A 57671-nucleotide genomic window follows, 5' to 3' on the forward strand; every position below is an offset into this window, starting at 1 on the left:
ACCTGAAACCCAGCCGTAAAGGCGATGTTCCATTTCCGCCGGCATAAGTGGATGTATAAAGCCGGATGGCTCCGAATTTATCCACATCAGCGAGCGGTATTCCAACACGCTCAGCCAGAGCTAGTTTATTAGACAATGTCTGCCCGTAGGTCGGGTCTATTGTTCCGACAGAACCCGCATTACCGTCTCCATACCAGCTAACCCATTGTTGCGCCCAGTCAGAACCCAGGCCGAAGATAGCGGTGTTTTTAATCTGGTCATAATAGTAATAATTCCCGCCACCGCTATATACCGGGTTCCCGGTAGCGTCTGTCCACCAGGCCCAGAAGCCATAATAGTTATTCGGGTCTTCTTCTATGCTGACCGATTCTAATTTAGAAGTGTCATACAAAACGATAATATTTCCCCAGACATAGTCAGGCGCAGTGGCATCAAGTTCAAAATACACCACGTCGCCAATATTGGCTTGGACAGAATCGCTGTTGTTAGGGCCTGTAACCTTGTAATACCAGATGGTCGGCGGCTGTGGTGTTACTACATTAACGGTAATAGACGCCTCGGTATACGGTGGGAAGCCGTGCGCTCCGGCAATGCCCCTGAATCTAAACAGATAGGTATAAGAGCCAGCCGGTTTATTAATCCTAAGGGTTTGATTGAGTTGACTGCCGAAGGTAAAGCCGCTGCCTGCAATAGTGACCCCATTTTCAGACAAAGACCACTGGTAAATTGACACATCGGTTGAGGCAATAAGAATAATCTCGTAATCAGTATCGGGCAGGGCTGTAAAAGGCCCGGCTATGGTAACCGTAGAACCATATCCCGTGTTGGTCTGGGTATTGTCTTGGGCCCAGGTTAAGGAACTGAATAATAGGAAGATGACAAGGATTGAGGTTAATCCGATTCGGCCTATGCTATAGTTTTTTTTCTCCATCTTATTGCTCCTTTCAGGTTATGAATTATTTGATGCATTATCATTATTAAATGTATTATAACCGCTTTATGTATTTTGTCAAGTGGAAAATTATATTTTATGGAGTTCTGCTATGATAGAATTTGGCGCTCTAAAGTAATTTCTCGTAAATCCGGTATTTTTTATAGACCTTGGCGCCCAGGGTGTCCATTATCCGGTTCATCATCAGGTTGTCCTCCAGTATCCAGGAGAATTCGCCCTGGAAGATGCCCTTGGCAAACCCGTTCTTGATGGTGTGTAAATAGAACAGGACGTCCAGGCCGCGTTTCTGGTATTCGCGCTTGACCCCCATAGTCAATAGCCGCAGGGTGTCTATCTTTGATTTGCCGAAGATGAAATGGAATACACCGAAGGGCAAGAGTCGGCCGTTGCATTTCTTGATGATGACGTTGTAGTCCGGCAGGGCCAGCGAAAATCCGGCCGGAGTCCCGTCTATCTCGGCTACCAGCGCCAGGTCCGGGTCAACCAGTTTCTTCATATCAGCCGCCATATACTCGAATTCCGCATCGGTCATGGGCACGAATCCCCAGTTTTTGCTCCAGGCGTTGTTGTAGATGTCCTTGATGGCCTTGATTTCGGCCATGATGTTCTTGACGTCCAGTTTACGCACCTTGATGGCCGGGTCAGCCAGGACCCGTCCGGCCAGGCGCTCCAGCCGGGGCACCTTCTCCTCAATGGACCTGTCCGCAAAGTAGGCGTATAAGTCCTTGGCCTTGGCCAGGCCGCTATCCGCCATCAGGTCTATATAGTAAGGCGGGTTATAGGTCATCATAATCAGGGGCGAGGAATCAAAGCCTTCAATCAGCAGGCCGCAGGTGTCGTTGGTGGAGAAGTTCATCGGGCCGCGGATGCGCTCCATTCCCTTTTCTTTACAGAACCGGCTGGCTGCATCCAGGATGTATTTTGCCGCCTCAAGCGAGTTGATACACTCAAAGAACCCGAAGAACCCGGTCTTCTCTTCGTGGAATTTATTATGGTTGTGATTGATGATGGCCGCCACCCGGGCCACGGGCCGGCCGGAATCGTAAAGCAGGAAAAGCGAGACCTCGGCGTTCTGATGGAATGGGTAAACCGCCGGATTGAGGAGTTTCTTGTCCTCGCTGATTAACGGCGGGACCCAGTGGGGGTAGTCTTTGTAGATTTTGCTGGCCCAGGGAAACATGATGAATTCGGTCCAGGGCCGGCAGGGGGATTGTTTGAGCACGAACTTTTCCATAATTTGGAGTAAACGGATTAAGTGGATGACACACCCCTAAATCCCCTCTTTTTAGAGGGGACTTTAAATATCAGTGTCCATCTGTGTTAATCTGTGGTTTCGCCATGAATTCAGGGTCCACCCAGATACTGGCGTCTTCAAGGAGCTTGTCTTTTAATTCCTTGACGCCGCGGGAGAATTTCAAGTTAAACAGTTCCCGCCTGATTTCCTCCTGGATGGCCGGGGTATCAAAGGCGGGCTTGGATTCGCTCTTGTCTTCCACCTTGGCGATGATGAAGCTCTTTTCGGTCGTGATAATCGGGCTGATTTCGCCGACCTTCAGGGAGAAGATGACCGGCTCCACCTCATCGGCAAAGGTGCCTTTGGCGGTCCAGCCCCAGTCACCGCCTGACTCGGCCTTGACCTCTGAATACTCCTTGGCCAGTTCAGCGAAGTCCTCGCCTTTCTGAAGCCGGGCCAGGAGTTTCTCGGCCAGAGATTTCTTTTTTATCCGTTCTTCGCCATCCGCTGTTTTAAGGATAATCTGGCGGGTCTTGACCTTGGCCGGCTGTTTAAACTTATCCGTATTCTTCTCAAAGTAGTTCTTGATTTCCTGGGGCGAGACGTAGGTATCGATGATAAAATCAGCCGGGTTCTTGCCATCCAGCCGGTGGACGCCGATTTTGCCCTGGATATACCTGTCCCGCAACAATTGTTTCCTTCTGTCAACGGTGTAGTCTTCAATGGTCATACCCAGCGGGGCGAGGATGTTTTTAGCGAATTCTTCCATAGTGATGGAATGGGTAAAGCTTTCCTTAACCACCTTTTGCGCTTCCTCGTTGGTGACCTTGATATTTTCCTTGACGGCCTGGTTGGTGATGACCTCATCCTCAATCAGGGTCTGGAGCGCCTTGGGGCTATCAGAGTCCATAATCATAGCCCGGCGGACCACATCGCGCAGGGAGATGAAACTTTGATTGACCCGGGCGACAATCCGGGCGCCTTCGGATTCGGAGGGCGGCCTGGGTTGTTCCCTTTCTCTTTCCTGGGCCGAAAGGGCCAGGCCGGCCGAGCAGATAAATAATATCCAAACCAGGTGTTTCATATTTTTGACTATCATAACAAAATAATTAGCGGAGTCAAGTAAACCCCGTTAGAGATGCTTGGTTAAAGCGGGTAAATATTTTATAGCATCTGGATGAGAATAAAATTTGCAGAGAAGAGATGCCTGCCCCGAAAGCTTTCGAGGCAGGGCTATCTCTAACGGGGTAAACCCCATACATAATTTGCATCCCTCCCTACGAACGGTTCTGGGCATCCCACAGTTGGCAGTTAAGGGCGAGGGTAAAGTTTTCAGGTTAAATTGCCGATGTTAGCGATACAAAGAGGGACACAAAGGGTTCCCGGAAATCATTATTGGTTATTTTGTGGCATTACCCCGCAATTCGCTTCGCGGTCTCTGCGGAGTTCTGTGGGGTCTAAGAGCCAGTAACGACCATAGGTCTAACTGGCTCTAAGAAAGGTTAAATATGTTGAGAAACAGAAAAATACTGGTGGTTATCGTATCCGTGGCGATAATTTTTACCTTCTCTTATCTGGTGATAGCCCGGACGGCCAATTCCCAGAACACAGCCACTCCGCCGGATTTAATTACGCTGAAAGAGAATAATATACTGGAGTTGGGATTTTCCGAAACTAAAGCGTCACCGGTCGTCTATCATTCTATTATTGTAGATAAGGCCGCGGTCTGCCTGGAGGTCAAGGACCGCCAGCCGGTCCAGGAATGCCAGCGCATCAATGCCAGCGCCGGCAGGATTTTCTGCTGGTCCATGCTGTTAAACGGCCAGGGCAAGAAGGTCCGCTACATCTGGTATATCGGGGAAAAGGCCTCGGCCAGCAGCTGGCTGACCATCACCAGCAACCGTTTTAGGGCCTGGTGCCCCAGAAAGATTGACCCCAAGGCGTCCGGGCCGGCCCGGGTGGATATCGTGGATGAACAGGGGCGCATTCTCAAGAGCATAGAGTTTGAGATTATCCCCAGCCAAGGGCGGGGTAATCTGCATATTAAATATTCCTGATAATATTACAAAAATCTTGACCCCGCACATAAATTATATTAGACCCTGAAACAAGTTTAGGGTGACAGAAAGAGCGGGATTTCAAGGAGTTTTTATAACTAACGCGCTTATGGCGGAGTTGACGAGTATAAATATTTTATAGGAAGCAGTAAAATATGCGAATAAAAAGACCGAAGGATTTATATTATTCAGAAACCCATCTTTGGCTGAAATTGGAAGAGAAGAACGAGGTGGTGTTGGGCGTGACCGACTACCTGATTAGGAATATGGAGACCATAAACTCCATCAAACTGCCCAAAGTCAAAAGCGAGATTGAACAGGATGCTTTCTTCTGCGAGATTGATACGGATGACGGGCTGACCACGTTGATATCTCCGGTGAGCGGCAAGATACTGGAGGTCAACAGCGACTTGACCAAGAATCATAACCTGCTTCTGGAGGATAATTACGACGAGGGCTGGCTACTGCGGATAAAACTCACCGACCCGACCGAGGTGGAGAGCCTGATTTCCTACGATGAATACAACGAGTTTATCGAAAGCGAATTAGCGGAAGCAGACGAAGACGCGGATGAGAACGAAGAGACAGAATAACCAACAGCCCGGCTATCTTTTGGCCCCTCAGAACGATCACCCTGAAATTGCCTTTCCAGATAATCTTCCGGTAAAGCCCCTTATCCCAGATTTTCACCGAGCCCCGATTGCGTGATATTTTGCCTTCATAAGTAAGATACGCCATCCGGTGGTCCGGCAGCGGTTTTATCGGCTGGGTGAACGGGTTGGCGCGGCAGACCCGGGGCAGGCGGTCCAGCGACCAGGTCTTCAGGACGCCGGCGGATTCCAGCATCAGGTCAAAATGGCAGCTTTTTCGCTTACTGTGTTTCTGGATGACAAAACGGGGCATATTAATTTGAGAGGTTGAAAACTCCCCGACCACTCATTTGGTTGGCGATACCGTAACCACAATCTCATTATTGCAGTTATAGCAGGGGATTCGGGCGCCGTCATTGAACAGGACCATATTATATTTCTGGCCGCAGCCGGCGCAGATAATCTGGCGCTGGGCCTGGAAATCAACCACCTTTTTCAGCTGGTCATCGGAAATAAAACCTTTTTTGACCATAATTTCGCCCAGCCGCAGGAAATGGGTGTCGTTTATCATCAACTGCATTCCCAGGCTTTCCTCCACCTGCTTGTCGGTGGCAAAGCCCAGGCGCATTAATAACCGGCCGAACAGGTTATCCTGTTTGATCCGGCGGGACTGATTGGCCTTGAGTTCCAGATTCCGGCGCTGGACGTCTATCAGGAACTGCAATTGGTGGGGCGCCAGATACTGTTTGGCGATTAGAAGTTCGCCCAGGGATTTCCAGTGGGAGTTATTCTTCTGCTCATTAAGGCATTCTTCCAGCTGTTCCTGGGTAATCAGGCGTGATTTCACCGCAATCTCACCGAAGACTAAATCTTCTTTTGAAGCCATAATATTAATCCAATCAAACTTTTGGCGTCGGTTATCCCGTTGCTTTTAACAAGGTGTCTAATCTCGGAACGATTGAATATTTTATAGGTTATTTTTTCGTCCGGGTCAAGTTTTTGGGCGGTGGGCCGGAGATTTTCAGCCAGATACAGGCGCATCTTTTCGGTGCAAAAACCCGGGCAGGTGTAGAATTCCATAATCTTCTTCAGCCGGCCGGCCAGGAAACCGGTTTCTTCTTCTAATTCTCGTTTGGCACAGGCCAGGGGTAACTCTCGTTTGCCGAGCGTGCCGGCCGGAAGTTCCCAGAGATATCGACCCGCGGCATAGCGGAACTGCCGGACCAGGATGATCTTGTTCTTGGAGATAAGCGGGATAATGGCCACCGCGCCCGGATGAACCACGGTTTCGCGCAGGATTTCATTGCCCGCCGGGTCTTTCAGATGAGTTTTGTAGAGTTTGATGATCCTGCCGGCAAATATCTTCTTGTTACTGAGGATTCGCATAAGAGAATCTTTTGACGGCCTGGAGCAAGACGGATTCCGGGGAAGTCAGGGAAACCCTGATGTAGCCCTCGCCGTATCTGCCGAAGCCAATGCCTGGCGTGGTGTGCACATGGAATTTAGTCAGGAGATATTCGCAGAATTCCAGCGATGATTTCCAGCCCTTGGGCAAAGGCAGCCAGATGAAACAGGTGGCATCCGGGGCAACCGGGTCAAGCCCGATTTGGCACAAGCCGTTTACCATGATATCCTGCCGGCGTTTGTAGACACCTCTGATTTGGGCGACTTCTTTTCTGGTCTGGCCGGTATTTTCCGTGAGCATCCGGGTCACGGCCCGCTGGATGGCCAGAAAGGCGCCGGAGTCGATATTCATCTTTATCTGGCCGAGCGCTTCGATGACCTGGCTGTTGCCGGCGGCCCATCCGATGCGCCAGCCAGCGATATTAAACACCTTGCTGAATGAATTAATTTCCACAGCCACATCCTTGGCGCCTTTTATAGAAAGTATAGAAACCGCCGGTTTCTTGAAATACATCTCGCTGTAAGCCGCATCCTGACAGATGATGATGTTGTATTTCCTGGCAAACCGGATTGCCTCTTCGTAGAATTCCCTGGGCGCATCAGCCGAGGTTGGGTTATTAGGATAGTTTAAGAGCATCAACTTGGCTCTTTTAGCCACAGCCGGCTTAATAGACTTAAAGTCCGGCAGGAAATTATTTTCCATGAGCAAGGGCATATCAACCGGAACTCCGCCAGCCATGATAATGGCCGAGAGATAGCAGGGGAAGTAAGGATTGGGCAGCAGGACCACTTCGCCGGGGTTGACCAGCGCCATAATCAGGTGAACCAGTCCTTCCTTGGAGCCGAGCAGGGACCAGATCTCAGTATCGGGGTTGATTGCGATGCCCTTTTGTTTATGCCAGTCAGAAATAGCCTGGCAGAAAGCGCGTGTGCCTTTATACGGCGGATAACGGTGGATATCAGGTTCGTTTAAAGCCTCCCTGAAATATCCTTTGAGCCGCGCCGAAGGCGGGATATCCGGGTCGCCGACCGAGAGGTCTATCAGGTCGTTGCATTTAGCTTTGACGCAATCTCTTTTATGGTCAAAGTCCGCGAACATATAGGGTGGCAGTTTCACCAGCCGTTCGGCCTTGACGTTTTTTAGTGTCATTAATTTGACTCTCAATAAGTAATAATATAAAAATACCCCCACAGGGATTCGAACCCTGGTCCTGAGACTGAGAATCTCATATCCTAGACCACTAGACGATGGGGGCATGGCTGCGGGATTAGGATTCGAACCTAAATAGCAAGATCCAGAGTCTTGCGTCCTACCATTAGACGATCCCGCAATCGGATTGTTTTAGATAATATATGATATGGGGTTTAGCAAGAAAAAGATGAAAAAACCTATTATTGGCATTAACGGCAACCTGACCAAAGACGGGCGATATTCAAAACTCAGCCAGGAATATAGCCGCGCGGTCCTTAAGGCCGGAGGAATTCCCGTTATACTGCCGTCCTTGGCGCTTATAGGCAACGGGATATTGGAACTAATTCTTGATAGGATAGACGGATTACTTTTGAGCGGAGGGCACGATTTATCGCCGCGCCATTACGGTGAAAAGATATTTAATAAGAAGGTGATATTGCTGCCCGAGTTAAAGCAAAGGTTTGATTTGGCATTAACACAGGCGGCGCTTAAGCGGAAAATGCCGATTCTGGGAACCTGTTATGGAGCCCAGTTAATCAATGTGGCTCTGGGCGGAAATCTCTTCCAGGATATTGCCACCCAGGTTAAATCTGCCATTGGCCACAGGAAGAGCTGTCATAAAGTGTATCTTTGTGAAGGGACGTTGTTACACCGCATTATCGGCCGAAATTATATTATTACCAATTCCACACATCACCAGTCAATCAAGACGCCAGGTAGAAACTTGCTTATAAACGCACGAGCTGAAGACAGCATAATTGAAGGTGTCGAAACCCCGGGCGGATTTTGCCTGGGGGTGCAATGGCACCCTGAACGCATGATGGACAGCAAGGATCAGATTGCGCTACTTAGGGCGTTTATTCAATACGCCACGCGGTAAAAATCTGATGTCAATCGGCTTGACGGAACCATTTCCCGTTACCTTTAACAAAATAGATTGATATGGTTTAAACAGGAGTGACACTTTTTTATCTCCGTTATTTATTCTGATATCGATATGTCTTTTAATCGTCTTTTCTGTGAACGATTGCCCGTATGCCAAAGGATAATGTAGGTTCTGCGCCATCGGATGGGCAAAGAAGATGTAATAATCCTTGCCGGTAACACGGCACCAGAAATCAGGCAAATTCCGTCCTTTAACCAGAGGCGGATTCACGGCTATCTTGCTGAAGCTTGAGGAGACATTTTTTAGGGTCATCAATTCGGAAACCATTTTGTTGTACGCGCTGGTTTTTACCCGGCCCGGTTCTTTGGGTCTGTGTTTGAGGCAGATTGGCAGGCTTTGTTTGGCCAGCCGGACTATTTCGATCAGCGCTTCTTTATCTATCCATTTTGTGTCTATGTATAGCGAGGTGAATCTGGCGCCCCCACAATGAAGGACCCCTTTTTTATACTGGGCGTTCTTTAGAAAAGATGCGGATATCCAGAGCGGGTGATAGCCCTTTAGTTCCGCAGGTATTTTCGTATAGTGCATCTCCCAGTGGAAAAATGCGCTGGGTTTGGCCATATTTTGGGGTAACCGGTTCAGCATCCAGGTGTCTTCTATGGGCAGATAGACCGCTACATCAGAATATGTTTTCCCCTGTTTCATTATGGCGCTAACCTTTTGCATATAGCGATTAAATACCGGCAGTTCATCCGCAAAGCTACTGTCCGGTCCGACATGGACCGAGGCGTAAAATTGATTATTACCGCCCTGAGGATTATAGGGCATGCCATGCCAGAATATTTGGTTGACGCCGTTGGCAAACATAGCATCAGCCAGGAGTTTTAGGTCAGCGGTTAGTTCCTTCTTGTAAAACGGCGCAGGTCCCGGTCTGGGTTTCCAGCCGTAAGGACAGGTGAATGTTTCGGCTGAGACCGTCTTAAGCCCGGCCAGGGCGGCGGCCGATGCTGGTATTACGGAAAAATCCGGGTCAAACAGAATCGCCTCTGATTCCGGAATATCACCTGAGGCATAAGCTGCCAGTAAGTCAGTCGGCGAGCCATGGCATTGCACGCGGGCCAGCGCTTTAAGCCGATGACAGACATCGGTAAACGGCTTGTAGAATTCATTCAGGATATATTCGGCCAGTAGTTTGCGGTAATCGTATCGGAGATTAGGATATTTATCGAGTTCGGCCATAAATGGCTCAATGGCGTATCCGAATCGTTGGCGGAATGTCCGGCCGAACCCCTTTGCCCAGAGTTGTTTGGTGTCCACCTCCCAGGAATCGCAGAACAGGGTGGATGTTGAGCCTTTCAGTGCCGGTGTCAGAGCCCGGCCCATCGCCTGTGAATAGTGTTGCAGGGCGGATTTATCAAGGTGATTGAGTATATAACCAGGTTTGGTTGAGTAGGCGCTTTCCCAGGAATGATAGAGCCGCTGTTCGGCCAGGCCTTTGAATGTTCTTGAAGCGTCCTTTTTCTTAACAATAGAGCCGCCGAATGGCCAGAGCGAGCCGAAAGTGAAATCACAGCCCAAGCCGATTTTATCGGCATGGCGTTTGGTGAAACTCACCAACCGTGACCACTTCTTGCTCAGCCATTTGGGGCCACGTGACTGATTCGACAAGGGATAAACCCAGGCAATTTCCACGCCGCCGAAATTATTTTTCTTAAGCCAGTTCAGTTGAAAACGGATATCCTCAGGCCTTATCTTGTTGGAAAACCACCACCAGCGGGTATATGGTTTTGATGATGTATATAAATTCATCTGAGTATCTTTAGCGCTTCCCGGAATACCTCTTCTACAGTGATTGATTCCATGCAGGTGGGTTTGTCGCACCTGCGCTTCTGGCAGGGGCTGCAGGGTAAATCCTTCCTGACCACGGCTATTTTATTTCCTGCATTAGCAAGGTGATAAGGTGCATATATGGCCGGGTCCTTTGGTCCGTAGAGCCCTAATACATTGCATCCCAGCAGATTAGCTAGATGCACAGGCGCAGAATCACTGCCGATAAATAATTCAGCCCGTTTTACTAAAGCGGCCAGTTTATTGAGCGATATCTGCTCAGCGAAAATTAAGGGCTTGCTTTGCATCTGGGCGGAGATAGATTCGGCCAACGGTTTTTCCTTGCCGGCCCAGGAGATGATGCATATGGCTTTAAATTTCTGGGTTAGCCGGTCAGCTAATTGCGCGTATTTGGCTGGCGCCCAACGTTTAAAGAGTCCGAATTCGCTCGTGCCCGGATGCAGGATGATTATGGGTTTATTAGATGGGTTATTCTCGGTCAGGAATTCATCAACATGTGCTTTGTCAGCCGGGCTGAACAGGCTTGGTATTTTTCTCCAGTTGAAAACGCCCGTATTTACGCCGAGTTGGTTAAGGATATAAAGATTTCGTTCCACTCGATTCATCTTTTTATCCGGCAAGGTCACCTTATGATTGGTAAAGAGCGCGTTGCCCTCCTTGGCCGGTTTCATTCCGACCAGGATTTTAGCCCTGCTTAATGAGGTGATTAGCCCGCTTTTGAGATTACCCTGGAAATCAATGGCTACATCAAACTTATGCCGGCGCAATTCCTGGATAAGTCCAAGCGCCTTGGTGATTTTCCCGTGGCTGCGCCTGTGCCATACGAAAACCTGGTCAAGATAAGGGTTCCCGACCAGCAAATCGCCAGCCTTGTCTTCGACCACCCAGCCGATAAAACTCTTGGGGAAATTCTGCCTCAAGGCGGTCAGCGCCGGGATGGTATTGATGACGTCGCCTATGGCGCTTAACCTGACTATCAGAATTTTATTGAAATCCATGTCTTTTTAGTTTATATGATGATAGGTTGATAAGTAAATAAAAACAGAATCATCTGAAGTTAACTTACCAAATTATCAGCTGGTATATTATCAACTTATCTGAGAAAGTAAAGCAATGTTGACCATTAAGGATAGTTTCCCTGATGTAATTATCCCGGCGTATTTTAAGGTTAAAGAATCGGCCGGCGAATGGCGGATCATCCATTCTGAATATGAGTCGGCTATAGATTCCTTATTCAGCGTCGGAGGCAACACGCCAGGGGCGGGAACTGTTCAGGGCCGGGGTGACTATCCGGTGGTTAAGATAAAATCGTCAACCGGAAAGGAAGATGAGGGTGTTATTAGGGTTTACAGGCGTGGCGGGCTGGCTGGACTGGTATTACCGGATATATTTAACAATGCCAGAAGACAGTTAAACGAACTGGTCTTGACCGAGATGGGACGTATGAACGGAGTTCCATTACCGGAAATTATGGGACTTCAGATAAAATGGGTTCTGCCGTTTTTCTACCGGGCTAGAATTGTGGTTAAAAAGGTTTCGGATGCTGTGACACTGGAAGAAACACTCTCTTTTCTGGCTAAAGAAGGCGATAATCGCAAAGAATTATATACCAAGAAAATTAACCTGATTGCCTCGCTGGTTAAGGCCATCAGGCAGCTCCATAATGCCGGGATATACCATCGCGATTTGAATATCCGCAATATTCTTGTTAAGCGAGGAGGCCTGGATTTCACATCCTATATCATAGATTTAGATAAGTCCGCTTATGAGCTCGGTTCAAAAGGGCTTTCCCTTGATAAAAGGATTGATAATTTGATTCGGTTAAACCGCTCCCTGGATAAAATGCTGTTTAAAACCGGACAATCTTTCAGGAGCGTTATCAGTCATACGGATCGGCTGCGTCTTTTTGAGTCATATTTCCGAGATGCTGGATTAACTCAGGCTCAAAAGCAGATAATAATAAACAAATGCCTCAAGGAGGCCGGACTGCATAAATGGTGGTGGAAATTGATTTACCCCCGCCTATTCATTTGATAGCATAATAAATATGTATAAACGAATTCTGATTAAATCACCCAACTGGCTCGGTGATGCCGTAATGGCTTTGCCTACCGTTAAGGGTATGCGAACCTTGTTCCCGGAGAGCCACCTGGCCGTCCTGGTGAAATCCGAATTGGCAGACCTGTTCCAACACGATTCTGATATCAATGAGGTTATCAGTTACGAATCCAGAAAGGGATTGAAACGGCTTAGTTCGGAATATAAACTAATTAAAGAGGTTAAGTCCAAAGGGTTTGACCTGGCCCTGATTTTGCCCCGTTCGTTTCATTCCGCGCTGATTGGCTTTTTGAGCAAGATACCTAACCGGATTGGCTATTCAGCCGATTCACGCGGCAAGTTATTGACCCAGAGTTTGCCCCGCGATAAGGAATCTATTACCCAACACCGGGTTTATTATTTTCACAATCTCCTGAATATTATAGGCCGGCCGGTGTCGTTCTCGGCGCCCAGAATCACCATCCCCAAGGCCATCCGGGATTGGGTCACAGATAAACTGGCCTATGTCAAGGGGCACGCGGTAGTTGGTTTGAATCCGGGCGCGACCTATGGCTCCGCTAAATGCTGGCCGGCTGAACGATATGCCCGGTTGGCTAGGGAATTAATCAATAAGAAAAAGGCCTGGGTGATAATATTCGGCAGCCCGGCCGAAGAGAAACTCGGCGCCTCCATCGCCAGGCAGATTAATCATCACCAGGTCCTGGATTTTACAGGCCAGACCTCCATCACCCAGATGGCCGGATTACTGGCGGGCTGTAAATTACTGGTGACCAACGACACCGGCACGATGCACGTAGCGGCCGCGGTAAATACGCCGGTCGTGGCCATTTTCGGTCCGACCGACCATGTGACCACACCGCCCTTTGGCAGCAACCATACGATTATTCGTAAGGAGGTGGCCTGCAGTCCCTGTCTGAAGCGGACATGTCCGACCGACCACCGTTGTATGACCCTTATCACAGTCGAGGATATCTATAAGGAGTGCGAAAAATACCTGTAAAATATGGAAAAGATTAGCGTTTGCATCATCTGCTTTAACGAGGAAGAAAATATCCGCCAATGCCTGGAGTCCGTAAAATGGGTGAAGGACAATGGCGGAGAAATAGTTGTTGTTGACTCCTTCAGCACGGATAAAACCCTGGAGATTGCCAGGCAATACACGGATAATGTTTTTCAAAACAAATGGCCCGGATTCGTGAACCAGAAGAATCATGCTTTGTCTTTGGCTCAGAACGAATGGGTCCTGTCCGTGGATTCCGATGAGGTAATTTCCGACCAATTACGGGACGAGATAGTCGCCGAATGGGGCAATGGCGGTTATGAAAAAACAGACGCCTATTGGATGAAGCGGCATACGTTTTATTTAGGCCGGTGGATAAACCACGGCGGCTGGTATCCGGATTATAAAATCCGGCTGTTCCGCAGGAGCCAGGCTAAATGGGGCGGGCTGGGCCTGCATGAACGTATCGCAATGAACCAGGGTTCAACTGCCAGAAAATTAAACAATGATATCATTCATTATACCTATAAAAACATTTCTCATCAGATAAAGACCATAGACTCATTTTCCGATATTTCTTCAGAGACGTTGGTAAGTGAAAGTAAAACCTTTTGTCTTTGCAGCCTGCTTTTCAGGCCGCCGGTAAAATTCATAGAGACATATCTGGTTAAACTGGGGTTTCTGGACGGACTGCCCGGGCTGATTATTTCGGTGGCCTCCGCATTTTATGTCTTTATTAAATACGCTAAAATGTGGGAGACGCAGAGTACACAGAGTAAAAAGGATAATACAGGGTAAATCCATTAGGGTAGTTTGTGTAATCTATAATCAGTGGAATCTGCGAAATTTGTGGTTATGAAGATAGCTTTCGTCGTCTACAATTGGTCGGAGTCCAAGGGCGGAGTGGAACGTTACGCCTACAATTTAGCTGATTATTTGGCCAAAGAAGGGGACGAGATTCATATTTTCTGCCATCGAGTGTTCGAAAAGCCAAAGTCAGATAAAATAACCTTAAATATTGTCCCGACTTTCCCTTTTTACTCTCCGTTGAAGTATCTTTTTTTTGCCCGGAATGTTGCTAAAATGCTAAACGATCAAGGATTTGATATCATTCAGCATTTCGGACGGACTTATTATTGTGCTTCTGGTCCAACCAGACCAGTTAGCCAGGTCTATCGAATTGGATATGGCTGCCACTGGGAATACCTTAAATACAGGTATCCATCGATGAACAACATCTTTGGCAGAATTATCCAGCATCTTAATCCCAGAAACCGGATTGTTATGCATCTGGAAAGGAAAAGTTTTGCCGAGGCGCGACGAAGTCATATTGTTTCCGGGAAAAGTGCCTGTAGTGAGGTGATTTGTAACTCAAAACGCGGAAAAGAAGAAGTCCAGAGATATTATCATATTGCTGACGAAAACATACGGGTTATTTATAATGCAGTTGATCTTAATAGGTTTAATGTTGGTAATAGCGAAAGGTATCGTTCCCAAACAAGAAGCAAAATGGAATTGGAAGAAAGCGATACGGTGCTTTTATTTGTCGGTAATAACTTTGAGATGAAGGGTTTACGGTTTGCCATAGAAGGAATGGCTCTCGTTCCGGCTGATAAACGCTCCCATATCAAACTGTTAGTGGTGGGTGACGGAAATGCTGCCAGATATAGAGCCGTTGCTAAGAAGTACAATATTGAAGGTCAGGTTTTATTTGCCGGTTCTCAGTCACAAATTGAACGTTATTATGCAGCAAGCGATATATTTCTGTTTCCACCCCTGTATGAGCCGTCCAGCAATGTTTGCTTGGAAGCAATGGCTAGCGGCTTGCCGGTTATTACGACAAGAATAAACGGCGTGTCTGAAATTATTTCTAACGCGACTGATTCCTTTATAATAGAAACCTCTTCTGATACCAAAACCATTGCAGAAAAAATTATTTTTCTTCTTGACCAGGCCAGACGCAAGAGCATATCAAAAGCCGCTGCGTTAACCGCCTCTAAATACTCATTTGAAGATAATTTCAAGCCGGTAAAAGAATTGTATAAGGAGATAATTAAAAAGTGATTTTAGGGGCGCGAGCCTACATCTTCTTATATTAAATGACTTGTTCACTTGAATTCCAGCGGTTCGCGCGCCGGCAAAGCAGTCTAGGGATGGGTGCCTATTTGAGGATCAGTAAAAATAATTTTGGGGATAACTTGTGGTTTTATAAGATCTTGCCTGACCTTAAACGCCTTGCTTGAAAAGGGTGATAGCCGACCGGCATAATTTTGTTGTAAGTCTTTGATGTATATGCTACTCATATTGCATATACATGAAAAAAACCATTTTAATTCTGATTGTTTTGCTGGGGTTGACATTTACGGTACGTATAATTGTCGCCTTTAATACATATATTATGACCGAAGACGGGCCATTTTATTTGAATACGGCCCGGGAATTATCCGAAGGTAATTATAAGGAAATTACGGGCAAGCTGATTTTTCATCCGCTTTATCCGGCTTTGATTTCAGTTACGCATATACTTCTCAATCCTATCTTTAATATAGATTGGGAATGGGCCGGGATGTTGATTTCCATCATATTCGCCACGCTGGCCATAATACCACTCTATTTCATCGGCAGGCGGTATTTCCCGAGCCCGGTGGTTATTGCCGGTTGTATTCTCTACGCTTTTCATCATCGGGCGGTGGAGCTTTCGACTTCAATATTTACCACCGGTGTGTTTATCGGAATATTTATTTTTGCTTTATGGGTAACCATTATCGCCCTGGAATCGAATAAATATAGATATTTCTTGATATCGGGATTGCTGTCATTCGTAATGTATTTGATTCGGCCCGACGGGGTGATATTTCTTGCCGTTTCCGTATTGGGTTTTGCAGCCAATTCGTTAAGGCCAACGGCCAAAAATAAAATCACTACTAATAAAAAAGTCGCAGCTATTTTTATGTTAATTGTCCCGTGGCTGTGTCTGATGCCGCTGTATCTTTCGATTTATCCCGCTTCTGGTGGGACGGCCTTTACTAACAAGGTGTCCGTAAAAAAGATGGTTGGATTAACCGAAAATTCCGGCTTACATGACGATGCGCGAAATACGGTTGACGGTGTTACTAGCGAAGAAGGCAGCCGTCCTGTTAAACCTGTGAGCCCATACCTTAACGGGCTTTATTTGCTGGCCTACTATTTTATCAAGGGCGCCAATCCTTTATTGCTTTTATTATTGGCGGTAGGCTTTGTTGGCTATTTCAGGAGAAGCACTACGGCCGGATCAGCCCTGCCCAGATCCGGCTCTTTAGTTCCTGGAGAATCTTGGGGGCAAAAACCCGAAACGGGCGAAACCCAAAACACCCAGGCGGATATAACAGGCGGATTGGGGAACGCTTATAGGGGTGATTCCTTTTTCATTTGGCTGGTGTTTATAATGTTTACCTTGGTGTTTTTCCGTTACGCGATAAGCTATGAAAGATTGAGCACCCGTTATACCGTGCCACTTCTTATAATATTGCTGGCGTGGGCGGCCAGCGGATTGTATTCTATCGCAGTGGTTGTTTCCCGGTTGAGTAGAAGCCGAGGTAAAGAAGCCACTAAAAAGATTTATTATGGCCTTTTAATTGTTGTCATAGTATTTTTCTCGTTTTATACATTTCGGCCTGTGCGCAAATTTAAGGTTATCGAGAAAACCACCGGGGAATTATTAAATAAATATCACTCAGCCCGGACGGACGCGGGAAATCGCCCGGCAGTCATTATTACTAAAATGCAACGCCTCGCATATTATGCCGGCGGAGTGAATGTTATCCCTGATGCGTGGAGTAAAGACAACCAGAAGATGGACGATATTATGGGGTCCTTGAAGGATGCCATAAGGCAGAAAGACGTAGACTATCTAGTTCTGGATAGCCGGATAATCCGCAATCTCCCGAATTTGGAAAAGGAATTGGCCAATCTCGATGGGGATATTAAGGCGGAATTAATCTCGCAGTATTTTGATAAGGTCGGCGGTGATTATTACCGGGTGTACCGGTTTCTCCGGAAAAGATAATAGCAGTAAGATATTAGAGAAGGATGTTTGTCTTTCTCTGGCATCCGGATGCTTGTATCTAACCCTTGTTTTTTATGCTGAGTTTTATTCGCTTTGATAAAAAGCCCTATCGTTGGTTGATCAACCAGGCGCATCGTCGGTGGCTTGAGGATAATCTTATCGGCAAAGAACCATTGATTTATGATGCGGCTTCCAAAAATATATTCAAGAACAACAGTGCCCGGACTATTTTCCCCATGGATTTGTCAGGAATGAACCTTATAGTCAAGCGCTACAAGATAAAGAATTGGCTTGAAATGCTTAAGGCTACCTTCATTTCCAAGGCGCGCCAGGAAGTGAAATCTTCCGCTCATCTCATCCAGCAACACGTTGATACGGCCTATCCGCTGGGCGTGCTGGAGAAGCGCCATTACGGATTCACCACCGACGTCTTCGTGTTCCTTAAGAAAATCGATGGGGTGGTTTCCCTCAAGGAATTCTTAAATAAGCCGCTATCAATGGAAGCAAAGGATAACTTGCTTAATGCTCTGGGTGAATTCATCCGTAAGGTTCATCAGGCTCGGTTCTTCCACAAAGACCTTCATATTGGTAATATCCTGATAGAATCATCCTCGCTGGAGGCAGAAGCTCCAAGGCTGTACCTGATCGACCTGCACCGCAGTTCTATCCAGCCGCATTTTACTCAGGCGTATGGGATGTATAACCTGGCCCAGATGGTCTACTCTTTATCCTCGGCTCTGCCCTTGACCGATGCCTACAGGTTTATTCGGGCATACCGAGAGCTGGATTTCCGCAGAAGAGTATTCAGGGACTTTGTTAGGACGGTTTTTACTATGGTAGGAGATTTGCGCCATAAACACTGGCAGGCCCGCAACAAAAAATGCCTCAAAAATTCCTCAGCATACACCAGGGTAAAAGTGAGAAATAAAATAAGGTGGGAAAACGTATTTATCAGCCGCCACTATAATTACGATGATATTTCCAGGTTCATCGAATGCCACGATAAGATGGCAAGTCAGGAGCCGAATAAATTATTTAAATACACCAAAAATCATTCTATCTCGTGTATCCGCAACGGTTCAGCCGATGTGTTTATTAAGGAGTATCAATATTCGATATGGAATAAAATGTTAAGTTTTTTAGGCATTCACCCGGCCAGGAAAGAATGGTTTTCGTCCAGCGGATTGAACATCCGTTATGTTCAAACCGCTCCGTCCGTCGCTCTGGTAGAGAAAAAAGATCCGTTTTTTACCTGGGTCAACAAGGCCTATATGGTGACCAAAAAGGTCGAGGCCGGGCCGACCAACCAGTTCCTAATGCGTAACTTCGGCCTGCGCATCAGGGATAAAGAGGTGCTGGACAATAAGATACGATTTATCAAGCAGTTTGCCTTGGCTATCAAGGCCTTGCACCAGAAAGGCATATTTCATCACGACCTTAAGGCGAACAATGTCCTTATTGCGAATTCACCAACACGCTCTACGCTCGGAGTTTACACTGAGCAGATTCGATTCTCTCACCGTAAACTTAGCGAATGTGCTCAACGCGATTCTTTCTATTTCATCGACCTCGATCGCGTTGACTTTAACCGTGAGGTCTTGTTGGACGAGCGGATAAAGAATCTGGCCCAGTTAAATGCAGCCGTTACAGACGTAATTACAAGAACGGACCGACTGAGATTCTACCGGTTTTATTCTTATGGAGAGGAATGCCTGCCTCATAAAGATGAGAAGGAGATTATCAGGAAAATAATGCAGGCAACCATCAAAAGGCAGCACTTCTGGCCGCCGCAGGGCTAAGGCTTGGTCTTCCATCTGCGGTGCATCCACATCCATTGTTCCGGATGCGCGTGAATCATCTGTTCAATATTAGCCGTAAATGCCCGGGTAATCTGTTCCACCTCTTTACCCGCCTCAAGCGCAGGCAGGGCGCATCGTTCAAAAGAGAGGGTGTAATAAAACTTATTCGGCCGGGCCCGGTAGCAATAGAGCATCAAGAGTGGGGTTCCCAATTTCATGTGCAGCATGGCCGGCGAGCGGACCGTGGATGCTTTTATTCCCATAAAATCCACAAAGACTCCTCCTTGGCGGGCGTCCTGGTCGCAGACCAGCGCCAGAATCCGGTTGTTCTTAAGCACCCGCATCATCTCCCGAACCGCATTGTCGTTGTAGATAATCCGCTGGCCCTGGAATCGGCGGGAGTAATTAAGCAGCCGGTCTGCCGCCGGATTAGGCATAAAACGCGCTACGGAATTCATTATATGGCCCAGCATGCTGATAGTGTATCCGCTCAATTCCCAGTTGCCGAAATGAGCCACTATGAACATTACGCCCTTGCCGCTCTTGAGCGCCTCGTCCACCAAATCCAGCCCTTTGATTTCCACATATTTTTTATAATTATGCGGGCGTATTTTTCTTGGGAAGGAGAGCACCTCTACAAACATCATTGTAAAGTGCTCAAAGACGCCTTTGAGGATGAGCCCTAATTCCTCAGCGCTTTTATTGGGATAGGCCATCTTCAGGTGCTGGAGGCCCCGCTTACGGAACTTGGTGGGGAAGAAGAAGATGACATCCGCCAGTAATCTTGTCAGCGCAAGCGAGCCATTCAGCGGAAAGGACATGAGAAAGGCGCTGATTGCCTTCAGCAGGAAATATTCTATGGAATTAGGTAGTTTTATCATCTTTTGCCTGGGTTGAGATTGATGGTCGTCTATTCATGTATTTAAACCGGACAAAAATCATAATCCAACTGGCCACCAGGTATGTCACGAAGAATAAAATGGCCCCCACAATCAAGATATCCTTATTATAATCGGCAATGCTTTTTATGATATTCCATTGGAGGAAATAATCCAGGGCCAGGAAAACTATCAGGCAGACCGTAATTATCCTGAGGACCTTAATAATCTTAAAAATAATCATAGATTCTCCTTTATACTCAATCTCTTGGAGGTGGTAATTTTGTAGAACGACTCCAGTTGCTCCTTGAAATGCTCCTCAAGTTTCTTGGTATCCAGCCGTTTCTGGGAGGAGTCCTTGAGTTCCACCGTATAATCCCCGATTTCCCCGACGGTGATGTCCTTCTGCTCCAGCTGCTGCTTTACGGTATCGGTTAATAAATCCTCTTCTTCTTCCAGCGCCTTACGCTGTTCCTTAACGTTCAGGAGTTCGCCCAGTATTTTGGCCATTTCATCCAGGTTCAGGTCCGCCACCTTCTTGCCGCCCGCCCCGGCCCAGCACATTTTTTTATAATCGCAGTAACGGCAATGCCAGTCCGTGATTTCATAAGGCCGGTCCGGCAGGGTCTGCTGCGCCAGGTGCGCCTCGACTGATTTCAGCCGGGCGAAGAAATCGTTAACCACGTTTTCGTTATAATCAATCAGGAAATCATAGAACCGGGCCGTGTCCTTGCATTTATACAGCAAAAAACCCTGCTTGGTTTCTATTTTGTAGATCGACTGGACAAAGTGGAGATACAATTGCAACTGGATGACATGATCTTCCTTGGGGCCTTCCCGGATGATTTCGTCAAATCCGTAGCGGTTAATGGATTTTATTTCCAGGACATAGTGGCGGTCATTGAGTTTGAGCAGGGCGTCAAGCTTACCGGAGATATTTCGTTCCTTATCGCGCAGGGGAGCTTCCTTCATTATCACCTGGACCTTGCCGCTTTCTTCAAGTTGCTGGACAATGGCCTTGTGGTGCATGTCGCCGTCCGCGAAGATGAAGAACAACCGGGCATCGGGTATGGCCGATGTTTCGCCCCGCCACTGGTAAACCAACGCCCGCAGGCATTTGGCTACGTCAGACGGCCAGTGCTTTTCCTTGGGATACCTGGGCCGGTCAGTCATCTTCTGCCTGGCGTAGTCCTTTAATAATTCTGATATCATAATTTATAAACCACAGATTACACAGATTAAATTATCCGTGGAATAAAACATATAATACGAATAATATAAATACAATTGCTGTAATAATTATTGCTTTCCAGTCCGTGCCTCGGTTAATTTTCTCGCCAGAAGCTTCAATGTTCTTTTCGATAGTCTTTAATTTATTGCCGCTCACGATGAATATATAAAGGCCAAAGAAACCGATAGCGGTTGAAAGAATAACACGGCTCCAGTTTATATGCGGGCCTGTAGCGTATGTGTTTAGGCGCAGCACCTCGACAATTAGACCCGGTAAACTAAGAACTGTGATTATCCCTCCGAACGCTTTATAGATTATATATTTTTTCATTTTATTGCGCTGATTTAATTATAATCTGTGTAATCAGTGGCTTATTTTATTTTCTATCGCTTTCAACGCCTTGTCGTACGAGTCCTTGAATGCCTTAATGCCGTCTTTTTGTATGCCCGCGCAGACCTGTTCCAGATTAATGCTGTTCTCGGCCAGTGCCTTTAATACATTCTGCGCCTCAGTCGGGTTCTTGCCTATGGTTATTGCCGGCTTGCCGTGGTCCTTGAAGGCAAAGAGCGTGGCGGTCGGGATGGTATTAATCGTCTCCGGCCCGATTAATTCGTCCACATAGAGCGTATCCGGATAGGCCGGGTTCTTGGTCGAGGTGCTGGCCCAGACAATCTTCTGGGCCCGGGCGCCCTTGTTGCGCAATGCCTCAAAGTCGTCCCCGCTGAAGAGTTTCTGGTAAAGCTGGTAGATGGCGCTGGCATTGGCCACAGCGGTCTTGCCCTTTGCTATACGCTCTAAGCTCTCAGCTCTATGCTGCTCTATCATTTTATCTATGGCCGAATCTGTCCGGCTGATAAACACGCTGGCTACGGAGAAAACATTGTTTAAAGGCATTCCCTTCTTGAGCCGCTCTTTCAGTCCTTCTATATAGGCGTTGGCCGAGTTGACATAATCCTGCTGGGAAAACAGGAGCGTGATATTGACATTAATACCCTCGGCAATCAACTGCCGGACCGCAAGAAACCCTTCCTGGGTGCCCGGCACCTTAATCAGGACATTGGGGCAATTGACCGACTTAAAGATTCTCCGGCCTGATTCCAGGGTCTGCTCGGTGTTATAGGCATAATCCGGCGAGACCTCGATGCTGACATACCCGTCGCAATAACCGCTGGCCTTACAGGCCTGGTCCAGCAATCCGCAGGTAGCCACAATATCCTTAATCGTGATGGCCTCGTAAATCTCGTCAACATTCTTGCCTTGCTTTGCCAGGGCCTTGATATCCGCGTCATAATCCGTTGACGAGGTGATGGCCTTTTCAAAGATGGACGGGTTTGAGGTCACGCCCGAAACCGCGTCCTCTGCGATGAGCCGTTTCATCTCGCCGCTTTTGAGTAGTTTGCGTTCCACGTTGTCATACCAGACGCTCTGGCCCAGTTTGGATAATTCAATTAATTTATTCATAATCTTTCTGCCACGAAGACACTAAGACACGAAGGAATTCTTAGTGCCTTTGTGCCTTAGTGGCTAATCTTAAGGTTTCTACGGCTTTCTTCGGGTCTTCGGACCCAAAGAAATAACTGGCCGTGACTAATATATTCGCCCCGGCCTTGATTGCCTCCGGCGCGGTTTTGTCATTGATTCCACCGTCCACCCTGATGTCGCCTTTGAATATCTGACGCAATTCTTTTATCTTAGGCAGGGCCTCGGGCATAAAACCCTGGCCGGAGAATCCCGGATTGACCGACATTATTGTGATCTCGTCTAACTCCTTAAGTATTTTATCCGTGGCGCACATTGGGCTGCCCGGATTAAATGCCAACCCGGCTTTCTTGCCGACTGATTTTATCTGCCTGATTACTGAAAGCAATCGCGCTTCATCCAGGGATTCAATCTCCTTGGGGAATTTGCCCAGGCCAGCACAGTGCGCCTTAAGCTTCCCGAAGCATTCAGCGTGAACCGTGATAATATCAGCGCCGGCCTTGGCAAACTCCTCAATATACCATTCCGGATTCTCTATCATCAGATGGGCGTCCATCGGCAATTTAGTGAGAGGGCGAAGGGCCTTGATAACCACTGGGCCGAAAGAGATATTAGGCACGAAATGGCCGTCCATGATGTCCATATGGAGCGAATCAACCCCGGATGACTGGCAGCGTTCCAGGGCCTTTTTCAGGCAGGAAAAATCCGCTGAAAGGATACTGGCGCTGACTTTAATCTCTGGCATAACCAAAGATTAACCTATGGCGGTTGTAAAATCAATAAATATCCGTATAAATGCAACCACAGATAAACTCCGCAGAGACCGCGAAGAGAACACGAATCACACGAACTAAGCGCAGCGTGAAACGGAGTACGCCGAAGGCGAACGCACGTAAATAAAGGCGAATTACACGAATAAATACATTTATAAGGAAGTCAGGAAAACAGGAATAATCTCTTAGGAAACTTTTTCTTCCAGGTATTTGCCTACTTCCCATTTGCCTTCTTTTAGCTGGAGCTTAAACTTGAAATATAGTCCATGAAGCGTACCCTGCCACTGGGTTATTTCAGCGTTAACCTCGCCTTTGTTTATCCATTCTATGTTTCTCACGGTCAAGACAGCGCCGGTTTCGTTAGTCGTTTTATCTTGGACCGCCCAGTGGGTGTAATCTATGCAAATGCATTCGGAAACCTTTTTAACTCTGTGATTTTTACAATCCTTGAATCTCAGCATAAATTCGTCATTGGGGTCTCTTGACGGGCCATTTGACGTATCGCGGATATAATAAATCAAATCCGGGGCATCTTTACCAACCCCGGAATCCATGTAATTGCGCAATAAAACCCCACGGATATCATCTTCCTGCTTCCGGCGTTCCTGCTCCGGCAGGTTGCTGGTGGTTTTTATAAAGTCCTCGTCATTCCAGAGCCACTGAAACTCCTTATTGCTTCTAGCTTTTAATTCATAGTGCAGTAATAAATTAATGGCGTGGGACAAACTGGTTAGAGCATTGCCTTTGTCTTTCCTTATTGAATATATGCAGGATGCGCCATACCAGGCAGAGGGGTTTGCCTGGTCAATCTCCAGGACTTTGATGCACAACTCTAAGGCTTTATCATCCCTGCCCAGCCGGTCAAGGGTAATGGATTTGTTATGCCAGACATTTGGGCTGGAAGTGCCGAGTTCCATTGCATTGGTATATGCTTGCAGGGCTTTTTTATATTTAACGGCTTTATATAGAGCGATTCCTTCGTCAACCAGTTTATCCGCAAACTTAGGTTTGGTTTTAAGGACTTCTTTATAGGCGGCTATGGCTTCGCTGTGCCGGCCTAAATCATCCAAGACCGCGCCTTTTTTAACCAGTGCTTTGGTATATGATGGGTTAAGTTCTAGCGTCTTGTCAAGCACCGCCAGGGCATCTTCAAATTTGCCGTCATTATATAGTTTTGACGCTTCAGCGCACAGTATCTGGGCGTCTTTAGCCGGTGTATGTTTGGACGTTTCTGTTGAAGCTGGTTGAGAAGCGCATCCGGCCACGGTAATCACGGCGCAGAGAAGACCGATGATGATAAGGATGATCCGACTCATACTGCTTTCCTTAGCAAATTAATGAGGGATAGTCAATGATAAATCAGCATGGGTAATTATCCGTGTTTTAGTGGTGTCATGCTGAACACCAAAGGTGACGTCTCTACTCGTTTCAGCAGCTGTGTTATGAGACCCTGAAACAAGTTCGCCCGGCGCGGTCCCTTCGGGTTCAGGGTGACAAATAATGGGTTATGAAATACGCTCTTAGTGTCTTTGTGCCTTCGTGGCTAATCCTTCCGTTCAGATATTATCACCGCAGACCCAGCCCGTTGAAAATGCGGCCTGCATATTATAGCCGCCGGTCTTGGCGTCGATATCAATCACCTCGCCGGCGAACCAGAGTCCCGGCGCAATCCTTGATTCCATGGTCTTGGGGTTTATGTCCTTGGTGGCCACGCCGCCCCGGGTGACTATCGCCTCGCTAATCGGCAGGACGCTCTCCACCGTCAATCTCAAGCCGAACAACCCGTCTATCAATCTCTGGCGCTCCAAAGCGGTTATCTGGTTGGCGTCCTTATTGCCGTCCACCCGGCAATATTCCAGGAACCGGGTAATCAGTCCCTGGGGCATCAGATTCTTGAATATATTCTTTATGCCTTTGGCAGAGTTGGCCTTGAATTCACGCAACAGCCGGGCATCGAGTATCTTATTGTCAAGCGCCGGCTTGAAGTTAATGGCTACCTGCACTTTGCTCTTAAGCTCCAAGGCGTCATAGATAGCCGCGCTCAGGTCCAGCACAATCGGGCCGGATATCCCGAAGTGGGTAAACAGCATCTCGCCGAATTGTTCGGCTACTGGCTTGTTATTTGACAGGAGCGTCAGGCGCACGTTCTTAAGCGCGATACCCTGCCAATCCTTGATGAACCCAGCCCCTGCTCCCAGCCCATCCTTTACTGTTGATGGGCTGGGTGCATGCAGAGTTGTAACGGAATCATGATTATTTCGGGACAGGGGCTGGGTGAAGTGCTCCTTTATGCGCACCGCAGACAGGGCCGGTTTCAGGGCGACTATCAGATGCCCTAATGACTCGGCCAGTTTATAGCCGTCGCCGGTTGAGCCGGTCTGGGGATAGGACAGCCCGCCGGTGGTGATGGCGATATGCGGAGCCAGGAATTCCTGGCCTGAATATGTCCGGATGCCGGTTATCCCCTCACCTATCCTCTCCCCATAGGGGAGAGGGAAGGGTGAGGGGGTTAATTTCTTGTCGGCGGTCAGCACCTCAATGACCCGTTCACCGTATAGAATTTTGACATTCTTATTATTTAGCTTGGATTTCAGGGTATTCAGGACATCGGCTGAACTATCGCTCTGAGGGAAGACCCGTCCGCCCCGTTCGGTCTTGAGTTTCAGTCCGGCATCCTCAAAGAAGGCCATCAGGTCGGCGTTAAAGAACTGGGCGAATGAATTGCGCAGGAAATCGTGTGATTCGGAAAACTCAGCCAGAAACGACTTAAGGTCACCGGAATTAGTCAGGTTACAGCGGCCCTTACCGGAGATGAGCAGTTTCCGTCCGGGCGACTCATTGCGTTCGACCAGGAGCACTTGTCGGCCCCGTTCCGCGGCGCGGATAGCGGACATCATCCCGGCCGGCCCGGCGCCGATAACAATCGCGTCATAATGTTGGTCGCTGGCTGGTTTTGTCATAAGGGCATATTATCAGGAAATATTGGAAAACCAAGTAAATAGAACGTAGTTTGGAGAAGTTCGTGGGACACGATTTATAATTTCTGAGCTATATTTTTCTTCAACCAATTGACTTGTATAGGGTTATTCTATTTCCGGCATAAATCAGCCCACAGGGGGGGTACCCCGGGTATACCCACCCCCACCCCCCGGTATACCCGGTCTGGCTTTTGGGATAATATTATGTTAGTTTTGGACTAACATAATCTTAGTTTTGAGCTAACATAACCTTAGTTTTGAGCTAACATAACCTTAGCTTTGAACTAACATAATCTTAGCTTTGAACTAACATAACCTTAGCTTTGAACTAACATAATCTTAGCTTTGAACTAACATAACCTTAGCTTTGAGCTGACATAACCTTAGTTTTGAGCTAACATAATATCAGTTTTGAACTAACATAACCTTAGTTTTGAGCTAACATAATATCAGTTTTGAACTAACATAATATTAGGCCACTCAGGCCGGGGTTTTTACACAAAATCCAATTTTTCTTGTCCGTTTTTGACTTAATTGGGGGCTAATTGCGGGGCAGTTTCTACCCTGATATTTAGGACTTTATTTTCATCCGTATATATGATATAGGGGCTGATTGATATATCAATGCAGAAACCACGAATGGACACGCCCCTACGGGCGGGCGTAAGCCCGAATGAACGCTAATGGGATGCAGATGAATAAAATCTGGATTCCCGCTTTCGCGGGAATGACATCTTTATAGTCCTTTGTGAACTTTGTGGTCTCCGTGGTGAATGCTTATTTGTTTTCCTTGGGTTGACACGGCTGGGAGTTTGTGCTATCCTAACTTACTATGGACTCCTTTAAATTAGTCAGCAGATTCAAGCCCTGCGGTGACCAGCCCCAGGCCATTAAGAAGCTCGTCGCGGGCATCAATGCGAATAAGCAGAATCAGGTTTTGTTGGGCGTGACCGGCTCAGGCAAGACATTCACTGTGGCTAATGCCATAGCCAAAGTCAATCGTCCGACACTGGTGATTTCACATAACAAGACCCTGGCCGCCCAGTTATACGCCGAGTTCAAGGAGTTTTTCCCGCATAACGCGGTGCATTATTTCGTGAGTTATTACGATTATTACCAGCCCGAGGCCTATATCCCCCAGCGGGATATCTATATAGAAAAGGACGCGGCGATTAATGAGAATCTGGAGCGGCTGCGACTGGCCGCCACCTCGGCCCTGCTGTCCCGGCGCGATGTGATTATCGTGGCCAGCGTTTCCTGCATCTACAATCTCGGCTCGCCTGAGGATTATGCCGGGATGGCGCTGCCGATTAAAAAGGGTGACCGGATGCCCAGGCGGGAGTTCCTGAAACGGCTGGTGGATATGCAATACGAGCGCTCGGAGACGGATTTCAAGCCGGGCAGTTTCCGGCTGCGGGGCGGCGAGATTATAGAGATTTTCCCGCCGTACCAGGATAATGCGCTCCGGATTATATTCGGCGATAAATTAGCCCCTCACCTATCCTCTCCCCAAGGGGGAGAGGGAAGGGTACGGGGAGATACCATAGAGCAGATTCTGATGGTGCATCCGCTGACCGGACAGACCATTTCAGCCCTGGACCAATACATGCTTTTCCCGACCAAGCATTTTATCATTCCGGAAACCAAGGTGGCCCAAGGGGTGGAGTCCATCCGGCGCGAGCTGGAGTCGCATCTCAAGGCGCTCCAGAAGCAGGGCAAGGCGCTGGAGGCCCAGCGGCTCCAGAGCCGGACCAATTATGATTTGGAGATGATTGCGGAAATCGGGTATTGCAAGGGCATCGAGAACTACGCCCGTCATTTCAGCGGCCGGCCGGCTGGGCAGAGGCCGACCACGCTGATTGATTATTTCCCGCCGGATTTCCTGACCCTGGTGGACGAGTCGCACGTGACTATCCCGCAGATACGGGGGATGTTCAACGGCGACCAGGCGCGCAAGAAGGTGCTGATAGAATACGGGTTCCGGTTGCCCTCGGCGCTGGATAACCGGCCGATGAAGTTTCCGGAATGGGAATCCTCGGTCAGGCAGCGGGTGTTCATCTCGGCCACGCCCGGTCCGTATGAAATGGGGCTGGCAAGCCCCATTAGAAATGACACAACCGCTACTGATAATAATAATCGGGCGACAAAGACACCTGCCAAGGCGGGCATTTCTAACGGGGCAAGTAAGCCGGATGTGGTGGAACAGATTATTCGCCCGACCGGATTGGTTGACCCGGCAATCATCATCAGGCCGATTACCGGGCAGATTGCCGACCTGCTCCAGCGGATTCAGCAGCGGATAAAATCCAATGAGCGGGTGCTGATTACCACACTGACCAAGCGGCTGGCTGAGGAGCTGTCATCCTATCTGCAGGAGAACCGGATAAAGGGCAAATACCTGCATTCGGATATACATACGATTGAGCGGGTCAAGATTCTCAATGAACTGCGCCAGGGTAAGTTTGATGTCCTGGTCGGCGTGAATCTGCTCAGGGAAGGGCTGGACCTGCCTGAGGTGTCGCTGGTGGCGATTCTGGATGCGGATAAGGAGGGGTTCCTGCGTTCGGCTACATCCATTATCCAGACGGTCGGGCGGACGGCCCGGAATGTCAATGGCGAGGTGGTGCTCTATGCGGACCATATGACTGATTCCATCAACCAGGCGATGAGCGAGACCACCCGGCGCCGGAATATTCAGCTGGCTTACAATAAGAAGAATAATATTACGCCTAAGACCATCAAGAAGGAGATTCTTAAGGGGATTGAGATGGAAGACCGGGGCAGGGAGGTCTCGGCCCGGGCTATCGGGATGAAGTTAGAGGCGTATAAAGGGGTGGAGCTGGTTCGGGAACTGGAAAGAGAGATGTACGAGGCGGCTGAGAAGCTGGATTTTGAATACGCGGCTCAGGTCAGGGATACCATAAAGAAGATAAGGAAGAAGTAGTGGTCAATTTTGCCACAGAGACACAGAGAACGCAGAGCGACTGCGGAGTAGATACGAAGCGAACACGGAGAAATGCAACCACGAATGGACACAAATAAACACGAAAGAGAACTCCGCAGAGACCGTGAAGCGAACACGAATGGCACGAATAGGAGCGAATTACACGAATAATTATTAACCACAGATGAACACAGATGGGCGCGGATGATTTCTACTTCTTTTCCTTTACACCGGTGCACGGAGGCCAGGGATTAGTTTTGCGGTATTCTTCAGTCGGAACTTCAGCTTGTTTGGCTTCTGCGTCGACTACAAAACGATATTCTTCAGATGACCAATAGAGATATTTATTATTCTCTTCCCACCATTTAATAAACTTATTGTCAATTTTATTTTCGCATAATGGAGTGCCGTAGTGAAATAATTGTAACATATGATTTGCTATCCAACTATTAGGATTTTCAAACTGTGCAATCCTGAGATATTCATCAAATTCGGATAAGTCCTTAAAGGCAAAGGCCAATGTATATATAAGAGACAGTTTCTTTCTTGAATCAGTTGTTTTTCTTATCTCCTCCTTAAGTGCCTTATGAGCTGGTTCGCCAATATCCGCGAGTGCCATGGGGAGATAACAATAACCTCGTACAAAAGGGCTCTCCTCTTTTATTTTTGTTATTATCGGAGTTATAGCTCTACGGCCACAAGCAGCTAAAGGTTTTACATAATCACCCGATACCTCACCTCTTCTATTTAAGTGCATTTGGAAAATATAATAATGCGGCAATAGCCACCAGCCAAGAAACATTAATCCAAACAGCAATAATGTCAGGATAAACAGGTAAATCTTTTTACGATTCATAGTATAATAGGTATCACCCCAATAGGGGTATTGTCAACTACAATCTGTATAATCTGTGTAAATACCCGGTGCGCTCCGGTAGGTGCTCCCGACCATCTCTTCGCTCAGGGGAGCGTGGAGCGTATAGCGTAGAGATTTGATACAGATTACGCCAGATAGCCGTCGGTTTGAATCTTGCAGAGGTTGTGATAGACGCCCTTCTTTTCCATCAGTTCCTGATGATTACCGGTTTCTTTTATCTCGCCTTTGTGGATGACATAGATGCGGTCAACATTCTGGATGGTTGATAACCGGTGCGCGATGATGATAGAGGTCATTTTCTTGACCATCTTCTTAATGGCTTCCTGGATGTAATACTCGGTTTCCACGTCCACTGATGAGGTAGCTTCGTCCAGTATCAGGATAGACGGTTCAAAGGCCATGGTCCGGGCGAATGCCAGCAACTGGCGCTGGCCGCCGGAAAGGGTCATGCCGCGCTCGCCGACCCGGCTGTCGTATTTGTTGGGCATCTTCTCAATAAAGGTGGAAGCGAAGATATCCTCGCAGACGTCTTTTACTTTAGCCGGGGTGACGGCGCTATCCCAGAGCGAGATGTTGTCGTTGACCGTGCCGGCGAAGAGGAAGACATCCTGGAGCACGATGCCCAATCTGCGGCGCAGGTCCTGCTGGCTCATATCCTTGATGTTAATGCCGTCAATCAGAATCCGGCCTGAGTCGACATCATAGAATCGGCAGAGCAGATTGATAATTGTAGATTTGCCGCTGCCGGTCACGCCGACAAAGGCAATGCTTTCGTTCTTCTTTATCTTGAACGAGATGTTCTTCAGGACCGGCTTGCCCGGCTCGTATGAGAAGGTGACATTGTCAAACTCTATTTCGTGCCCCTGCGGGTCTTCTTTCAGTTCCCGGGGCAGGGCCGGGTTCCGGACATCAACCGGCGTATCCAGTATTTGGAAGATGCGCTCGGCCGAGGCCATGGCGCCCTGGAACATCAAATACTTATCAGCCAGGTCCTGAATCGGGCCGAAGAAGTTAATACTGTATTCCATAAACGTATAGATTACGCCGATTTCAATGACGTCGTTTAAAGCCAATCCGCCGCCGAAATATAAAATCAGGGCAATGACCGAGCCCCGGAGTATGGAGACCAGCGGTATAAAAGTTGACTGGTAAATCAGGGCCCGGCGGGACAGGTCATAGTGCTCATAATTGATGCCGGAGAATTTATTGAGGGTCTTGGGCTCCTGATTGAATGACTGGATGACCTTTACGCCGGACAGGCTTTCAGCCAGATAGGCGTTTAATTGAGCCAGTTTCTTGCGCATGTCCCGGTAGGTGGTTCTTAATTTCGGTTTGAATATCATGGTTATGATGAGCAGGGGGATTACGGCGGACAGCGCAATCAACGCCAGTTTATAGTTCAGCCAAAACATGACAACTGCCAATACGACAATTATAAATATATCATTCACTACGGTAACCATGGCCGTGGAAAGGAAATCACCCAGAGCATTAACATCGTTAGTCACCCGGGTAATCAGCCGGCCGACCGGCTGTTTGTCATAAAAGCCCAGGGACATCTGCTGGAGATGCCCGAATGTTTTCATCCTGATATTAAAGATAATCTTTTGGCCCAGTTTTGACATGGAGTAATTCTGCCAGATGCTCAGGAGCAGGCAAATAACCAGATTGGCCAGGATAATCAGGGCGATAACGATAAACTGGCGCCGGTCAAACTTATCGGACGTAATCTTTAGTTGAGGGGTTTCGGCCGGGTATAGCAATTCCAGCGCATTTCGGTTGAGCCGTTTTATGACTTTCTCGCCTTGGGCTCCTTTTATCCGGCCGTAAAGATTGGCCAGGTCTTTAGCTGCCTTATCTGAACTTGGTTTTCTTATTGTGATTAATTTTGCAATCGCGTCTTTTTGGTTTAGTAAATTATTGAGTTCCTCAACCGTATCATTCTGAATAACAACCCCATCTATCCTGAGCGCGTCACAGAGATTCTTGACGGAAAATTTGCCAGTATCAGTGGGGCTGATCGCGGGCTGGTCGGTAAATTCATTGTCAGAGAAGTCGGACACAGGCACAAGTTCATTTAACGCCAAACCCTGTAATCTCGGGCCGAGGGCCACGGATAATATAGTCAGAACAAATGTCAGGAAGATAAGCACGATTATCTGTCCGGTAAAGGGCTTAGCAAAGACCAGGAGCCGTTTGGGCAGGCTCAGGTCATACTGCTTGTCAACAATGTCGTCTTCTTGGTGATACGCTTGCATATATTTTTAACAACAGGATTTAGCCGATTAAGCGGAAATCGGGTAATTAACCTGCGCGCACTTCGTGTGCTCGGATTCACGCTCCGCTTAGTTCCGCTTAATCCCGTTGTCGTTAATTACGGCGTTTATTATATTTCTTCCAGTTGTTCTTTTATATTCTGGTATTCGCAGAATCGGGCATAGGCGTTATTCTTGGCCAGCAACTCCGAATGGGTTCCCTGCTCAATAATTTCCCCCTTGTCCATAAAGACAATCAAATCAGCCATGCTCATCACGGCCAGCCGGTGCGAGACCACCAGCACGGTCTGGCTTTGTGATTTATTGGCGATAATATTCCTGAGGATGGTTCGCTCGGTTTCGTAATCCACGGCCGAGAAACAGTCGTCCAGGATGAGCAGGGGCGGATTTTTAATCAAGGCCCGGGCCAGCGAGACCCGTTGGCGCTGGCCGCCGGAGAGATTGATACCCCGCTCGCCCAGATAGGCTTCATATTTTTGGGGTATGGAATCTATGGCTTCGCGCATGACTACGGATCCGGCGGTGTTGGATATGGTTTCGTCCGAGGCCGGGTCATCCAGCCCGAAGGTTATGTTATTCCTGATGGTATCCGAGAACAGGAAGACATCCTGGGGCACTACGCCCATCAGAGAGCGCAGGTTTTTGACGGAGTAATTCTTGATGTTGATGCCGTTAATCATGATTTCGCCCGAATCGCCGTCGTAGAACCGGACCAGCAGGTTGAGCAGGGTGGTTTTGCCTGAGCCGATGGGCCCGGTAATGGCCACGATGGAATTGGCCGGAATCTTAAGGTTGATATTCTTAAGCACCTGGATGACCTTACATTTATCCTGTTGGGGCAGCCCATCTTGGGATAATTCCGGTATCTTGTGAGAGAAATTTACGTCCCGGAATTCCACTCTCACATCGCTGGTTTCGGGAACCGGGCTGGCGCCCCGGTCTTCAACCTCCGGCTGGATATTGAGTATCTGCTCTAATCTTTTCATTGAAGCCGAAGCAAACTGGTAAAACCTAACTGACATTCCCAAGCCAACCATGGGCCAGGCAATCCGGCCCAGAAGCTGCATAAATGTTACCAAATCCCCCGGCGTAATCTGCCCGTCAATTACCTGAATCCCGCCAAAGAAAAGTATGACAAAAGCAGTGACGCCTACGTTAAAGCCCAGAAATGGATGAAAATACGAAGAAAGCTTGGCCAGCGAAAGGTTCTTTTTCAGGTAGATATCATTTGCCTCGCGGAAACGGTCTAACTGGTTGGCCTCCTGGGCAAATGATTTGACCACCCGGACGCCGGAGAAGTTCTCCTCGGCTGACTGCGAAATGCCGGACATTGATTCCTGCACCTGGGTTCCTTTAGCATGCATACGTTTACCTACAGCCCATACTAAGAATGGCAATAAGGAGCAGCTGAGGACAGTATAAAGGGTCAAGCTCGGGCTTATACCTATCATAATGAACGGCACCATTATGAAATAGAAGAAGATATCCACGATGATGATGGCGCCATCACCCAGGAACATCTTGACCCATTCCACGTCATTGGTGGCCCGGGACATGATGTCGCCGGTTCGGGCGTTGTGGAAGAAGTTCATTGATAGTTTCTGGAGATGTCCGAACAGCTTGTTTCTGATATTGTTGGCGACCAAAAGCGAGGCGCTCTGATATAAGTAACGCCACCAATAACGCAGGAAACCTTGGATGAGTATTCCGCCTATATAAGCCAGCAAAAGCAGGCCCAGTCGCCTGATGGTTTCAGTCGGATTGGTTGTGCCGATGATGCCGCCCACCGTTATGTTGACTGCCAGTCCGGTAAGTATTGGCAGGTAGACATCGATGACATCCACTACAAACAGCGCCAGGCTGGCGATGATATACTTCTTGTAGTGCCCCTTCAGCAACGGCAGAAACAACCTTAGGTTCTTGAACATAATTAGAGTTCGGTCTTATATCATTCTGGGGAAAAATCAAGTAAAATGAGCAGATGACTTACGGCGGACCGTTTAATGAACCGGGGTATTCATTGATTCCTGTGCCTGCCGGACAAAGGCCTCCAGGCGCATCTCCTCGCCCGGATTCTTGATGCCGTCCACGGTCATGGTCAGTACCGGAATGTTGTATTCGTCCTTGAAGCGCTTGAGCAGGGCGGTGACGATATTGCCGGGCATGCAGCCGAAGGGAATAATATTGAGGATGCCGTTGAATCCGGCGTGGGCGTATTCCTCGGCCCGGCCCAGGCTCAGGACCGCCTCGCCTCTCAGGGCCGGTTCAATATAGGCCGAGCCGTGTTTGACCACCACCGAGGTCGGCGATTCATAGTGGAAATGCCGGATTTTTCCCTTGAAATGCTTCTTGATTTTATTCGCCTCGCGTTCCTGGAAGACCAGGGTGACTTTCTGCTTGATGAAACTCAAATAGTCATTCTTGAGCAGGAAATCCTCTTCCCGGAGATAATCGATGTAATCCAGCCACTCCTCAAAAGGCGGCAGGGCCACCTCGGCGCCCAGCTCTTCCATTTTAGCCACCGCGTGGTTGTTGGTGAAGGGATTGCTGCGCACGTAGATTTCGCCGATGACGCCGATCTTCGGCTTGGGCTTGGAATAATCGGTCTTGATTTTGTCAAACCGCTTGATGGCGTCTTTGGTAAAGCCCTCGATATCGCCGTTCTCTTTGGGCGCGGACTCAATGAATTTCTGGAGACTCTGGAATGTCTCCGCATAAACCCGGTTGGTCTCGCCCTTGGTCGTTTCATAAGGCCGGGTTTCCCGGGCTAATTTCTGGAGCAGGTCCAGCAGCACCAGCCCGCGCCAGACGTTTTTCTTGAATTTGGCCGAACCGAGCACCGCCATATCCTTATGGAAATTGGCGGTTTGGTCAAAGGTCACTATGGGCACGTCATTTAAGCCCACCTCGTCCAGCACCATCCGGTGCAGTTTGTTATACTGGCCGAACCGGCAGGGTCCTTTGGCCGAAGGCATGAAAAAGGCGCTGCGGGCCGGCTTAAAATCCGGAAGCCGGCTCTGCTTGATAATATCGCCGGTGGTGATGATGCTCGGGAAGCACTCACGACCTGAGGTGTATTTCCGGCCGATAATCAGGCTCTCGTCATCGGACGGCGGCAAGGCCTGTGAATCTATGCCGGCCGACCTGAATGCGGCCGCTATGACAAATCCGTGGTCATCCATATAAGGGATATAGATAGTCCGGGAATCGCGCGGCAGGGCCGCCAGCGATACAGTGGCCGACGGATGGCTGCTGGTGGTGGCCAGGTTCCGGGCGTGCTTTATCGTATCGATGAACGCCTCGCACCGGGTCTGCATTCCCACGTCCGCGCTGTGCTCGTCTATTTCCAGAGACAGGTAGGGCTTGCCGTGCATCTCCTTCTCGAAGAACTTGGTGATGTAGGAATCCGGCCCGCAGTTGAAGTTAGTCAGGTAGACCGCAAACAGGTTTTTAGTCCGTCCGATATAGCGGGCCGCGGCCAGGATTTTCTGGCCGGACCGCCAGTACATATACGGATAATCCCGGCCGATTTCCTCGCCCATGGCTTTCATCGGCAGGAAGTCAATCGGGATGACCGTCATGCCCAGCTTGCGCAGTTTCTCAGCCAGATTGAGATTCAGGCCGGTGTCATAACTGTTGTAGGAACGGGTCAGCAGCACCAGGGCCGGCGCGTTCCCGGCCAGGACCTCCTGGCCGCGTTCAACCTGCCAGCGGTCGAACCGCTCCTGGGCATCAAAGGCCCGCTCCATGCAGCGCTCGACATTATTCGTGTGGTGCTCGATGGACTTGGCTATCTTCTTTAAGGTTTTTTCTATTTCCTTCCGGCCCCGGTCCATATAAAATACCGGCCGGATGATTTTAGTATTGTATTTCTTATAATCAATGGCGCTCCGGGTGGTATCCGGCAATGCCTGGATATAAGGGCAGTTGTACGAACGGTCAAAGTGTTTGCTCAGGGGCGGCATATTCACCTGGAACGGGATAAACAGATAGTCAATGCCCTTTTCCAGGACGTTAATGATATGGCCGTGCGCGGTCTTTATCGGGAAGCACGGCTCAGCCACCACGTTCTCCACGCCCTTCTTGATGACCGCCCGGTTGGTGTCGTCGGATAAGACTATCTCCAGCCCCAGCTCCGAGAAGAAGGTATGCCAGAGCGGATACAGGTCGTAGAAGACCGAGATGCGCGGAATGCCGATTCTGGGTTTGGCGGCCTGTCCCTCCTTGTGGACGGGTAAAGTGTCCGCCTGCAGCAGCATCTTCTGGCGTTCCCTGAAGAAGTTGGGCGACTTGGCCCTCAAGTGCTGGGCCGATTGCTTGTCTTCGGTATCGTCGTATTTCCCGCAGCGCGAGCCGTAGTGCAGGGTTTTGGCCTTGGACTGCTCCCCGCTGAACTTGACCCGGTGTATCTCGCAGTTGTTCGGGCAATCCGTGCACTCAAACGATGATGATTCATATTGGATATGTTTCAGGTCGAAACCCTTGAATTTGGTTTTATAATCGCTGGTCTCTCTTTCCTCTTTAGCCATGATGGCCGCGCCGACCGCGCCCAGGATATCGTGATGGGGCGGGACAATCACCTTTTTTCCGGTCACCTGCTCAAAGGCGTTCTTGACCGCCCGGTTAAAGGCCACGCCGCCTTGGAAAAATATATGCTCGCCGACCTTGCGCTTTTCCACCACCTTGTTGAGATAATTCTCCACAATGGAATAAGCCAGGCCGGAAATCAGGTCGTCCTTGGCCACGCCCAGCTGTTTGTAATAATTCAACTGCGATTCCACAAAGACCGTGCAGCGCTCGCCCAGCGAGCACGGGCCGCCCGAGCAGAATGCCCGCTCGGCGAATTCCTGGTTAATCTTGATAGCCAGTTTTTCGGCCTGCTCTTCCAGGAACGAGCCGGTGCCGGCCGCGCAGACCTTGTTCATGGTGAAATCCACCACCACGCCGTCTTTGAGCGAGATGTATTTGGAATCCTGGCCGCCGATTTCAAAGATGGTATCCACCCGCGGGTCAGCCGCCACGGCCGCCCGGGCGTGGCTGGTAATCTCGTTCTTGATGACGTCCGCGCCGAAGAATTCGCCGGTCAGATGACGGCCTGAGCCGGTCGAGCCGGCGCCTTTGATGATGACCTTATCAGCAATCTCGGTCCCGACCTCAAGCAGACCCTGGCGCACCGCCTCGATGGGCTTGCCGGCCGTCATCAGGTAGCGCCGGGACAGAACGTTGTTGTTATTATCAATCACCACTACGTTGGTGGAAATGGAACCCACGTCCACCCCGACATAGGCCTCAATCTTGGCGCCCGGCTTAGTCGGATACGGTTCGACCCGGATGGTGTAGTCGTCGTTCTTGAGCGGCGCCAGTTTCTGGATGTCTAACTTGCGCTCGGACAGGTAGCGTTCCAAATCGCTGATAATCCGGGCCGGGCCGATGGGCATGCCCTTGATGCGCCGGGGCCGGTAAGAATGGGCCAGGGATAGGACCGAGCCGATGGCGCCCATAAAGGCAAAATGCTCCGGTACGATGATGTCCTTTTCATCTATCTGGAGGATTTCCCGGAAGGCCCGAATCATGCCCTGATTGGCGGCCACGCCGCCCTGGAAGGCGATGGGCTTTTCTATATTAATCCCCTTGGCAATGCTGCTCTTAAAATTACGGGCCATGGCAAAGCACAGGCCGGCCAGGATATCGCCGATGGATGTGCCGACCTGCTGGAGATGAATCATATCGCTCTTGGCAAAGACGCTGCACCGGGCCGCCACGGTGGACGGATGTTTGGAATTCAGGGCCTCCCGACCCACGTCTTCTATCTTGATACCCATGCGCGAGGCCTGCTGGTCCAGGAACGAGCCGGTGCCGGCCGCGCAGGCCGAATTGGTGGCGAAATCAGTCACCCGGACTGCCTTTCCGTAATAAGAATCTACCTTGATGACCTTGGCATCCTCGCCGCCGATTTCAATGATGGTCTTGACTTTGGGGTAGAGCGTGCTGGTGCCGGTGGCCTGAGCGGTAATTTCATTGACAAAGGCCGCGTTGGTGAAGGTGGCCAGGTTCTTGCCGCCCGTGCCGGTGGTGGCGATGAACTCGATGTATTCCGGATTATGCCGGGTAAAGACATCCTTGAGAACGGCCAGCGTGGTCTCAAAGGGCTGGCCGTGCGAGCGGACGTATTGGGTCTCTTTGATCTTCAGGTCGCCATCCAGCACCACCACCTTGACGGCCACAGAACCGATGTCAATGCCTAAATACATAGTTCAATCAAGTAAAGAGTTCACTGTTCTCTATGATAAAGGAATGGTGATATTAGCAGGTTAGCGGAGAAATGTCAAGAAGTTTGTAAAGAAGATAACACGAATCTCAGAGCTTTTGCCTTTAATAGGGATATGGCTATACATATTGTCGACAGGGTATTACCCCCTCCGAACTACGTTCTATATTACTTGTGGTTTCCCATATTTCTTGATAAGATGTTCGTATGGTAAGAACATCCTGCGAGCGGTATTACGACCGGGTGGCCGGGAGATACGATGATTCCTACCAGACCCCATACTGGGAGTTCTATAACGCCGTGACCTGGCATAATCTCAAACGCTTCCTGCCCCGGCTGACCGGACGCCAGGTGCTGGATATCGGCGGCGGTACCGGACTCTGGGCCCTGAAACTGGCTAAGTCCGGCTATGAAGTTACCTGTGCGGACATCTCCCAGAAAATGCTGGATAAGGCCAAAGATAAGGCCGAACAAGCCGGATTCAGCTCAAAGATTACCTTCGTCAAGGCCGACATCTGCGACTTAACTCAATTTCAACCAGATTCCTTTGATTTAGTAATAGCCCAGGGCGACCCGCTGTCCTGTTGCGCTGATGCCCGTCAGGCCGTTAAAGAGGTCTGGCGTGTGCTTAAGCCCAAGGGATTATTCATCGCCTCGGTGGACAACAAGTTCGGCGGCATGCGGGTCTTCGTTAACCAGGGCGCTATTGATGAGCTGGAACAGTTCGTCAAAACCGGACAGACCAACTGGTTCACCAAGAATGAGGCCGAACAATACCCAATTACCTATTTTACGCCGGATGGGTTGCGGAAGTTATTTGCCCAGAACGGGTTTGAGATGCAGTCTTTAATCGGCAAGGTGGTTCTGCCTCTGAATTCCACCAGTGAGATTTTCAAGGACAGGAACATGTTTGACCGGTTGCTGAAACTGGAACTGAAACTCCACGCCGAAGAGGTTCTGCTGGGCTCAGCCGGGCATCTGGAAATCACGGGAAGAAAAGCAACCGCAGATAAACACGGATAAACCACTGAGAAATGTAACCACAGATTACGCTGATTACACAGATTTTAATCAGAGGAATCTGTGGTTAAAAGTATTTCATTACCTATCAAAATAGATATTTTTCCCGGTGGCCGAGAGCGGGATGCCGATAACCACATCCGCGTCAATGAGTTTCATCTGCCGGGCCAGGACGCCGACCCGGTACATTATCCGATTATCCGCATTGAGCAGTCCGGCGGTCTTGACCGCGCTACCCAGGGCAATGCCCAAATCCATCAGCCGGTAGGCGCAGTGCGGGCCTTTGAATTCCGGACCGGCTTTTGCCTTGGGTAATTTAGCGCATTGGTCATAACCGCAGGCGCCGCAATTCAGCCCGATGCTTTTGGAGTCCTTAATGCCAATCAGGACCAGGGCCTCGGATTTCCGGATGCCGGCGCTGTCCCGGTCGAAGTTCTTCTTGCCGGTCTTAGCGCCGTAGGCCAGCATAGCGCCAGCCAGCTTGGTCAAGGTAGCGCCTTCGACTATTTCTATCCTGATGAAATCCTGTCCAAGACCCTTGGGCGCGGTCCGGGCCGCTACGGCCATCAGTTCGGCTATGGTTTTTAGGTAATTCATAATGCTTTATTCATCGGATATTTTAGCGAAGACGACCTCGTGTCCGGCCCGGAGCAGTTTCTTGGCGTCTTCGTCGCATCTCAAGACCTTTTTGTAGAGCACGTCGCCCAAGATCTCGGCTTTGGCTTCCCGGTCTTCCTTGCTCAGGAAATAAGAGCCGACGGTGTCGTCCGAACAGCAGGAGCCGTCGCTTTCGTATTTCAGGGTCATGTCATAGCCCTGGTCCAGGACTTTTTGGGCGTTGGGGAACCAGTCATAGTCCTTGGCGCCCAGGTCGGCGTTGATGGCGATATGCGCGGTCAGGGACAGGTTCTTAATTTTCATTGTTTTGACCATATCTTTACAGGCCATAAATTTCTCGGCGTTAATCGCATTGCCCAGATTGATTTCCCGGACCGGCGTGGAGCCGTCCCGGCGCTTGAATTCCTTGAGGATGCCCAGCAAGACCCGGAATTGGATGAGGTTGTGCAGTCCCATAAAGCAGGAGATTTTAAATGACAGGTTGGGGATGTCATATCCGTAATAACAGCCGGCGGCAATGGTGGACCAGCTGGGATTGAGGAAGAAGTTGTTGCCGGTTTCCAGGGCGGTTCGGGTGATGCTGTCCAGATAGACCAGATGGTTGTCGTTGCCGACCTCGATGCCGCATAAGTTTCCGAAGACGGTGCCCATATTGTTCATCCGGAGTTGTTTCATGTTGCTGCCCAGGTCGAGCGTATCCAGAGCCGCGCCGGTAATCTTTTTGATGCGGTCGAACCGGTGGGCCGGCAGGGGCACGCCCAGCAGCGAGGTAGAGCAGAATTTTCCGCCCATGATGTTTTCACACATTATCAGGGTGGCCAGCAAATCGCCGCCATAGACGTATTCCTCGGTCAGGGGCATGACCGAAATCATCTCGTTGGGCAGGAAGACTGAGCCGTTGTCGGCCAGCCGCTTCATACAGTTATGGGTGACCTTGTAACCCTGCCAGGCCGAGACCTGGGTGGTGGCAATGCCTTTCCGGAGCACCCGGATATTATTTTTCTTGTTGAAGGTGCCCGCCTTGGGGAATGATTTGGCGAACTCCTCGGCTTCCTGGATGAATTTACCGAATCCCTTTTTATCGGCGGTCTTCCGGCGCGAGGCATAGTCCCGTTTGACCTCAATGGTCTTGACGATTTTCTTGGCTCCGCCGTAGGATGATTTGAGTTTATCAATGGCCTTCATTTCCGGGTTGCTCAAGTACGATGTTTTCATAAGATGCATCCTTTTCTTACGGACTGTTAAATCTTTGGTTGTTATGACCTTAGGAGTCCCGCAGGGACAGTCCGTTAAACCCCGCATAATTGCGGGGTCATCCATTTCTATACATTAATCCGCCACTTTCCACTGGGCGCCTCCGGGACCGATTATCGAAATAGGATTAGGGCCGGGCCATTGGAGGACTGTTTTACTTTGGTTGCTGCCCGGGTCGACTTCATAAATTGTGCCGCTTTCATCTACAATAAATGTTTTTGTGCCGGTTTTTCCGTACGTTTCCGGATAGGCGACAAAGGCGAACCTGGTCTGGTTGGCGGCCGGGATACCGGCCACCATTTCCTGGTTATAGGATTCCCCGGCCTCATCCTCGGACATGGCCTCGAACAAATAGCCATATTTGGGCTGAACCTTGGCGCTGAGCCGTTGGGCTAATTTGCTATTCTCGAATATGCTGACATCGGCCGGAGAGGCATCGGCATTGGCCAGGTCAACGGAAATAAACTCGCATTTGGTCCGCCCGTCAGCTCGGAGCATCCGATACAGGCCGGAGACGTCATAGGTCCAATAATCCCGTATGCCATTGCCGTCCGCGTCCTGCTGGCGCCATAAGGCTTCGGCCGCAACTATTGCCCTGAGCGAGGCAACCGCGGATATCTCGTTGGCGGATATCCGGCTGCCCAGCAGGTCGGGCGCTAGCGCTTCCGACGAGAAAAGATTGTCCATTTCACCGGCTGATTTATCGATGCCCAGCTTTTGGGACTCCAATTCCTTTAGCACGCCGGTATGATATGTTTCCCTGGCGGCTTGACGGCCGGTCATCAGATTGGGAATGGCAATAGCGGCGATGAGGACGATGGGCATCAGCACAAAGGCCAATCCGCCCAGGACAATACCGGCAATGGCCTTGCCTTTGCCGGTCAGCAATCCCTTGGCGGCGTTAATCTTTACCAGGGCAATGATGCCGAAGATGATGGCCAGTAAAGAGGGAATGACTATCACGCACAGGATCAGGCCCGTGATGCCCAGGACCAAACTCCAGGTGGCGAATCCGCAGGATTGTGGTTTCGCGGCGGTATCGGTCTTTATCTCTTCCATAATAGAAATCTTCTCCTTTAAGCAAGAGTTCTGTTAATCAGTAACTCTCCCTAACCCTCCATTGCCTACCTCCGGGACCATATTCCTCACATGGGTTTATGCCGGGCCATTGGAGGACTGTTTTCTGGCTATCACTTCCGCAATCAGTGCAATAGATAGTGCCTTCCTGATTAACAATATAAGTGTTTACGCCGGTTGTCCCATATGTTGCCGGATAGGCGACAAAGGCGAACTTGGTCTGGTTGGCGGCGGGGATGCCGTCCACCATTTCCTGGCCATAGGGCTGCCCGTTTGACTCTAATTCCATCGCTCTGAATAAATAGCCGTTCTTAGGCATTGAGCTTAGTTCCGGTAAGTCTGTAATCCGGAAATATGTATTGCCGAAGACGTCTGACCGGGCCGGATTAATATCTGCTCTGGCCAAATCAATGGGTATGAAAGCAACCTCGGTGGCATTATCTGGGCGTAGCGCCCGGTAAAAGCAGGAGACATCATAGGTCCAATAATCCATTGCGCCATTGCCATCCGCGTCCTGCTGGCGCCATAAGGCTTCGGCAGAAGTCATCAATTTTAACGAGGCAGCAGCAGATGCCTCGTTGGCGGATATCCGGCCGCTCAGCAGATTGGGAATGGCAATAGCGGCCACGATGGCAATAAAGGGTATCATTACTACCCAAAGCCCGCCCAGGATGATACCGGCAATGGCCTTGCCTTTGCCGACCAGCAGACCCTTGCTGTTGCCGATTTTGACCAGGGCCACGATGCCGAAGATTACGGCTAGTATAGAGGGAATGATTAGCACGCACAGGACCAGGCCCGTGATGCCCAGGACCAAACTCCAGGTAGCCAGCCCGCAGGATTGTGGTTTCGCGGCGGTGTCGGTTGTTATCTCTCTCATAGATACCTCCTTCTTTAAATGGTGATTACCGGAATCGGCTTGGTAATACAGCCGAATTCATCCCCGAATCCCTCCAGGAAGACCAGAGAATAGGTTCTGAAGAAAACGGTTACCGGCAGGTAAAACACCTGAGATAAATAGTTAAATAAGATAATCAAGACAATAATGCCGACGGCGAAGAGCGCCCAGAAGGCGGGCCATTTTATAGCCAGGGCGGCAACCCCAATCAGGATTGCGCCCGGCATGGCCACGATACAGCAGAGCCCAAACATTGGGATGCACATGAGCATAAACGCTCCCAAGGTCAATCCTATTTTAAGAAGCAGATAAAGCAGGAACTGTATTTTATTAGCGCGGAGTATCCGGAGGAATATCTTCCAGGCCTCTATGATTCTTATCCGGCGCAGATACATTATCGGAACGACAAAATCAACAGCCAAGACGCCAATTATCGCCAGAATGATAATAAGGCTGATAAAAGCTATCCCCAGCGCTACAAACCCCAGTATAATCCACAGGGAAAAACCCTTAGCCAGTCCGGCAAATATCAGGAGAGTCACCGGGATACCGATGATTAACAGGATGCCCAGAAACGCGGATGGAGCAAATATTATCCGCCAGAGAAATAACGACCAGCCCGGAGCCCCGTTTTCTTTGTAGGCCTGCTTTATCATAACCTCCTTTTTTATCGTCCCATCGAGAAAGACAAAGGTGAACCTGGAGCCGAAATAGAGAAAGACCAGCCAGACAATAATAATAAGCAGGGCAATTAAGGCCCCGATAATAATAACCAGCGTCAGATTAGCCAGCACCCACTGGGACGCCTGGTTAAAGACGGGGTTTGATTCGGTGATTATCGCCCTGTCTCCTCTGTCGCCGGGCATATTGAAATTGAAGTTCGAGCCTTGGCCCGTTCCCAGCGCCATCAAAAAGGCCACCAGGCCGAACTTGAGCCATTTAACCAGTTTGAATGGCCTAAAGAGGACGGCAATCATATGCTTGAATGCCGGGGTAATCGCATCAATCACGGAGATGGTCGGCTGCCTGGTTGAGAAATCTGTCATATTTTGATTCAGGCGCTGAATTTCTTCCCGGCCTCAAAGGCATCCTTGAGCGCGGTCGGGTGTTCTCTTATGGCGCCCTTGATATCGACCTTATTATATACCAATTCGCCCGAATAGTCTACATTAATTGCCTTAAAGAAATATTTGATGGTCAGGATGGTGCCGGTAAAGAGATGCTCGCCCTTGGTGCCGCCGGTGGAGATGAAGAAGCCCTTTCTTGTGATTTGAGATTTGGGATTCGTGATTTTAAGTATGTATTTGCGGGCCCAGAGGGCCTGGCAGCGGTCGATGATTATCTTTACCTGGGCCGGGACGTTGTAGAAGAATATTGGCGCGGCCAGGATTACCGCATCAGCTTTCAGTAATTGTTCGTAAAGGGTATTCATCTCATCCTGAATGGCGCAGTTACCGGTCTTGAGGCAGGTATTGTATTCCTGGCAGGGGGTAATCTTGAGGTCGCGGATGAATATCTTTTGTATCTGAATTTTCGGGGCGGCAGACAGGGCGCCCTTGAGGAATTCGTCCAGCAGGATATCAGTGTTACCACCCTGGCGCGGACTTCCATAAAGGGCTAAGAGGAGCATAAATGTTAGGCGTTGAGCGTTTTGCGTAGAGCGTGAAGCGCAGGACGCATAACGCATGGCTTATAGACGCAGATTATCCGCATTCGGAATAGGCGCAGGCGTGGCAGACCACGCAGCCCTCTTCGTAAGACAGTGTGCCGCCGCAGTCCGGACAGGCGCCTTTGTGCATCACCGTGGTCGAGCGGGCTTTTTTACCTGAGTTCTCAGCCGTAGCCGCGGTTTTTGGGACAGCGGTTTTGGTCTCGGCCTCCGGCATCATGGCTGGCGGCGCGATAGTTGCCGAACCCTCCAGGCAATATTCCAGGGCCTTGCTGATGGCGTCGGCACAGGAGAGAATCTTGCCGTTCTTGCCCCAGGCGACCGAATGGCAGGAAATACCTTTTAGCTGCTTGGTTATTTCTTTTACATCGGCGCCGCTGCGCAGAGAGAATGAAATCAGGCGCGAGATGGCCTCGGATTGCGAGGCCGCGCAGCCGCCGGCCTTGCCCATGGTGCTGAATAATTCAAAGGGCTTGTTGTCCTGGCCGTAGTTGACGGTGACATATAAACTGCCGCAGCCGGTCTTTATCTTGCGGGTGAATCCGTAGGTCATTTCCGGCCGGGGACGCGGGGCGATGCTGAACGGGGTTTCCGCCTCTTCAATCGGCTTGTCTTTGGCCGGCGCCTTCTTTTCCGTGGTCAGGACCTGTTCGCTCCGGCAGCCGTCGCGGTAAACCGTGACGCCCTTGCAGTTGGTCCGGTAGGCCGTGAAATACGCCTCGGTGATATCCTCGCGGGTAGCCGTATGTGGGAAATTAACGGTTTTGGAAACGGCGTTGTCGGTATATTTCTGGAATGCGGCCTGCATCTTAATATGCCATTCGGGCGAAACGTCGTGGGCCGTGACAAAGGCCTTACGGATATTTTCCGGGATGTCGGTCATGGACTGGATGCTGTTATGAGCCGCGATATTCTTTATCAGTTCCTCGGAATACCAGCCGTCGCGCTTGGCGATTTTCTCGAATATTGGATGGACCTCGACCAGTTTGGCGCCGTCCATGACGTTGCGGGTGAAACAAACGGCAAAAAGCGGTTCGATGCCGCTGGAGGCGCCGGCAATGATACTGATGGTGCCGGTCGGGGCAATGGTGGTGGTGGTGGCGTTTCTCAAGAGCGGCCCGCCCGGACGGTCATAGACGCTTTTCTTAAAATTGGGGAAGGCGCCGCGCTCCTCGGCAATCTTCTGCGAGGCGCGCTTTGATTCCAGCGAGATGAATTTCATTACCTCTTCGGCGGTTTCCAGGCCCGGTTCGGAATTATAGGGGATGCCCAGTTGGATGAGCAGGTCGGCGAAACCCATGATGCCCAGCCCGATTTTGCGGTTGCCCTTGGTCATCTTTTCTATTTCCGGCAACAGATAACAATTGGCTTCAATGACATTATCCAGGAAACGGACCGATAGGTGCACGGTCCTCCTTAATTTTTCCCAGTCGATGGCCGGCTTGGTGACGCTCTGGGTCATCATTTTGCCGAGATTAATCGAGCCGAGGTTGCAGGATTCGTAGGGCAGCAACGGCTGCTCGCCGCAAGGATTGGTGCTTTCAATGGCGCCGATGTGCGGCGTGGGATTCCCTTTGTTCAGGCGGTCGATAAAGACGATGCCCGGCTCGCCCGATGCCCAGGAGGTGCTGACAATCAGGTCGAAGACCTTGCGGGCCTTGAGTCGTCCGGCCGGTTTCTTACTCCGGGGATTTATCAGGTCGTAGTCCTCGTTGCGTTCGGCCCGGCGCATGAACTCCTCGGTGATGCCGACCGAGATATTGAAATTAGTCAGCGCCTTTTCGTTGGTCTTGCAGGTGATGAATTCAATGATATCCGGGTGATCGTGGTTCAGGATGGCCATATTGGCCCCGCGCCTGAACCCGCCCTGGTTGATGGCTTCGGTGGCCTCGTTGAATACCTTCATAAACGATATCGGACCGCTAGACAGTCCGTGCGAGGTGGAGACCCGGTCGTTTCGGGGTCTGATATTGGTGAAAGAAAATCCGGTGCCACCGCCGCTCTTGTGAATCCGGGCCGCATTCTTGACGGTTTCGAAGATACTGTCGATGGAATCGCCCACCGGCATGACAAAACAGGCGGAAAGCTGCTGGAGTTCCCGTCCGGCGTTCATCAGGGTGGGTGAATTGGGCATAAATTCCAGGTGGGCCATCATTTCGTAGAAGGACTTTTCCCATTTGCGCACATCCGCCTTCTCGGAGAACGATTTTTCTATGGAGGCGATGTTCAGCGCCACCCGTTCGAGCATCCCCTTGGGCGTTTCCACGCTCTTGCCATTGGCATCTTTCCTGAGATAGCGCTTTTCCAGGATGAGCAGGGCGTTAGACGTGAACTCCGGCTCAATCAGGTTCTCTAACGGCTTGGTTTCAGGGGTTTTGAGGTCGCTGAGATTGAATATTTCGGTTTCGTGCCCGATGCTGGATTGTTTGGTCTTTGCCATAAACCCACCCGTTACCCTTCTGCAAACGGATTAACAGATTCCACTGAAGACAGCACGATGCAAAAAACTGTTTTGACGACAGTTGAATCGGTTAAAGCCGTTTACTGAACAAATTACTAATTATTGATTAAGGTTTATATACAACTTATTGTATCGAGGCGTATTCTAATACTATAAATTGTAATGTCAAGAGAAATTTTAGATTTTATGAAAATTATTTTGGCGGAATGCCGGTAGGCGAGAAATTTTCTTTCCGGACGGGTTCTTTTAAGGATTGCTCAGCGCTATTTTTAGTGCAATCGCAGGCGTTTGGCCCGGAATTTTCACCGGTTTCAGGCGGCGAGACCGTTTCTATCTTCGGAGAAATAAATTTTACCAGATTATAGTGAAGCGCCAGATAAAGTCCGCCGCCGGTTAGTACCACATCGACAAACCGGTAGACCAGCAAGTACGACGCTGCATCTGCCGCATTAATTCCCACGATGGCAAAGATGCCCATCTGTCCGCCTTCAAACACCCCGATGCAGGCCGGGGTGATGTGGAACACCAGGAGTATCTGGGAAAAGGTGAATATCACGGCTATTTCGGTCAGCGAGAAGATATTTTGGTGATAAAGAAAGTAGAAAAATATCACCGGCCTGAGGATGGCCGCGATAATGGACGAAAAGTTGAACAGAAAAGCAATCAGGCTCGCCTTCCAGTCATGTTTGAAGGCCATGAAGATAAGTTCCTCGGTATTGATTATCTTTGGGATGATTTTTTCTATCTTTTTAGTTAGGATTCCTCTTCTGGCAATCCAGGCGGCGATGTGGGAGAAGATTGGGCTGTTCCGGATAATGCTTCTCAGCGCCATCAGGACGATGATTCCCAGAAAGATATCCACGGCCAAGAGCATGGTCCACATCCATTTGGCCAGCTGTAGTTCTTTCGCCTCCAGGATCATCACCAGCGTGCCGGCGTAGATGAACAGAATCAAACTGGCTAATTCCTGGAACTTGGAAAATATCGCCGTAGAAAAAACCTTAGTTTTGGAGATGTCGTAAGCGGTTCCGATATAATGGGCCTTAACCGGCTCGCCGCCCAGATACATGGAAGGCGTGATAAAGCCGATGGCATTGCCGATTAGCTGCCCGATGGTTGCATGCAGGAATTTTATTTTTATATTATGTGAGCGCAGAATCAAATACCAGCCGATGACGGTAACCACCAAGCCGGCGATTGACACGCCCATAAACAAGGAGACCCCGACGAATCCTATTTTCCGGAAATTATCAACCACCTTGTCAAAATCTACCAGGGAAAAGATTATGATAATGGCGGCAATCGCCAGGATAATCAGTAGCGTGTATAATAAACCATGTTTCATTCTGTTTCTTTACTTCTGTGGAAAAGTATAGAGACAATAGAGAAAACAACAATGACAGTAACAATAATAATTTCCTGATAATCAATCAGGCCCGGAACGATATCAGAAGGCAACCTGATATACCCTGATTTTTTGGCCAGGAATGAAAATATGCCGTTCGGAAATCTTCGGAGCAGGAAATACAGGACCAACGGATAAATCAGGAGGCGCAGGACGCGGGTAATTTCATTGCCTGATGAGACAAGCACGGCCCAGGAAAATCTCTTGCCAACCGAAGGGTAGCGCTTGAAGATGAGCGGTATAAACCTCGGCACCTTCTGGATATATACCGGATAATCGTTGGGGAAGAGTTCTGTTAGGTGCGTCTCCTCTTTTTTCATCCGGCGGTAATAAATGAAATAAGCGAGGACAATGTAGGCGGCAAATATTATCGGGTTGGCGCCGACCGAGCAGATACCCATGTCTATCAGGAGGTTAGCCAGATAAAACGGATGGCGGATAAAGCGGTAAGGGCCCCAGACGGTCAGCTGGCTATTGCGGACCAGGCAGCCGATTGCCCAGATGTGGAGCAGCATTCCTATAAAGATAAAACTGAAGCCGATAAGAAGAGAAGTAAAATTAGCCGTTCCGAATAAGAGAACCAGGAGTATGGTGAACCTTCTTAACCAAGCGCGTCCTTTTAGCTTCATATAGGAAAGCATTATATATTTCCACGGGGCCAAGCCAAGAAAACGGCGATAAATATTTTGTTACCGGGCATTGAATATGTTTAGGATATCCTCGGGCTGGGTATTCTTGGTTACGGAAACCCCGATTATTTTTGCTCCCGCGGAATGATAATATTCAAGGAGTCCCACAGTCCGCTGATTGAACAAGGCGATTTTATTTTGGACCGAGGTTGCATTGTCATCAGTTCGTCCTGTTCGGTCTCCTCCGCTGTTGCTTCTGATTCTTGCCCGGACCACTTCGGGTGTGCAGATTAGATGAATTACCGTCTTAATATCCAGAATTGAAGCAATGTCTCTGGCTTGGTCGAGGTGTCTGGGCAGGCCGTTAAGGATAATCAATTCGTCGGCGCCGATATGATTGCGTTCGATAAATCGGTCAAGTATTTTCCACGCCAGGTAGAAATGCTCGTTTCCCAGAAGAGCGCCGCTGGCCAGAACTTTATTAATGAAATCAATTTCTTCCGCTGTAAATTTATTATCAGCGTTCTTAGTTTTGGAGATTGCCCGGAGATTCTTGCCGAAGTCAAAATGATAACATTTCCGACCACCGACCCCTTTCTTTTCCAAAAGAGCACCCAGGGGTGTTTTACCTGAGCCGGTTGGGCCAAGAATGAGAATGGCTTTATTTAAAATCATAACTCAATCGCTTGATAATAATAGTGGCATAGGCGCCGCGGGGCAGTTGTAATTCCATAGTTACTTTTAATCGCTTGCCTTTGGCGAGTTCATCATTTTCTACGCCTTTTATGGATAGTGTTTCAGGGAAAATAATTGCCTTGCGTTCTCCCCTTCTGAAATAGGTTTTTTCCATTCCGCGGGTCCGGAAATCGTTCTGGGCGATGCCTTCTTCTTTGAGAATCTCGGAGAAAACAGCGGATATTGTTTCGTCAGGGAATATGGTTTTATGGGTCATAAACGGGATGGATAATTCCTTCAATATTTTGAGGGTATCATCGTTCAGTGATTGGTAAAATATGAATTCGCCCAGTAGATAGGGCATTTTAACGATGTCTCTGTTCTTTTTCTGTGACGCTTCGAGATGTTTTAAAAGCAACCGGTTTAACCCCTTATTCCAGATGAAACTCTGGTAAGAATGCAGGAAAAGCAAAACCAAGTTAGGATTCATCAATTCAAATGCCTGTCTGAAATTGAATGGATGCATGACCAGGTAGTTAATAATGCTTCGTTCTGATGAGCGGTCCAGCGATTCAAAGCATTTTTTCCAATCGCCCCAGTTCTCGGCGATAGCTTGGCGGGTTTTCCGGACGAGGCTGCGGTCTTCTTTTGAGGTGGCGGTCAGCGCGGTTTTCAGGGCGCCTTCATAATCGCGCTTAATTAACTGCTTGGCCGGGAATTCATTGCCGCCCCTGACCGACCCGAATCTTTGTTCGTCAAAATAGTTTGATACGCCATATTGGTTTATTTCCTTAATGCGTTCCTGAATCTTTTCGGTGTCGCTTTTGGATAAATCTCTCAGGACAATGGTAAAATGATTAGCGGAAAGCGAATCCGGCCTGATGGGCTGATCGGATTGCCCCAGGTATTTCAGGCCGATGGAGTGATGCTGTAAGTCCTTCATCGGCCCGCGGCAGATGGATATCAGTTGTTCGGTCTGGGCGTGACGGTCCTTGAGGGCGCCGGTGGATAACAGGGGGCGTCTGATATTCCATAGCTGGAGGATCAGGTTAATTGCCTCCAGGGTGCCGACCGACGTCTTGCTCAGCCGGTAAACTGAATGCAGGCCATCTTTAACCGGTGTATAATCGCTGACCTCGCGGACGATAAAATCGTTGGGCGTCTGTTTTACTTTCATTTTTTTAGTCAGCGTTATGAACGAATAAATAACTTGCGGCTACTTATCGGCAGGGATAAATAACTCGAACCGTTCTTTTTTTACCTTGCAGATAGGGCAGGTTTCGGGCGGTTCTTCCCGGGCGCAGAGATACCCGCAGACCTTACAGCGCCAGACCGGTAAGGGCAGGCTGGAAACGGTATTATCCATAGGCTTCAGTTCCTTCTTCGCTTTTTGCTCCGGCACCGGGCGCCGCTCGGGTATGGAGGTTGCCTTCTTCTCACCCCGGGCTACCCGGCCCGAAACATAAAGGCAGCAATAACAGGCGTCATAGTCATTCAAGTCCGCATCGCGGTAATCGCAGGGGCAGATGATATCTAGGTCTTGGTCCTTCTTGCCCGAAGCCAGCCGGCAAGGACAAGCCCAGTAGCCGTAACGGTTCTCGTTTACCAGCAATCCTTTAATTAAGCTTTTGGTAAACTCCAAATCGGGGTTGAGATTGTAACCGCTTTGTTTTGCCTCGCGATTTAACTTTTCATATACCCGCTGGATTTCCTCATCGGTGATGTTAATCATTTTCCTAATTCAGTTTTTATTTCATCCTCGGCAAACCCCACGATGCATTTCTTTTCATTGATGACCATGGTTGGAAAAGAGCAGGATGGATTCCATTTTTTTATGGTATCGACCGTCTTGGATTTCTCAGACTCTCCCAGCAGGTCAACATCCACATAGGAATACTCTACGCCGAGCTGGCCGAGCAAATCCTTGACCTTCCGGCACCAGATACAGGTGCTTAAGGTATACAACATTACTTTGCCTTTATTTTTCCCATCAATATGTTTTATTTCCATAAAACCTCCAAGTTTAAATATTAGAGTATTAATCTAACAAAGACATATCGATTAGTCAATTCTTTTATCAACCAGGCGCGATTAAATCCATCCGGGTTAATTCATCCATAATATTTGTTACCTCTTCCTTGGTCTTGGCCCGGAATGTCTTTTCTCTTAACGGCCTGATGCCGGGGATTCTTTTGGTGTACCAGTAAAAGAACTTGCGGAAAACAACCACGCCAATCCGCTCGCCGTGGAAGTCGCATAATAGTTCGAAATGTTTATGCATTGTTTTAATCAAGTCATCAAGTGAATGCTGCGGCGCAGTTGCGCCATCCTTGAAAAACTGAGCGACCTGCGGAAATATCCAGGGGTTACCCAAGGCGCCCCGGGCAATGGCCACCGCGTCACAGCCGGTTTCGTCGAACATCTTTTTGACCAGTTCCGGCGAAAATGCATCTCCGCTGCCTACTACCGGTATCTGCACCGACTCTTTAACCTTACGGATGATATTGTAATCCACCTTGCCCCGATAGCTTTGAGCCCTGGTCCGGCCGTGGATAAAAATGGTTTTTACGCCGGCGTCTTCAGCCAGCCGGGCGATATCCACGGCATTGACTGAATTCTCATCCCAGCCCGAGCGTATCTTGACCGAGGCCGCCAATCTTGATTCCTTGACAATAATCTGGAGCAGCGCATGGAGTTTTTTGGGGTCCTTGAGCAGCGCCGCGCCTTCGCCCCGGTTGACGGCTTTTCTGACCGGACAGGCCGCATTAAAATCCAATGCCGCAAAATCAGATTGGTTTATTATTTCTATTGCCTGCCGGATAAAGACCGGGTCAGCCCCGAGCAGCTGCACGCCGAGCGGCTTATCCTCCGGGACTGAGGCAATCAGCTTGAGGGTCTTTTTGCTTTTGTAGGCCAGGGCCCGGGCGCTGACCATCTCGGCAAAAGCGAACTCGCAGCCGAACGAGCGGGTAATCAGCCGGAAGGGCAGGTCGCTTACCCCGGCCATCGGCGCCAGGAGAATCGGCGGAGAAAGGGTTACTTTTCCGAGTTTGAACATACGTAATTATTTCTTACCTTGCCCCGCGCCAGCGAGGCAAAGACGCCGACAAAACAGATTATCGCAAAGACCAGGAAGGCGGTTTTCATGCAGGACAGGAACATCGGATAATATTCAGGCGTGATTTCGACCCGCCCTAAATATAAGGCAAAAAGCAGGGTGACCACGCCTAAGCTGAACATCTGGCCTAGCAGCCGCATCGTGCCTAACATAGCCGAGGCAATGCCGTAGGTTTTTCGGTCCACCGAACTCATTACCGCATTTGTATTAGGCGATGAGAACAAGGCAAAACCTGAGCCCAGGATAACCAGGCAGGCGACGATGAATATCAGGTTGCTGGCGCCATTGAGGAAAGACAGCAGGAACAGTCCGGCCACGGTAAGCGCCATGCCGATTGACGAGACCATCCGCGGTTCAATCCGGTCCGAGAGCATCCCGGCAAACGGCGAGAACGCTGTCATGATAATGGGTTGGGCTATCAGGACCATTCCGGCCGATGCGGGACTGAAACCCCGGATGTATTGGAGATATAAACTCAGGAGAAAACCCACGCCAAAGGTGGCGCTGTAGTTTATCAGGGCGGCCAGATTGGAGAAGATAAAGACGGTATTATTTCGGAATATGGCGATGTTAAGAATCGGATGCTGGATTCTTATCTCGCGCCTGACGAATAATACGGATAATAATACGCTGGAGGCAATAAACGCCGCTCCGGCGATTCCGGGCAGGAGCGAGAATCCGTACATCAACGATATAAGCATCAAACCATAGACGACAGATCCGATAAAATCAAAACGCTCGCCTTTTGCGTCCGTCCATTCGCCCGATATTTTCCAGAGCGCCAAGACCAGGATTATCAGGCAGAGCGGTATGTTAATCAGGAATATGGCGCGCCAGTCGAGATGCTGGGTGATAAGCCCGCCCAGGGGCGGGCCTAACGAAAGCCCAAGATAAACCGCCGCCACGCTGATGCCCAGGACCTTTCCTCTTTGCTCTTTGGGAAATACCGAGGTCAGGATGGCCAGGGCAGTGGCCGAAAACATGGCGCTGCCGATGCCCTGCAGGGCGCGCGAAGCAATGAGCATCGCGGCGGATACGGAAAATCCGGCCAGGGTCGAGCCGAGCGTATAAATGATTATCCCGAGTATGAATATCCGCTTGCGGCCGTGGATGTCGGCGATTCGGCCGAATGGAATGAGACATACGGCCACCGAGAGGATAAAGGCCGTGGCTACCCAACTGAGCAGGATAGCATCGAGATTGAATTCCTTTCCGATAGAAGGCAGGGCAATATTGATGGACGAGCCCATAAAAGGCATCAGGAATGCCGCTAAAAGGGTGATCAGCAGGATAGACCATCTGTTGGCCGAAATTTCATTTTCCATAAGCATTAAATAAATAGGGTATTTGTCCTTGGGTGTGAGTAATCAGCCATTGTGTCTCACAGGGATTTTACAATTTTCTTAAATAGTGCGCCGCGTTCGGCGAAGTTACGAAACATATCAAAGCTGGCGCAGGCCGGTGACAGCAAAACCGTATCCCCGGTCTTGGCGATTCGTTTGGCTAAGAGCACCGTTTCCAGAAGATAGCCTGCTTTTAATATAACTGTATTATCCTGAAGACAGCCAGAGCCGTATTTTAATAAGGCACTTTCAATCTTATCCGCCGTGGCGCCTATCAGGATAACGCTTTTGACGCGCCGGTGACTGCGAATGATTGTCTTGGCTAATTCGTCAAAAGGCAGAAGCTTGTCATAACCGCCCAGGATGAGATGAAGATTGCCGGATACCGCGTTGATGGCGCCGATGGTCGAGACCGGATTGGTGGCAATCGAATCGTTATAATATCTCACGTTGTTTACCTCAGCCACGAATTCCAGCCGGTGTTCCACGCCCGGGAACGTCCTGATGACCTGGGCCAGATGAGCCGTCGGTATATTAAAGATTCCGGCCGCAGCCAGGGCGGCTGAGATATTTTCACGATTAAAATTGCCCAGCAATCTGGTATCGGAGGTGTCGCAGATAGCGCGCCTGGAGCCATTGGCCGAGATATAGAATTTGTTATTATGGATAAATACTCCGCCGTAAGAATGTTTGCGGCGGCTGAAATATAATATCTTGCCGTCTGATTCTTTTACCCATTGCCGGACTTCCCAGTCATCGAGATTCAGGACGGCGTAATCGGATTTGGCCTGATGGCGCAGGATGGATTTCTTGGCATTAATATAATTGCGCATTGTTTTGTGCCGGTCAAGGTGATTAATCGATATATTGGTAACCACGCTGATATGGGGTGACTTTCGGATGCGACTGAGGTCTTCCAGCTGGAAACTGGAGAGTTCTAGGACAACGATATTGTTTCTGCCAATCCGGTCGGTCTTTTCCAGCAGTGAATCCTTGCCGACATTGCCGCCCAGCCAGATTTTCCGCTTTGTGCCCTTGAGCATCTCGGCAATCAGATACGCCGTAGTGGTCTTGCCGTTACTGCCGGTCACGCCGATAATCGGCGCCAGGCAGAGCTGGAAAAAGAGATTGCTTTCCGTCTCCAGCCGGACGCGGTTCTTCTTGGCCAGCGCCAGATAAGGCGAATCAGGCGGCACAGCCGGATTGACCACGACCAAATCCGCCTTGGTGAAATCCTTGGTCCGATGCCCGCCCAGATGATAGCTGATGCCTTTTAGGTCTGCCAGCGCCTGAAGCGATTCTTGTAGTTCGGATGGTTTTCTGATATCTGTAACAGTTATTTTGGCGCCGGATTTATGGAGCCAGCGGGTGACGCCCACGCCTCCGCCGAAGAGCCCCAGGCCCATTACGGTAACGCGCTTGCCTTTGAATATATTTGCAGTTAAATTCATTTAGCCCTTCTTCAGATGATGGCCTACGGTATCTATAATTGCCTGGCGATACTTTTCATCTATGGCCAGGAATTCAATCCTGGTGTTATAAACCGCCAGCTTGCCCATCGGCGATGATTCGATCACTCGTCCGATAATCTCCACCGGTTCGCGCGCCGAGGGCACCCGGACCTTTAGGATAAGTCTGGCATCGGTCTGGAATTGAATACTGGTGGTTATGGCCATTCCGCCGATACTTAAGTTCTTGGTCTGGGATATATCCAGTGCGTCCTGGCGTTCCAGCGGGCAATACGATACCACAAAGTGCGTATTGACGCGGGGGAACTTCCTTTTTTCGGCCGATGAACTGCCCATTTATTTCTTGTCCTGCTTCGCCCCGTCTTCTTTCAGCTTTTCCTCTAAGTGGTCTTTAAGGCGTTCCATTCTTTCTAATGATTTTTTGATATCGGTCTTGCCCTGTTTTTCCAGGATGAAATAGAACGAGTGGTTGTCCACAAAAGGATAAGGGATAAGGAGCATCATAATATCAAGCGGAAAAATCTGGAATATCGGGGCGCTGACTGGGATGATGGATTTATAGGTCTGGTAGCCGTCTTTTTCCAGCAGCACTTCGCGCTTGCCGTAGAAGGTGAAAGGCACCGAAAGCGGCGTAATGCCTTTATCCTGTCCGTCCAGCGTGACCTTTGCGCCGGCCGGTTCTGAGGTAATCAGAATCCGGTGCTCGGCGCAACTCACCAGCAGGATTGATAGAATAATTAAACCAATTAATCGCATTTTCTCATTAACTCCCCGATTTTCTTATAGTCAGGATAAAACTCCTCCGCTTTAATAAGGAGTTCCTTGGCCCGGGATTTATTGCTCAATTCTAAATAAATCTCCGCCTGAGAGCAATAAAAATCAGCCAATACCTTGTTGCGTTCGCCGGAGGTCGTCCTCATGGTCAGCCGGATGGCCATATCGTATTCCCGCAATGCGGCGTCAGGTTGTTTCTGGGCGCGGTATCCTTTGGCTAGGTAATTATGTAGCTGGATGCTCTCCGGTTCCAGATAGACCGCGTCTTGCAGGAGCGCTACCAGTTTATCGTACTGCTTCAGCGAAACGTAGTGTTTGGCCAGCTTCATCCGGTTGGTGAAATCCAAGTGATTAATCTTGATTAACTCCTCTATCTCGGCATACATCTGGTCTGTCTGTTTTTGTTCTTCATAAATGGAAATCAGGTAGTGGTAGGGGCTGAAACCCGCTTTGGCATAATGCGGAAAGTATTGCTTGGCCTTTATGAATTCG

51 protein-coding genes and 2 tRNA genes (1 of these 53 running past the window's edge) are annotated in these 57671 nt (G+C 49.4%); 11 read left to right on the plus strand and 42 right to left on the minus strand.

Translation table 11 applies throughout. The annotated features are described in order from the left end of the window. The 3 genes from HZA49_08220 to HZA49_08230 form a co-directional block, all read right to left on the minus strand. Positions 1-931: hypothetical protein (locus HZA49_08220; GenBank protein MBI5779427.1), on the minus strand; the 931-nt coding region annotated here is incomplete at its 3' end. A gap of 130 nt (positions 932-1061) precedes the next feature. After that, positions 1062-2186: an N-acetyltransferase gene (locus HZA49_08225; GenBank protein ID MBI5779428.1), complete on the minus strand. Its 1125-nt coding sequence runs from the start codon at positions 2184-2186 to the stop codon at positions 1062-1064. Positions 2187-2256: 70 nt separating this feature from the next. Beyond that, positions 2257-3285 carry a peptidylprolyl isomerase gene (locus tag HZA49_08230; GenBank protein ID MBI5779429.1) on the minus strand — a complete coding sequence of 343 codons (1029 nt, stop codon included), beginning with the start codon at positions 3283-3285 and terminating at the stop codon, positions 2257-2259. 409 nt (positions 3286-3694) lie between these two features. Here HZA49_08230 and HZA49_08235 point away from each other — a divergent pair, with 409 nt between their 5' ends. Next, entirely contained in the window at positions 3695-4243 is a 549-nt protein-coding gene (locus HZA49_08235) for a DUF2914 domain-containing protein (GenBank protein MBI5779430.1), read from the plus strand. Between the two features lie 155 nt (positions 4244-4398). Continuing rightward, positions 4399-4836, plus strand: coding sequence for a glycine cleavage system protein H (locus tag HZA49_08240; GenBank protein ID MBI5779431.1), 438 nt, complete (start codon positions 4399-4401; stop codon positions 4834-4836). On the opposite strand, the gene HZA49_08245 is transcribed toward HZA49_08240, so the two are convergent. From HZA49_08245 to HZA49_08270, 6 genes are all read right to left on the minus strand, one after another. Further along, on the minus strand, positions 4775-5146 hold the full coding sequence (locus tag HZA49_08245; GenBank protein ID MBI5779432.1) for a hypothetical protein: 372 nt from the start codon (positions 5144-5146) through the stop codon (positions 4775-4777). The two genes, HZA49_08240 and HZA49_08245, sit on opposite strands and share 62 nt — an antisense overlap. Before the next feature lie 33 nt (positions 5147-5179). Continuing rightward, positions 5180-5719 carry a hypothetical protein gene (locus tag HZA49_08250; GenBank protein MBI5779433.1) on the minus strand — a complete coding sequence of 180 codons (540 nt, stop codon included), beginning with the start codon at positions 5717-5719 and terminating at the stop codon, positions 5180-5182. Further along, the gene (locus tag HZA49_08255; GenBank protein ID MBI5779434.1) at positions 5698-6219 is read right to left on the minus strand and encodes an NUDIX hydrolase; all 522 of its coding nucleotides are present in this window, start codon (positions 6217-6219) and stop codon (positions 5698-5700) included. Before HZA49_08255 ends, HZA49_08250 begins: the two co-directional genes overlap by 22 nt. Next, a complete protein-coding gene (locus HZA49_08260; GenBank protein MBI5779435.1) occupies positions 6203-7387 on the minus strand; it encodes an aminotransferase class I/II-fold pyridoxal phosphate-dependent enzyme in 1185 nt (394 codons plus the stop codon). Before HZA49_08260 ends, HZA49_08255 begins: the two co-directional genes overlap by 17 nt. A gap of 33 nt (positions 7388-7420) precedes the next feature. Continuing rightward, positions 7421-7493 (minus strand) — tRNA-Glu (locus HZA49_08265). A gap of 1 nt (position 7494) precedes the next feature. After that, a tRNA-Gln gene (locus HZA49_08270) sits at positions 7495-7568 on the minus strand. A gap of 48 nt (positions 7569-7616) precedes the next feature. Here HZA49_08270 and HZA49_08275 point away from each other — a divergent pair. Further along, positions 7617-8309, plus strand: coding sequence for a gamma-glutamyl-gamma-aminobutyrate hydrolase family protein (locus tag HZA49_08275; GenBank protein ID MBI5779436.1), 693 nt, complete (start codon positions 7617-7619; stop codon positions 8307-8309). Here HZA49_08275 and HZA49_08280 read toward each other — a convergent pair. Together HZA49_08280 and HZA49_08285 are read right to left on the minus strand one after the other, a co-directional pair. Then, positions 8274-10124 (minus strand): hypothetical protein, encoded by a 1851-nt coding sequence (locus HZA49_08280; protein ID MBI5779437.1) that lies wholly within the window; start codon positions 10122-10124, stop codon positions 8274-8276. The genes HZA49_08275 and HZA49_08280 overlap by 36 nt on opposite strands. Then, the gene (locus HZA49_08285; GenBank protein ID MBI5779438.1) at positions 10121-11161 is read right to left on the minus strand and encodes a glycosyltransferase family 9 protein; all 1041 of its coding nucleotides are present in this window, start codon (positions 11159-11161) and stop codon (positions 10121-10123) included. The genes HZA49_08280 and HZA49_08285 overlap by 4 nt, the downstream gene beginning before the upstream one ends. Before the next feature lie 115 nt (positions 11162-11276). Between HZA49_08285 and HZA49_08290 the strand changes: the two genes are divergently transcribed. From HZA49_08290 to HZA49_08315, 6 genes are all read left to right on the plus strand, one after another. Further along, on the plus strand, positions 11277-12197 hold the full coding sequence (locus tag HZA49_08290; protein MBI5779439.1) for a hypothetical protein: 921 nt from the start codon (positions 11277-11279) through the stop codon (positions 12195-12197). A gap of 13 nt (positions 12198-12210) precedes the next feature. Further along, entirely contained in the window at positions 12211-13221 is a 1011-nt protein-coding gene (gene waaF, locus HZA49_08295) for a lipopolysaccharide heptosyltransferase II (GenBank protein ID MBI5779440.1), read from the plus strand. A gap of 3 nt (positions 13222-13224) precedes the next feature. Next, a complete protein-coding gene (locus tag HZA49_08300) occupies positions 13225-14019 on the plus strand; it encodes a glycosyltransferase family 2 protein (protein ID MBI5779441.1) in 795 nt (264 codons plus the stop codon). A 57-nt stretch (positions 14020-14076) separates the two neighbouring features. Continuing rightward, the gene (locus tag HZA49_08305) at positions 14077-15285 is read left to right on the plus strand and encodes a glycosyltransferase family 4 protein (GenBank protein MBI5779442.1); all 1209 of its coding nucleotides are present in this window, start codon (positions 14077-14079) and stop codon (positions 15283-15285) included. A 250-nt stretch (positions 15286-15535) separates the two neighbouring features. After that, positions 15536-17266: a glycosyltransferase family 39 protein gene (locus tag HZA49_08310; GenBank protein ID MBI5779443.1), complete on the plus strand. Its 1731-nt coding sequence runs from the start codon at positions 15536-15538 to the stop codon at positions 17264-17266. Between the two features lie 74 nt (positions 17267-17340). Beyond that, positions 17341-19065, plus strand: coding sequence for a protein kinase (locus HZA49_08315; protein MBI5779444.1), 1725 nt, complete (start codon positions 17341-17343; stop codon positions 19063-19065). On the opposite strand, the gene HZA49_08320 is transcribed toward HZA49_08315, so the two are convergent. From HZA49_08320 to HZA49_08355, 8 genes are all read right to left on the minus strand, one after another. Beyond that, the gene (locus HZA49_08320) at positions 19062-19946 is read right to left on the minus strand and encodes a lysophospholipid acyltransferase family protein (protein MBI5779445.1); all 885 of its coding nucleotides are present in this window, start codon (positions 19944-19946) and stop codon (positions 19062-19064) included. The genes HZA49_08315 and HZA49_08320 overlap by 4 nt on opposite strands. Continuing rightward, a complete protein-coding gene (locus HZA49_08325; protein ID MBI5779446.1) occupies positions 19930-20187 on the minus strand; it encodes a hypothetical protein in 258 nt (85 codons plus the stop codon). The genes HZA49_08320 and HZA49_08325 overlap by 17 nt, the downstream gene beginning before the upstream one ends. Then, positions 20184-21155 (minus strand): Dna2/Cas4 domain-containing protein, encoded by a 972-nt coding sequence (locus HZA49_08330; GenBank protein ID MBI5779447.1) that lies wholly within the window; start codon positions 21153-21155, stop codon positions 20184-20186. The genes HZA49_08325 and HZA49_08330 overlap by 4 nt, the downstream gene beginning before the upstream one ends. A 31-nt stretch (positions 21156-21186) precedes the next feature. Next, positions 21187-21504: a hypothetical protein gene (locus HZA49_08335; GenBank protein MBI5779448.1), complete on the minus strand. Its 318-nt coding sequence runs from the start codon at positions 21502-21504 to the stop codon at positions 21187-21189. 33 nt (positions 21505-21537) lie between these two features. Beyond that, positions 21538-22635 carry a transaldolase gene (gene tal, locus HZA49_08340; protein MBI5779449.1) on the minus strand — a complete coding sequence of 366 codons (1098 nt, stop codon included), beginning with the start codon at positions 22633-22635 and terminating at the stop codon, positions 21538-21540. 40 nt (positions 22636-22675) lie between these two features. Beyond that, on the minus strand, positions 22676-23398 hold the full coding sequence (locus HZA49_08345; protein ID MBI5779450.1) for a ribulose-phosphate 3-epimerase: 723 nt from the start codon (positions 23396-23398) through the stop codon (positions 22676-22678). Between the two features lie 213 nt (positions 23399-23611). Then, complete coding sequence (locus HZA49_08350) at positions 23612-24742, minus strand: tetratricopeptide repeat protein (GenBank protein MBI5779451.1); 1131 nt, start codon at positions 24740-24742, stop codon at positions 23612-23614. A gap of 240 nt (positions 24743-24982) precedes the next feature. Further along, the gene (locus HZA49_08355; protein MBI5779452.1) at positions 24983-26386 is read right to left on the minus strand and encodes an NAD(P)/FAD-dependent oxidoreductase; all 1404 of its coding nucleotides are present in this window, start codon (positions 26384-26386) and stop codon (positions 24983-24985) included. An 850-nt stretch (positions 26387-27236) separates the two neighbouring features. Here HZA49_08355 and uvrB point away from each other — a divergent pair. Next, positions 27237-29348 (plus strand): excinuclease ABC subunit UvrB, encoded by a 2112-nt coding sequence (gene uvrB / locus HZA49_08360; GenBank protein MBI5779453.1) that lies wholly within the window; start codon positions 27237-27239, stop codon positions 29346-29348. 211 nt (positions 29349-29559) lie between these two features. Here uvrB and HZA49_08365 read toward each other — a convergent pair whose 3' ends face one another. The 4 genes from HZA49_08365 to HZA49_08380 all read right to left on the minus strand — a co-directional run bounded on the left by HZA49_08365 (position 29560) and on the right by HZA49_08380 (position 38752). After that, positions 29560-30204 carry a hypothetical protein gene (locus HZA49_08365; GenBank protein MBI5779454.1) on the minus strand — a complete coding sequence of 215 codons (645 nt, stop codon included), beginning with the start codon at positions 30202-30204 and terminating at the stop codon, positions 29560-29562. Between the two features lie 146 nt (positions 30205-30350). Next, positions 30351-32483, minus strand: a complete 2133-nt coding sequence (locus tag HZA49_08370) for an ABC transporter ATP-binding protein (GenBank protein MBI5779455.1) — start codon at positions 32481-32483, stop codon at positions 30351-30353. Positions 32484-32611: 128 nt separating this feature from the next. Further along, entirely contained in the window at positions 32612-34429 is a 1818-nt protein-coding gene (locus HZA49_08375; protein MBI5779456.1) for an ABC transporter ATP-binding protein, read from the minus strand. A gap of 72 nt (positions 34430-34501) precedes the next feature. Continuing rightward, on the minus strand, positions 34502-38752 hold the full coding sequence (locus HZA49_08380; protein ID MBI5779457.1) for a CoA activase: 4251 nt from the start codon (positions 38750-38752) through the stop codon (positions 34502-34504). Between the two features lie 224 nt (positions 38753-38976). Here HZA49_08380 and HZA49_08385 point away from each other — a divergent pair, with 224 nt between their 5' ends. Further along, positions 38977-39792 carry a class I SAM-dependent methyltransferase gene (locus HZA49_08385; GenBank protein ID MBI5779458.1) on the plus strand — a complete coding sequence of 272 codons (816 nt, stop codon included), beginning with the start codon at positions 38977-38979 and terminating at the stop codon, positions 39790-39792. A 78-nt stretch (positions 39793-39870) separates the two neighbouring features. Here HZA49_08385 and HZA49_08390 read toward each other — a convergent pair whose 3' ends face one another. The 19 genes from HZA49_08390 to HZA49_08480 form a co-directional block, all read right to left on the minus strand. Then, positions 39871-40386 (minus strand): hypothetical protein, encoded by a 516-nt coding sequence (locus HZA49_08390; protein ID MBI5779459.1) that lies wholly within the window; start codon positions 40384-40386, stop codon positions 39871-39873. 6 nt (positions 40387-40392) lie between these two features. Further along, positions 40393-41622, minus strand: coding sequence for a hypothetical protein (locus HZA49_08395; GenBank protein ID MBI5779460.1), 1230 nt, complete (start codon positions 41620-41622; stop codon positions 40393-40395). Between the two features lie 114 nt (positions 41623-41736). After that, the gene (locus HZA49_08400; protein ID MBI5779461.1) at positions 41737-42720 is read right to left on the minus strand and encodes a DUF2950 family protein; all 984 of its coding nucleotides are present in this window, start codon (positions 42718-42720) and stop codon (positions 41737-41739) included. Between the two features lie 37 nt (positions 42721-42757). Beyond that, a complete protein-coding gene (locus tag HZA49_08405) occupies positions 42758-43618 on the minus strand; it encodes a DUF2950 family protein (protein MBI5779462.1) in 861 nt (286 codons plus the stop codon). Positions 43619-43632: 14 nt separating this feature from the next. Continuing rightward, a complete protein-coding gene (locus HZA49_08410; protein MBI5779463.1) occupies positions 43633-44682 on the minus strand; it encodes a hypothetical protein in 1050 nt (349 codons plus the stop codon). An 8-nt stretch (positions 44683-44690) separates the two neighbouring features. Next, positions 44691-45266, minus strand: a complete 576-nt coding sequence (locus tag HZA49_08415) for a flavodoxin family protein (GenBank protein MBI5779464.1) — start codon at positions 45264-45266, stop codon at positions 44691-44693. A 73-nt stretch (positions 45267-45339) separates the two neighbouring features. Further along, positions 45340-47745: a vitamin B12-dependent ribonucleotide reductase gene (locus HZA49_08420; protein ID MBI5779465.1), complete on the minus strand. Its 2406-nt coding sequence runs from the start codon at positions 47743-47745 to the stop codon at positions 45340-45342. Between the two features lie 214 nt (positions 47746-47959). Then, positions 47960-49111 carry a flippase-like domain-containing protein gene (locus tag HZA49_08425; protein ID MBI5779466.1) on the minus strand — a complete coding sequence of 384 codons (1152 nt, stop codon included), beginning with the start codon at positions 49109-49111 and terminating at the stop codon, positions 47960-47962. After that, positions 49108-49800, minus strand: coding sequence for an isoprenylcysteine carboxylmethyltransferase family protein (locus HZA49_08430; GenBank protein MBI5779467.1), 693 nt, complete (start codon positions 49798-49800; stop codon positions 49108-49110). The genes HZA49_08425 and HZA49_08430 overlap by 4 nt, the downstream gene beginning before the upstream one ends. Before the next feature lie 60 nt (positions 49801-49860). Continuing rightward, positions 49861-50475, minus strand: coding sequence for a nucleoside monophosphate kinase (locus tag HZA49_08435; protein MBI5779468.1), 615 nt, complete (start codon positions 50473-50475; stop codon positions 49861-49863). Beyond that, a complete protein-coding gene (gene truD / locus HZA49_08440) occupies positions 50462-51652 on the minus strand; it encodes a tRNA pseudouridine(13) synthase TruD (protein ID MBI5779469.1) in 1191 nt (396 codons plus the stop codon). Before truD ends, HZA49_08435 begins: the two co-directional genes overlap by 14 nt. Before the next feature lie 39 nt (positions 51653-51691). Next, complete coding sequence (locus tag HZA49_08445; GenBank protein ID MBI5779470.1) at positions 51692-52207, minus strand: ferredoxin:glutaredoxin reductase; 516 nt, start codon at positions 52205-52207, stop codon at positions 51692-51694. Then, positions 52204-52485 carry a glutaredoxin family protein gene (locus HZA49_08450; GenBank protein MBI5779471.1) on the minus strand — a complete coding sequence of 94 codons (282 nt, stop codon included), beginning with the start codon at positions 52483-52485 and terminating at the stop codon, positions 52204-52206. Before HZA49_08450 ends, HZA49_08445 begins: the two co-directional genes overlap by 4 nt. 67 nt (positions 52486-52552) lie before the next feature. Then, positions 52553-53533, minus strand: a complete 981-nt coding sequence (gene dusB, locus HZA49_08455; GenBank protein ID MBI5779472.1) for a tRNA dihydrouridine synthase DusB — start codon at positions 53531-53533, stop codon at positions 52553-52555. Beyond that, positions 53512-54918 (minus strand): MFS transporter, encoded by a 1407-nt coding sequence (locus HZA49_08460; protein ID MBI5779473.1) that lies wholly within the window; start codon positions 54916-54918, stop codon positions 53512-53514. Before HZA49_08460 ends, dusB begins: the two co-directional genes overlap by 22 nt. A gap of 56 nt (positions 54919-54974) precedes the next feature. Beyond that, positions 54975-56387: a UDP-N-acetylmuramoyl-L-alanine--D-glutamate ligase gene (gene murD / locus HZA49_08465; protein MBI5779474.1), complete on the minus strand. Its 1413-nt coding sequence runs from the start codon at positions 56385-56387 to the stop codon at positions 54975-54977. Then, complete coding sequence (locus HZA49_08470) at positions 56388-56741, minus strand: PilZ domain-containing protein (protein ID MBI5779475.1); 354 nt, start codon at positions 56739-56741, stop codon at positions 56388-56390. Beyond that, the gene (locus HZA49_08475; GenBank protein ID MBI5779476.1) at positions 56742-57161 is read right to left on the minus strand and encodes a PEGA domain-containing protein; all 420 of its coding nucleotides are present in this window, start codon (positions 57159-57161) and stop codon (positions 56742-56744) included. Next, positions 57152-57671, minus strand: the end of a protein-coding gene (locus tag HZA49_08480; protein MBI5779477.1) for a hypothetical protein. It continues 1931 nt past the right edge of the window; the window shows 520 of its 2451 coding nt (coding positions 1932-2451); the start codon falls outside the window, past its right edge; its stop codon occupies positions 57152-57154. Before HZA49_08480 ends, HZA49_08475 begins: the two co-directional genes overlap by 10 nt.

The organism is Planctomycetota bacterium, from assembly GCA_016235865.1.
GTDB lineage: Bacteria > Planctomycetota > MHYJ01 > JACQXL01 > JACQXL01 > JACRIK01.

Coding starts and splice junctions, on each gene's coding strand:
- HZA49_08435 (MBI5779468.1), bottom strand. CDS start 50,475: ATGATTTTAAATAAAGCCATTCTCATTCTTGGCCCAACCGGCTCAGGT.
- HZA49_08285 (MBI5779438.1), bottom strand. CDS start 11,161: ATGGATTTCAATAAAATTCTGATAGTCAGGTTAAGCGCCATAGGCGAC.
- HZA49_08255 (MBI5779434.1), bottom strand. CDS start 6,219: ATGCGAATCCTCAGTAACAAGAAGATATTTGCCGGCAGGATCATCAAA.
- HZA49_08325 (MBI5779446.1), bottom strand. CDS start 20,187: ATGATTATTTTTAAGATTATTAAGGTCCTCAGGATAATTACGGTCTGC.
- HZA49_08380 (MBI5779457.1), bottom strand. CDS start 38,752: ATGTATTTAGGCATTGACATCGGTTCTGTGGCCGTCAAGGTGGTGGTG.
- uvrB (MBI5779453.1), top strand. CDS start 27,237: ATGGACTCCTTTAAATTAGTCAGCAGATTCAAGCCCTGCGGTGACCAG.
- HZA49_08300 (MBI5779441.1), top strand. CDS start 13,225: ATGGAAAAGATTAGCGTTTGCATCATCTGCTTTAACGAGGAAGAAAAT.
- HZA49_08345 (MBI5779450.1), bottom strand. CDS start 23,398: ATGCCAGAGATTAAAGTCAGCGCCAGTATCCTTTCAGCGGATTTTTCC.
- HZA49_08405 (MBI5779462.1), bottom strand. CDS start 43,618: ATGAGAGAGATAACAACCGACACCGCCGCGAAACCACAATCCTGCGGG.
- HZA49_08365 (MBI5779454.1), bottom strand. CDS start 30,204: ATGAATCGTAAAAAGATTTACCTGTTTATCCTGACATTATTGCTGTTT.
- HZA49_08475 (MBI5779476.1), bottom strand. CDS start 57,161: ATGCGATTAATTGGTTTAATTATTCTATCAATCCTGCTGGTGAGTTGC.
- HZA49_08385 (MBI5779458.1), top strand. CDS start 38,977: ATGGTAAGAACATCCTGCGAGCGGTATTACGACCGGGTGGCCGGGAGA.
- HZA49_08460 (MBI5779473.1), bottom strand. CDS start 54,918: ATGGAAAATGAAATTTCGGCCAACAGATGGTCTATCCTGCTGATCACC.
- HZA49_08430 (MBI5779467.1), bottom strand. CDS start 49,800: ATGAAGCTAAAAGGACGCGCTTGGTTAAGAAGGTTCACCATACTCCTG.
- HZA49_08415 (MBI5779464.1), bottom strand. CDS start 45,266: ATGCTCCTCTTAGCCCTTTATGGAAGTCCGCGCCAGGGTGGTAACACT.
- HZA49_08280 (MBI5779437.1), bottom strand. CDS start 10,124: ATGAATTTATATACATCATCAAAACCATATACCCGCTGGTGGTGGTTT.
- HZA49_08425 (MBI5779466.1), bottom strand. CDS start 49,111: ATGAAACATGGTTTATTATACACGCTACTGATTATCCTGGCGATTGCC.
- HZA49_08375 (MBI5779456.1), bottom strand. CDS start 34,429: ATGTTCAAGAACCTAAGGTTGTTTCTGCCGTTGCTGAAGGGGCACTAC.
- HZA49_08235 (MBI5779430.1), top strand. CDS start 3,695: ATGTTGAGAAACAGAAAAATACTGGTGGTTATCGTATCCGTGGCGATA.
- dusB (MBI5779472.1), bottom strand. CDS start 53,533: ATGTTCAAACTCGGAAAAGTAACCCTTTCTCCGCCGATTCTCCTGGCG.
- HZA49_08275 (MBI5779436.1), top strand. CDS start 7,617: ATGAAAAAACCTATTATTGGCATTAACGGCAACCTGACCAAAGACGGG.
- HZA49_08390 (MBI5779459.1), bottom strand. CDS start 40,386: ATGAATTACCTAAAAACCATAGCCGAACTGATGGCCGTAGCGGCCCGG.
- HZA49_08260 (MBI5779435.1), bottom strand. CDS start 7,387: ATGACACTAAAAAACGTCAAGGCCGAACGGCTGGTGAAACTGCCACCC.
- HZA49_08330 (MBI5779447.1), bottom strand. CDS start 21,155: ATGATATCAGAATTATTAAAGGACTACGCCAGGCAGAAGATGACTGAC.
- tal (MBI5779449.1), bottom strand. CDS start 22,635: ATGAATAAATTAATTGAATTATCCAAACTGGGCCAGAGCGTCTGGTAT.
- waaF (MBI5779440.1), top strand. CDS start 12,211: ATGTATAAACGAATTCTGATTAAATCACCCAACTGGCTCGGTGATGCC.
- HZA49_08410 (MBI5779463.1), bottom strand. CDS start 44,682: ATGACAGATTTCTCAACCAGGCAGCCGACCATCTCCGTGATTGATGCG.
- HZA49_08240 (MBI5779431.1), top strand. CDS start 4,399: ATGCGAATAAAAAGACCGAAGGATTTATATTATTCAGAAACCCATCTT.
- HZA49_08320 (MBI5779445.1), bottom strand. CDS start 19,946: ATGATAAAACTACCTAATTCCATAGAATATTTCCTGCTGAAGGCAATC.
- HZA49_08420 (MBI5779465.1), bottom strand. CDS start 47,745: ATGGCAAAGACCAAACAATCCAGCATCGGGCACGAAACCGAAATATTC.
- HZA49_08245 (MBI5779432.1), bottom strand. CDS start 5,146: ATGCCCCGTTTTGTCATCCAGAAACACAGTAAGCGAAAAAGCTGCCAT.
- HZA49_08450 (MBI5779471.1), bottom strand. CDS start 52,485: ATGGAAATAAAACATATTGATGGGAAAAATAAAGGCAAAGTAATGTTG.
- HZA49_08305 (MBI5779442.1), top strand. CDS start 14,077: ATGAAGATAGCTTTCGTCGTCTACAATTGGTCGGAGTCCAAGGGCGGA.
- HZA49_08315 (MBI5779444.1), top strand. CDS start 17,341: ATGCTGAGTTTTATTCGCTTTGATAAAAAGCCCTATCGTTGGTTGATC.
- murD (MBI5779474.1), bottom strand. CDS start 56,387: ATGAATTTAACTGCAAATATATTCAAAGGCAAGCGCGTTACCGTAATG.
- HZA49_08355 (MBI5779452.1), bottom strand. CDS start 26,386: ATGACAAAACCAGCCAGCGACCAACATTATGACGCGATTGTTATCGGC.
- HZA49_08350 (MBI5779451.1), bottom strand. CDS start 24,742: ATGAGTCGGATCATCCTTATCATCATCGGTCTTCTCTGCGCCGTGATT.
- HZA49_08225 (MBI5779428.1), bottom strand. CDS start 2,186: ATGGAAAAGTTCGTGCTCAAACAATCCCCCTGCCGGCCCTGGACCGAA.
- HZA49_08370 (MBI5779455.1), bottom strand. CDS start 32,483: ATGCAAGCGTATCACCAAGAAGACGACATTGTTGACAAGCAGTATGAC.
- truD (MBI5779469.1), bottom strand. CDS start 51,652: ATGAAAGTAAAACAGACGCCCAACGATTTTATCGTCCGCGAGGTCAGC.
- HZA49_08230 (MBI5779429.1), bottom strand. CDS start 3,285: ATGATAGTCAAAAATATGAAACACCTGGTTTGGATATTATTTATCTGC.
- HZA49_08335 (MBI5779448.1), bottom strand. CDS start 21,504: ATGAAAAAATATATAATCTATAAAGCGTTCGGAGGGATAATCACAGTT.
- HZA49_08395 (MBI5779460.1), bottom strand. CDS start 41,622: ATGAAAACATCGTACTTGAGCAACCCGGAAATGAAGGCCATTGATAAA.
- HZA49_08290 (MBI5779439.1), top strand. CDS start 11,277: ATGTTGACCATTAAGGATAGTTTCCCTGATGTAATTATCCCGGCGTAT.
- HZA49_08470 (MBI5779475.1), bottom strand. CDS start 56,741: ATGGGCAGTTCATCGGCCGAAAAAAGGAAGTTCCCCCGCGTCAATACG.
- HZA49_08445 (MBI5779470.1), bottom strand. CDS start 52,207: ATGATTAACATCACCGATGAGGAAATCCAGCGGGTATATGAAAAGTTA.
- HZA49_08310 (MBI5779443.1), top strand. CDS start 15,536: ATGAAAAAAACCATTTTAATTCTGATTGTTTTGCTGGGGTTGACATTT.
- HZA49_08400 (MBI5779461.1), bottom strand. CDS start 42,720: ATGGAAGAGATAAAGACCGATACCGCCGCGAAACCACAATCCTGCGGA.
- HZA49_08250 (MBI5779433.1), bottom strand. CDS start 5,719: ATGGCTTCAAAAGAAGATTTAGTCTTCGGTGAGATTGCGGTGAAATCA.